Origin of the sequence: Klebsiella ornithinolytica NBRC 105727 = ATCC 31898 (assembly GCF_001598295.1) — a bacterium.
Classification (GTDB): domain Bacteria; phylum Pseudomonadota; class Gammaproteobacteria; order Enterobacterales; family Enterobacteriaceae; genus Klebsiella; species Klebsiella ornithinolytica.
The window spans coordinates 169,342-225,772 of the sequence record NZ_BCYR01000005.1 but is presented as its reverse complement, the minus strand read 5'-3'; the positions used below and the strand labels follow the sequence as shown (position 1 = coordinate 225,772).

The 56,431-nt window shown below is 54.9% G+C and carries 54 protein-coding genes (2 of these 54 running past the window's edge); 25 read left to right on the top strand and 29 right to left on the bottom strand.

The window, feature by feature from the left end; all coding sequences use genetic code 11:
• Positions 1 to 192 carry the 5' portion of a DUF1852 domain-containing protein gene (locus tag ROR01S_RS12645; RefSeq protein WP_004860711.1) on the bottom strand. The gene continues 792 nt to the left of window position 1, outside the view, so 192 of the gene's 984 nt are visible here — the first part of the coding sequence; the start codon lies at positions 190 to 192; the stop codon falls past the left edge of the window.
• 377 nt (positions 193 to 569) lie between these two features.
• On the opposite strand from ROR01S_RS12645, the gene ROR01S_RS12640 reads away from it, so the two are divergent.
• The 7 genes from ROR01S_RS12640 to ROR01S_RS12610 all read left to right on the top strand — a co-directional run bounded on the left by ROR01S_RS12640 (position 570) and on the right by ROR01S_RS12610 (position 6,833).
• A complete protein-coding gene (locus ROR01S_RS12640; protein ID WP_015584624.1) occupies positions 570 to 1,430 on the top strand; it encodes a MurR/RpiR family transcriptional regulator in 861 nt (286 codons plus the stop codon).
• A 130-nt stretch (positions 1,431 to 1,560) separates the two neighbouring features.
• A complete protein-coding gene (locus ROR01S_RS12635) occupies positions 1,561 to 2,901 on the top strand; it encodes an aspartate aminotransferase family protein (RefSeq protein ID WP_048024547.1) in 1,341 nt (446 codons plus the stop codon).
• Positions 2,898 to 3,452, top strand: a complete 555-nt coding sequence (locus tag ROR01S_RS12630; protein WP_015584622.1) for a carboxymuconolactone decarboxylase family protein — start codon at positions 2,898 to 2,900, stop codon at positions 3,450 to 3,452. Before ROR01S_RS12635 ends, ROR01S_RS12630 begins: the two co-directional genes overlap by 4 nt.
• A 150-nt stretch (positions 3,453 to 3,602) precedes the next feature.
• Positions 3,603 to 4,355, top strand: a complete 753-nt coding sequence (gene glnH, locus ROR01S_RS12625; RefSeq protein WP_064359540.1) for a glutamine ABC transporter substrate-binding protein GlnH — start codon at positions 3,603 to 3,605, stop codon at positions 4,353 to 4,355.
• Positions 4,356 to 4,407: 52 nt separating this feature from the next.
• Complete coding sequence (glnP, locus tag ROR01S_RS12620) at positions 4,408 to 5,064, top strand: glutamine ABC transporter permease GlnP (protein WP_015584620.1); 657 nt, start codon at positions 4,408 to 4,410, stop codon at positions 5,062 to 5,064.
• A 2-nt stretch (positions 5,065 to 5,066) separates the two neighbouring features.
• Positions 5,067 to 5,789 (top strand): glutamine ABC transporter ATP-binding protein GlnQ, encoded by a 723-nt coding sequence (gene glnQ / locus ROR01S_RS12615; RefSeq protein WP_015584619.1) that lies wholly within the window; start codon positions 5,067 to 5,069, stop codon positions 5,787 to 5,789.
• A gap of 21 nt (positions 5,790 to 5,810) precedes the next feature.
• Positions 5,811 to 6,833: a C45 family autoproteolytic acyltransferase/hydrolase gene (locus ROR01S_RS12610; RefSeq protein ID WP_064359539.1), complete on the top strand. Its 1,023-nt coding sequence runs from the start codon at positions 5,811 to 5,813 to the stop codon at positions 6,831 to 6,833.
• A 141-nt stretch (positions 6,834 to 6,974) separates the two neighbouring features.
• Here the strand turns inward: ROR01S_RS12610 and ROR01S_RS12605 are convergent, their stop codons facing one another.
• Positions 6,975 to 7,451: a cold-shock protein gene (locus ROR01S_RS12605; protein WP_032717235.1), complete on the bottom strand. Its 477-nt coding sequence runs from the start codon at positions 7,449 to 7,451 to the stop codon at positions 6,975 to 6,977.
• A 186-nt stretch (positions 7,452 to 7,637) separates the two neighbouring features.
• Positions 7,638 to 7,883 (bottom strand): YmjA family protein, encoded by a 246-nt coding sequence (locus ROR01S_RS12600; protein ID WP_064359538.1) that lies wholly within the window; start codon positions 7,881 to 7,883, stop codon positions 7,638 to 7,640.
• Between the two features lie 248 nt (positions 7,884 to 8,131).
• On the opposite strand from ROR01S_RS12600, the gene ROR01S_RS12595 reads away from it, so the two are divergent.
• Positions 8,132 to 8,740: a histidine phosphatase family protein gene (locus ROR01S_RS12595; protein WP_032724345.1), complete on the top strand. Its 609-nt coding sequence runs from the start codon at positions 8,132 to 8,134 to the stop codon at positions 8,738 to 8,740.
• A gap of 26 nt (positions 8,741 to 8,766) precedes the next feature.
• Here the strand turns inward: ROR01S_RS12595 and ROR01S_RS12590 are convergent, their stop codons facing one another.
• The 5 genes from ROR01S_RS12590 to fecI all read right to left on the bottom strand — a co-directional run bounded on the left by ROR01S_RS12590 (position 8,767) and on the right by fecI (position 16,214).
• Complete coding sequence (locus ROR01S_RS12590; RefSeq protein ID WP_044350713.1) at positions 8,767 to 10,551, bottom strand: diguanylate cyclase; 1,785 nt, start codon at positions 10,549 to 10,551, stop codon at positions 8,767 to 8,769.
• An 82-nt stretch (positions 10,552 to 10,633) separates the two neighbouring features.
• Positions 10,634 to 11,821, bottom strand: a complete 1,188-nt coding sequence (locus tag ROR01S_RS12585) for an HD-GYP domain-containing protein (RefSeq protein WP_004860727.1) — start codon at positions 11,819 to 11,821, stop codon at positions 10,634 to 10,636.
• Between the two features lie 502 nt (positions 11,822 to 12,323).
• Entirely contained in the window at positions 12,324 to 14,654 is a 2,331-nt protein-coding gene (fecA, locus tag ROR01S_RS12580) for a TonB-dependent Fe(3+) dicitrate receptor FecA (RefSeq protein ID WP_064359537.1), read from the bottom strand.
• A gap of 97 nt (positions 14,655 to 14,751) precedes the next feature.
• Complete coding sequence (fecR, locus tag ROR01S_RS12575; RefSeq protein ID WP_032717239.1) at positions 14,752 to 15,699, bottom strand: ferric citrate uptake sigma factor regulator FecR; 948 nt, start codon at positions 15,697 to 15,699, stop codon at positions 14,752 to 14,754.
• Positions 15,696 to 16,214, bottom strand: coding sequence for a ferric citrate uptake sigma factor FecI (fecI, locus tag ROR01S_RS12570; protein WP_015584613.1), 519 nt, complete (start codon positions 16,212 to 16,214; stop codon positions 15,696 to 15,698). The genes fecR and fecI overlap by 4 nt, the downstream gene beginning before the upstream one ends.
• A gap of 790 nt (positions 16,215 to 17,004) precedes the next feature.
• Between fecI and lpxP the strand changes: the two genes are divergently transcribed.
• The 3 genes from lpxP (at position 17,005) to ROR01S_RS12555 (ending at position 19,039) form a co-directional block, all read left to right on the top strand.
• Positions 17,005 to 17,919, top strand: coding sequence for a kdo(2)-lipid IV(A) palmitoleoyltransferase (gene lpxP / locus ROR01S_RS12565; protein ID WP_004860740.1), 915 nt, complete (start codon positions 17,005 to 17,007; stop codon positions 17,917 to 17,919).
• Positions 17,920 to 18,010: 91 nt separating this feature from the next.
• Positions 18,011 to 18,649, top strand: a complete 639-nt coding sequence (gene leuE, locus ROR01S_RS12560; protein ID WP_015584612.1) for a leucine efflux protein LeuE — start codon at positions 18,011 to 18,013, stop codon at positions 18,647 to 18,649.
• A 126-nt stretch (positions 18,650 to 18,775) separates the two neighbouring features.
• The gene (locus ROR01S_RS12555; RefSeq protein ID WP_004860746.1) at positions 18,776 to 19,039 is read left to right on the top strand and encodes a DUF2534 family protein; all 264 of its coding nucleotides are present in this window, start codon (positions 18,776 to 18,778) and stop codon (positions 19,037 to 19,039) included.
• 42 nt (positions 19,040 to 19,081) lie between these two features.
• Here the strand turns inward: ROR01S_RS12555 and ROR01S_RS27075 are convergent, their stop codons facing one another.
• From ROR01S_RS27075 to ROR01S_RS12550, 3 genes are all read right to left on the bottom strand, one after another.
• Positions 19,082 to 19,207, bottom strand: coding sequence for a hypothetical protein (locus ROR01S_RS27075; protein WP_088911622.1), 126 nt, complete (start codon positions 19,205 to 19,207; stop codon positions 19,082 to 19,084).
• A 215-nt stretch (positions 19,208 to 19,422) separates the two neighbouring features.
• Positions 19,423 to 19,524 carry a YoaK family small membrane protein gene (locus ROR01S_RS27070; protein ID WP_004101234.1) on the bottom strand — a complete coding sequence of 34 codons (102 nt, stop codon included), beginning with the start codon at positions 19,522 to 19,524 and terminating at the stop codon, positions 19,423 to 19,425.
• Between the two features lie 115 nt (positions 19,525 to 19,639).
• Complete coding sequence (locus tag ROR01S_RS12550; protein WP_032717241.1) at positions 19,640 to 20,653, bottom strand: sensor domain-containing diguanylate cyclase; 1,014 nt, start codon at positions 20,651 to 20,653, stop codon at positions 19,640 to 19,642.
• A 299-nt stretch (positions 20,654 to 20,952) separates the two neighbouring features.
• On the opposite strand from ROR01S_RS12550, the gene ROR01S_RS12545 reads away from it, so the two are divergent.
• Positions 20,953 to 21,204, top strand: a complete 252-nt coding sequence (locus ROR01S_RS12545) for a putative hemolysin (protein WP_004860754.1) — start codon at positions 20,953 to 20,955, stop codon at positions 21,202 to 21,204.
• Here ROR01S_RS12545 and ROR01S_RS12540 read toward each other — a convergent pair.
• Positions 21,194 to 21,559 (bottom strand): DUF488 domain-containing protein, encoded by a 366-nt coding sequence (locus tag ROR01S_RS12540; RefSeq protein ID WP_004860757.1) that lies wholly within the window; start codon positions 21,557 to 21,559, stop codon positions 21,194 to 21,196. The genes ROR01S_RS12545 and ROR01S_RS12540 overlap by 11 nt on opposite strands.
• The gene (locus ROR01S_RS12535; RefSeq protein WP_004860761.1) at positions 21,546 to 22,055 is read right to left on the bottom strand and encodes a 2-thiouracil desulfurase family protein; all 510 of its coding nucleotides are present in this window, start codon (positions 22,053 to 22,055) and stop codon (positions 21,546 to 21,548) included. Before ROR01S_RS12535 ends, ROR01S_RS12540 begins: the two co-directional genes overlap by 14 nt.
• Before the next feature lie 191 nt (positions 22,056 to 22,246).
• Here ROR01S_RS12535 and ROR01S_RS12530 point away from each other — a divergent pair, with 191 nt between their 5' ends.
• On the top strand, positions 22,247 to 22,939 hold the full coding sequence (locus ROR01S_RS12530) for a CTP synthase C-terminal region-related (seleno)protein (RefSeq protein ID WP_064357158.1): 693 nt from the start codon (positions 22,247 to 22,249) through the stop codon (positions 22,937 to 22,939).
• A gap of 111 nt (positions 22,940 to 23,050) precedes the next feature.
• Here ROR01S_RS12530 and ROR01S_RS12525 read toward each other — a convergent pair whose 3' ends face one another.
• The gene (locus ROR01S_RS12525) at positions 23,051 to 24,235 is read right to left on the bottom strand and encodes a CynX/NimT family MFS transporter (protein WP_064359536.1); all 1,185 of its coding nucleotides are present in this window, start codon (positions 24,233 to 24,235) and stop codon (positions 23,051 to 23,053) included.
• A 97-nt stretch (positions 24,236 to 24,332) separates the two neighbouring features.
• Between ROR01S_RS12525 and ROR01S_RS12520 the strand changes: the two genes are divergently transcribed.
• Entirely contained in the window at positions 24,333 to 25,127 is a 795-nt protein-coding gene (locus ROR01S_RS12520) for an AraC family transcriptional regulator (RefSeq protein ID WP_162098178.1), read from the top strand.
• Here ROR01S_RS12520 and ROR01S_RS12515 read toward each other — a convergent pair.
• Positions 25,111 to 25,557, bottom strand: coding sequence for a DUF441 domain-containing protein (locus ROR01S_RS12515; protein WP_004860772.1), 447 nt, complete (start codon positions 25,555 to 25,557; stop codon positions 25,111 to 25,113). The two genes, ROR01S_RS12520 and ROR01S_RS12515, sit on opposite strands and share 17 nt — an antisense overlap.
• Positions 25,558 to 25,690: 133 nt before the next feature.
• Positions 25,691 to 26,191: a YbaK/prolyl-tRNA synthetase associated domain-containing protein gene (locus ROR01S_RS12510; protein ID WP_004860775.1), complete on the bottom strand. Its 501-nt coding sequence runs from the start codon at positions 26,189 to 26,191 to the stop codon at positions 25,691 to 25,693.
• A 366-nt stretch (positions 26,192 to 26,557) separates the two neighbouring features.
• Between ROR01S_RS12510 and ROR01S_RS12505 the strand changes: the two genes are divergently transcribed.
• Both ROR01S_RS12505 and yajD read left to right on the top strand, forming a co-directional pair.
• Positions 26,558 to 27,733 (top strand): glycosyltransferase family 9 protein, encoded by a 1,176-nt coding sequence (locus ROR01S_RS12505; protein WP_064359535.1) that lies wholly within the window; start codon positions 26,558 to 26,560, stop codon positions 27,731 to 27,733.
• Between the two features lie 268 nt (positions 27,734 to 28,001).
• Positions 28,002 to 28,349: an HNH nuclease YajD gene (yajD, locus tag ROR01S_RS12500; protein WP_004860781.1), complete on the top strand. Its 348-nt coding sequence runs from the start codon at positions 28,002 to 28,004 to the stop codon at positions 28,347 to 28,349.
• Between the two features lie 185 nt (positions 28,350 to 28,534).
• On the opposite strand, the gene ROR01S_RS12495 is transcribed toward yajD, so the two are convergent.
• The 4 genes from ROR01S_RS12495 to yeaG all read right to left on the bottom strand — a co-directional run bounded on the left by ROR01S_RS12495 (position 28,535) and on the right by yeaG (position 34,398).
• Positions 28,535 to 29,866, bottom strand: coding sequence for a carbohydrate porin (locus ROR01S_RS12495; protein ID WP_064357156.1), 1,332 nt, complete (start codon positions 29,864 to 29,866; stop codon positions 28,535 to 28,537).
• A gap of 393 nt (positions 29,867 to 30,259) precedes the next feature.
• The gene (locus tag ROR01S_RS12490) at positions 30,260 to 30,913 is read right to left on the bottom strand and encodes a DUF1345 domain-containing protein (RefSeq protein WP_015584603.1); all 654 of its coding nucleotides are present in this window, start codon (positions 30,911 to 30,913) and stop codon (positions 30,260 to 30,262) included.
• Between the two features lie 135 nt (positions 30,914 to 31,048).
• Positions 31,049 to 32,332 (bottom strand): YeaH/YhbH family protein, encoded by a 1,284-nt coding sequence (locus ROR01S_RS12485; RefSeq protein ID WP_004860790.1) that lies wholly within the window; start codon positions 32,330 to 32,332, stop codon positions 31,049 to 31,051.
• Between the two features lie 131 nt (positions 32,333 to 32,463).
• Positions 32,464 to 34,398, bottom strand: a complete 1,935-nt coding sequence (yeaG, locus tag ROR01S_RS12480) for a protein kinase YeaG (RefSeq protein ID WP_004860792.1) — start codon at positions 34,396 to 34,398, stop codon at positions 32,464 to 32,466.
• Between the two features lie 427 nt (positions 34,399 to 34,825).
• Between yeaG and ROR01S_RS12475 the strand changes: the two genes are divergently transcribed.
• The 3 genes from ROR01S_RS12475 (at position 34,826) to ROR01S_RS12465 (ending at position 38,107) form a co-directional block, all read left to right on the top strand.
• The gene (locus ROR01S_RS12475) at positions 34,826 to 35,572 is read left to right on the top strand and encodes a MipA/OmpV family protein (RefSeq protein WP_004860797.1); all 747 of its coding nucleotides are present in this window, start codon (positions 34,826 to 34,828) and stop codon (positions 35,570 to 35,572) included.
• A gap of 124 nt (positions 35,573 to 35,696) precedes the next feature.
• Positions 35,697 to 36,551, top strand: coding sequence for an aldo/keto reductase (locus tag ROR01S_RS12470; RefSeq protein WP_064357155.1), 855 nt, complete (start codon positions 35,697 to 35,699; stop codon positions 36,549 to 36,551).
• 98 nt (positions 36,552 to 36,649) lie between these two features.
• Positions 36,650 to 38,107 (top strand): DASS family sodium-coupled anion symporter, encoded by a 1,458-nt coding sequence (locus tag ROR01S_RS12465; protein WP_004860800.1) that lies wholly within the window; start codon positions 36,650 to 36,652, stop codon positions 38,105 to 38,107.
• Positions 38,108 to 38,198: 91 nt separating this feature from the next.
• On the opposite strand, the gene ROR01S_RS12460 is transcribed toward ROR01S_RS12465, so the two are convergent.
• Entirely contained in the window at positions 38,199 to 39,086 is an 888-nt protein-coding gene (locus ROR01S_RS12460) for a D-hexose-6-phosphate mutarotase (protein ID WP_004860802.1), read from the bottom strand.
• An 87-nt stretch (positions 39,087 to 39,173) separates the two neighbouring features.
• A complete protein-coding gene (gene gapA, locus ROR01S_RS12455) occupies positions 39,174 to 40,169 on the bottom strand; it encodes a glyceraldehyde-3-phosphate dehydrogenase (protein WP_004860805.1) in 996 nt (331 codons plus the stop codon).
• Positions 40,170 to 40,508: 339 nt separating this feature from the next.
• Here gapA and msrB point away from each other — a divergent pair, with 339 nt between their 5' ends.
• Entirely contained in the window at positions 40,509 to 40,922 is a 414-nt protein-coding gene (gene msrB / locus ROR01S_RS12450; RefSeq protein ID WP_004860809.1) for a peptide-methionine (R)-S-oxide reductase MsrB, read from the top strand.
• A 44-nt stretch (positions 40,923 to 40,966) separates the two neighbouring features.
• Positions 40,967 to 41,245: a YeaC family protein gene (locus tag ROR01S_RS12445; protein WP_004860812.1), complete on the top strand. Its 279-nt coding sequence runs from the start codon at positions 40,967 to 40,969 to the stop codon at positions 41,243 to 41,245.
• A 224-nt stretch (positions 41,246 to 41,469) separates the two neighbouring features.
• Here ROR01S_RS12445 and chiD read toward each other — a convergent pair whose 3' ends face one another.
• From chiD to sppA, 4 genes are all read right to left on the bottom strand, one after another.
• Positions 41,470 to 42,723, bottom strand: coding sequence for a chitinase ChiD (chiD, locus tag ROR01S_RS12440; protein WP_004860814.1), 1,254 nt, complete (start codon positions 42,721 to 42,723; stop codon positions 41,470 to 41,472).
• A gap of 194 nt (positions 42,724 to 42,917) precedes the next feature.
• Complete coding sequence (gene pncA / locus ROR01S_RS12435; RefSeq protein WP_004860817.1) at positions 42,918 to 43,559, bottom strand: bifunctional nicotinamidase/pyrazinamidase; 642 nt, start codon at positions 43,557 to 43,559, stop codon at positions 42,918 to 42,920.
• Between the two features lie 9 nt (positions 43,560 to 43,568).
• Positions 43,569 to 44,585, bottom strand: coding sequence for an asparaginase (ansA, locus tag ROR01S_RS12430; RefSeq protein WP_015584600.1), 1,017 nt, complete (start codon positions 44,583 to 44,585; stop codon positions 43,569 to 43,571).
• A 403-nt stretch (positions 44,586 to 44,988) separates the two neighbouring features.
• Positions 44,989 to 46,842 carry a signal peptide peptidase SppA gene (gene sppA / locus ROR01S_RS12425; RefSeq protein ID WP_064359534.1) on the bottom strand — a complete coding sequence of 618 codons (1,854 nt, stop codon included), beginning with the start codon at positions 46,840 to 46,842 and terminating at the stop codon, positions 44,989 to 44,991.
• Between the two features lie 165 nt (positions 46,843 to 47,007).
• Between sppA and ROR01S_RS12420 the strand changes: the two genes are divergently transcribed.
• Positions 47,008 to 47,559: an NAD(P)H nitroreductase gene (locus ROR01S_RS12420; RefSeq protein WP_004860825.1), complete on the top strand. Its 552-nt coding sequence runs from the start codon at positions 47,008 to 47,010 to the stop codon at positions 47,557 to 47,559.
• Positions 47,560 to 47,614: 55 nt separating this feature from the next.
• Here the strand turns inward: ROR01S_RS12420 and phoC are convergent, their stop codons facing one another.
• Both phoC and ROR01S_RS12410 read right to left on the bottom strand, forming a co-directional pair.
• Positions 47,615 to 48,361, bottom strand: coding sequence for an acid phosphatase PhoC (gene phoC, locus ROR01S_RS12415; RefSeq protein WP_004860829.1), 747 nt, complete (start codon positions 48,359 to 48,361; stop codon positions 47,615 to 47,617).
• A 343-nt stretch (positions 48,362 to 48,704) separates the two neighbouring features.
• Positions 48,705 to 49,634, bottom strand: a complete 930-nt coding sequence (locus tag ROR01S_RS12410) for a DUF7916 family protein (RefSeq protein WP_004860832.1) — start codon at positions 49,632 to 49,634, stop codon at positions 48,705 to 48,707.
• A gap of 338 nt (positions 49,635 to 49,972) precedes the next feature.
• Here ROR01S_RS12410 and ROR01S_RS12405 point away from each other — a divergent pair, with 338 nt between their 5' ends.
• From ROR01S_RS12405 to ROR01S_RS12395, 3 genes are all read left to right on the top strand, one after another.
• Positions 49,973 to 50,722: a GntR family transcriptional regulator gene (locus ROR01S_RS12405; protein WP_004860836.1), complete on the top strand. Its 750-nt coding sequence runs from the start codon at positions 49,973 to 49,975 to the stop codon at positions 50,720 to 50,722.
• 301 nt (positions 50,723 to 51,023) lie between these two features.
• Positions 51,024 to 52,067: a selenide, water dikinase SelD gene (gene selD, locus ROR01S_RS12400; protein ID WP_004860839.1), complete on the top strand. Its 1,044-nt coding sequence runs from the start codon at positions 51,024 to 51,026 to the stop codon at positions 52,065 to 52,067.
• 4 nt (positions 52,068 to 52,071) lie between these two features.
• Positions 52,072 to 54,024, top strand: coding sequence for a DNA topoisomerase III (locus ROR01S_RS12395; protein ID WP_015584599.1), 1,953 nt, complete (start codon positions 52,072 to 52,074; stop codon positions 54,022 to 54,024).
• Between the two features lie 1,073 nt (positions 54,025 to 55,097).
• Here the strand turns inward: ROR01S_RS12395 and gdhA are convergent.
• A protein-coding gene (gene gdhA, locus ROR01S_RS12385; RefSeq protein WP_004860851.1) for an NADP-specific glutamate dehydrogenase crosses the window boundary here: on the bottom strand, positions 55,098 to 56,431 show its 3' portion. 10 nt of this gene lie beyond the right edge of the window; the window shows 1,334 of its 1,344 coding nt (coding positions 11-1,344); its start codon lies off the right edge, out of view — the gene reads right to left on this strand; the stop codon is at positions 55,098 to 55,100.

Genomic DNA, 56,431 nt, shown 5'->3' with positions numbered 1-56,431 from the left:
TTTCGGGTTATCCCAGTACGCCAGCGCATTAAAACGATTGTCAATCATCGTCAGCGTGTTACGCAAGTTCTCCTCGCGATTTTCCCCTCTGGCCAGATTCGCGAAGTTGGTTGTAATTCGCGTATTTTCAGCGGGGTTATAATGCGCGTCAAAACGACTACGTTTAATAGTAAAAGCAAAATCTTTATTCATCGCGATGGTGCACCCTAAGTTCTGATATGAAAACTGAAGTTATTCCCTGAATCCCAGCATATCCTTTCTTTTTATCTGGTTATTTCATTCAGCGATCATCATATTGTCTCTGATTAATAGAGCATATTTTATGCCAGAGTCCCTGGAGGAGTGAAAGCGACATAATTTCATTACAACATGAGTCATCTTCATGGTCGACGAGCAAACCCATGGCAGCAAGGCTGACGAAGTGCCGGAGCATCACTGCGGATAGCCGGCGGTCAGAGTGCAGCTTCTCGGGCGAAGTAGGTGAGTTGCAGGGCTGAGCAACCCGGAGAGTAGAGTCTCAATCACAAATGTGTTTAGATATTTGCTTCTGAAATCCGGTGACCAACATGATGAATCCACAAGAAAATATTGTCAGTCAGTTCAGTACACTTTCCCCTGAGTTACAGCGGGCTGCGGAGTTCTGTCTGCAAAACGTGAATATACTGGTTGTGCAATCTATGCGAGCGTTCGCGGCACAAGCCGGGGTGAAGCCCGCCACGCTGCTGCGTCTGGCGCAGCGTCTCGGATTTAGCGGCTGGGGAGAGCTGAAAGATGCCTTTATTGACGATCTCGGCTTACGCAATGATACATATGTATCTAAAGCAAAAAAGCTCGTTGCCAAAGATACGCAATCGAATCTGTATGAGGAAGTCTTTCAGGCGCATCAGGCGAATCTGGTCTTCACCGGGAGTGAAAATCAGCAGGCGATGCCGCGAGCCGTCACGCTGCTGGATGAGGCGGACAACGTCTATATCTGCGGGTTTCGCGCCAGCTTCCCGATTGCCTGGTCGTTGTATTACGTCTACCGCTTATTCAACCGTCGGGTGTCATTGATTGATGGCCTGGCAAGCAACATTGAAGTGTTTACCCGTGAACTAACCGCTCGCGATTGTGTTCTGCTCACCAGTTTTGCCCCCTATTCACGAGAGTCCCTGGATGTCCTGCATGCGGCACAGCGGGCTGGTGCTCGCATTATCGCCATCACCGACTCACCGGTCTCCCCTTTAGCTCAGGCTGCGGAGTGTACATTGTTGTTTTCAATTGACAGCCCTTCATTTTTCCCGTCGGTCGTCTCCGGGATGGGGCTGGCGGAATGCCTGCTGGCGATGCTGGTGGCGCGTCACGGCAACGAGGCGGTCAGCAAAATCGAGAGCGCCGAGCGTTATCTGATCGACTCTGGCGCGTATGTGGTCCCCGGCAAATCCGGATAAATGAAGCATTTGTCTCTGTGATAAGAAAATTAAATACATGTGTATCATAATTGCGTTGACGTGATTCAAATGAATCCTGCAAGATAATCCTCATAGTACGCAATAGCGTTTTCAGGAGCAGGAACAGAGCATGAGTCAGATCATTCATCGCAGCTTACGCCACACCCCCGCCGTCGCGGCGAGCGCGCAAGGTGTTTACATCACCGATGCCAGCGGCAAACGTTATCTTGATGCCTGTGGCGGAGCCGCCGTCTCATGCCTTGGGCATGGGCATCCTGACGTGCTGGCCGCCTTGCATCGACAGATCGATCGGTTAGCCTATGCGCATACCAGTTTCTTTACCAGCGATACCGTTGAGCAACTGGCGGAGCAGTTGACTCGCCAGGCGCCGGGAGACCTTAACTACGTCTATTTCGTCTCCGGGGGCTCCGAAGCGGTCGAAACCGCATTGAAACTGGCGCGCCAGTATTTTGTCGAAATCGGTCAGCCGGAGCGCACCAAATTTATGGCCCGCAAGCAGAGCTACCATGGCAATACGCTGGGAGCATTGGCCGTGGGAGGAAATGAATGGCGTCGCCGTCAATTCGCACCGTTGCTGATCGATGTGATTCGCGTCGCCGCCTGCAATGAATATCGCGATCGGCGCGAGGATGAGAGCCAGCAGCAGTATACCGATCGTTTGCTGCTGGAACTGGAGCAGGCAATGATTGAGGCCGGCCCGGAAACTATCATCGGTTTCTGTGCAGAAACGGTGGTCGGCGCGACAACCGGCGCGACCCCACCGACCCCGGGTTATCTGCGCGGCGTGCGTCAACTGTGCGATAAATACGGCATTTTGTATATTGCCGATGAAGTGATGTGCGGCATGGGACGTACAGGCACGCTGCACGCTTTCGAGCAGGATGATGTTGTCCCGGATCTGGTGACCATCGCAAAAGGTTTGGGGGGCGGATATCAGCCGATCGGCGCGGTACTGGCCGGTGAGAAGATTATGGCCGCACTTCAGGCTGGTAGCGGTCTGTTCCAGCATGGACATACCTACATCTGTCACGCCACTGCCGCCGCCGCGGCATTGGCGGTCCAGCAGGTTATCGAGCGTGACAATCTGCTGGAAGCGGTGAAACAACAGGGTCATTACTTACAAAGCGCGCTGCGTGATGTGCTGGGTGCGCTACCGCATGTCGGTGACACCCGCGGACGAGGCCTGTTTGCCGGTGTTGAGTTGGTCCATGATAAAGGGGACAAAACTCCGTTCGATCCCGCATTAAAGCTGCATGCGGCAATCAAGGCCAACTGTTTGTCCCGTGGCCTGATGGTCTATCCGATGGGAGGAACCATTGATGGGCAATATGGCGATCATATCCTGATAGCCCCGCCGTTTATCATTACCCCGCCGCAGCTTGATTTTGTGGTAGATACGCTGCACCAGGTCATTCGTGAAGAAACGCACAAGTTAGCGAGGCCAGCATGATTAATCGCTTACCGCCGCTGGCCGAACAGGAGTGGGATGAATATCAGCGTCCGCTGGCGGAGGAGATCATCAACGGCCCCCGTGGTGCGCTGTTACCGCCCTTTGAACCGTTGCTGCGTAGCCCTGAATTGATGGCTCACGCACAGCGGATGGGGGAGTACCTGCGTTATCGCAGCGCACTCGGACAACGGTTGTCTGAACTGGCCATTCTTATGACCGCGCGCCATTGGTCCCAGCCGGTGGAATGGGCGATTCATGCGCCCATTGCCCGCGAGAAGGGAATTTCAGCCGCTGCGGTACAGGCTATTAATGAATGCCGTCTACCGCTGGATTTACAAGCGGATGAGTGGGTGGTTTATCATTTCTGCCAGCAGCTACACCAGGAGAAAAAAATCCGCGATGATACCTGGCAACACGCCATAGCGCTTTGGGGAGAAAAGGGCGTGGTGGATTTGATGGGAATTAACGGCTATTACAGCTTACTTTCTATGCTTATGAACGGTGCACAGACGCCAGTACCCGATACCGGGGATGAGATTATTCCCGCTTAAATAATTGACTGACAAACAGGAGTCTATTTTTTCTTCATTCCTCTTGGCAGGCATAATTTGTCATGGAATACACACATCAGTTGTTAGCCTTTCAGCGGGCGCAGCACCTGTTTTGTTATATATATTTTCTCATCGACGTTGAGGTTTATTATGTCTACTTTACTTAGCAAATTAAAAATCACATTGGCTCTGGTCGCGTTTTCCACCAGTTTCCTGGCCGCAGCCCAGGATAAAATTACGGTGGGTGTTGATACGGCATTTGTTCCCTTTGAATTTAAACAAGGTGATAAATACGTGGGCTTTGATATCGACCTGTGGGATGCGATTGCCAAAAAAATGAATATAAGCTACGAATTACGCCCCATGGATTTCGGTGGGTTAATTCCTGGCTTGCAATCGCGTAATTTAGATGTAGCTATGGCGGGGATTACCATTACCGATGCGCGAAAACAGGTTGTCGACTTTAGCGATGGATATTATAACGCTGATTTATTAATGGCGGTGAAGACAGGTAATAATAGCATCACCCGCTTCAGCGATCTGGCGGGCAAGAAAGTAGGGCTTAAACAAGGCACCGCCGCCGCGACCTTTATGAAATCAAAATACAAAGCTAACTATATTGAATTTCCGAACATCGACAATGCCTATCTCGATCTGCAGGCAGGGAACCTCGACGCCGTGGTACATGACTCGCCGAACGTGCTCTATTACGTAAAAACGGCGGGCGGTGGGAAAGTTAAATCTACAGGGGAAAGCGATAGCATTTTGCCACAGCAGTATGGCTTCGCGATGCAGAAAAACAGCAGCCTGACACCAAAAATAAATGCCGCACTTGAGGCATTACGCGCAGATGGTACCTATAGCAAAATTTATGTGAAGTGGTTCGATAAACAACCGAAATAACATCTTCTGGCCGAAGAAATTCGGCCCATACTCCATCTGAACTGGTTTTATTATGAATTTTGATAGTCATTATATATGGCAATCCCTGCCACTGTTGTTGCAGGGGTTGCAACTGACATTGATTATTTCACTGTCAGGTCTGTTGGGCGGTTTTATTATTGGTTTGTTCGCCGGGACCTGCCGGGCTTTTGGTGGTCGCATAGCGAAAACGCTATCGTTAGTGTTTATTGAATTAATTCGTGGTACGCCGATCATGGTACAGGTGATGTTTATTTATTTCGCATTACCGATGATATTGCCTGTGCGTATCGAACCCGTTACTGCCGCGATTGCGACGATTGTAATTAACTCCGGTGCCTATATTGCCGAAATAACGCGTGGAGCAATATTATCGATCAATAAAGGTTTTAAAGAAGCCAGCCTGGCAATGGGATTATCCCAACGCAGCACCGTGTGGCATGTGATTATGCCTCTGGCATTGCGGCGTATGATTCCAGCGCTGGGTAACCAATGGATTATCAGTATTAAAGATACTTCGTTGTTCATTGTCATCGGTGTAGCTGAGTTAACGCGGCAAGGACAGGAAATTATTGCCGGCAACTTTCGTGCCCTGGAAGTGTGGACGGCAGTAGCGTTGATTTATCTGATGGTGACGTTGTGCCTGAGTTTTCTGCTGAAGCAACTAGAGAAAAGGATCCATATTTTATGAGCATGGTTGAATTTAGCGCAGTATCTAAAAGCTTCGGCACGACGCCCGTGCTGCATGATATCAATCTGAAAATTGAAGCCGGAGAAGTGGTGGTGATTATCGGACCTTCGGGGTCGGGTAAATCGACGCTGCTACGCTGTATCAATAAACTGGAGGCAATTAGCTCTGGTACGCTGCTGGTGGCGGGGATGCATATTACCGATCCGCACGCCAGCGAATGTGATATCCGCCGTGAAGCAGGCATGGTGTTCCAGCAATTCCATCTCTTTCCGCATTTAACCGCGCTGGAGAATGTGATGTTTGGCCCCATTCGGGTGCGTAAACAGAGTAAAGCAGCGGCGCGCGAACAGGCGCTGGCATTGCTGGATCGCGTCGGCCTGAAGGACCGAGCTAATCACTATCCATCGGAGTTATCCGGCGGCCAACAGCAGCGCGTGGCGATTGCGCGTGCGCTGGCGGTGAAGCCGAAAATGATGCTGTTCGATGAACCTACTTCCGCGCTTGACCCTGAATTGCGTCATGAAGTGTTAAAGGTTATGCGCTCGCTGGCTGATGAAGGGATGACTATGGTCATTGTCACGCACGAAATTGGCTTTGCGCGTGACGTGGCATCGCGCTTGATCTTTATTGACAGGGGAACCATTGCCGAGGATGGATCACCTGATATGCTGCTAAACGCGAGCAGTAATCCGCGCCTGAAAGAATTTTTGCAACACGTATCCTGAATAGAAGTGAATGATAACAATATGAAAAAAATCACAATTAGTGGATCTTCGTTTGCCGTTGGTCAACGCCTGGGCGAATTCGGTCGCGACGCCTGGCATCAAAAGCTGGTACATATTCCGCTGTGGCAAACGGTTATTGGTATGAAAGACAGTGCGCAAACTCGGGCGATGCGAACCCTGGTTGAGCAGCAGTTTCCGTTGATTTGGCAGGAGCTGACCGGTATGGCAGCGGGTTTACAAGCGCCGGTTGACGAAGTTTTCGCCTGGAACTGCCGGGGTGATTTAGTGCGATCAACGTCCGATGGTTGTACCACGGTAGTGGGGGAGAGCCGCGAGGGGGAGCGCGTGATCGCCCACAACGAAGACGGGTTCCCGCAGCTACGCGACGATTGCGCATGGGTCAGTATTTCACCTACCGAGGGGATGGCCTTTTCCAGCTTTGCTTACCCAGGTTCGCTTTGCGGTCATACTTTTGCAGTCAATGCCATGGGGATCGTGAATACCGTAAATAACATTCGCGCGCTGCACCGGCCCGTCGGTATACCGCGGCAAATCCTGGCGCGCGCTGCGCTGAATGCCAGCACGCTGGATGAGGCCATTGCCGTTTTAACCACCCTGCCGCGTTCAGGTGCATTCCATCACACCCTGGGACAGTCCGGAGATAGTCGTCTGTTCAGCATTGAAGCGACAGGCGCCGGGCATTCAGTGCGTTTGCTGGATGGCACATTTGGTCATGCTAACCATTTGATTCACGAATCGCTCAGGGATGTGCAGCAGGTCATTACCGACAGTTCCGCTTCGCGTCAGGCTCGCCTTATCGACGAGTTAACAACGTCATCGCAACTGGATGCAACGGGCGCCCTGGCTATCTTATCCGATCAGCAGGTTGCGGCACTGCCGATATACCGTTTATCGCCGCAGGATCCGGATGAGGAAAATACCCTGGCTACGGCCCTGTTTGTGCTGAATGCCCGCCAGGTAGAGTGGCGCATTTTCACCCTGGATCGGCAGCAGGCTATCTTGCAAGGGGTGGTAAATGCATGACCTGTGTGAGTGAATGCGCCGATGTTACTCTGGCACCCGAGGTTGCAGAACCGGGGCAAGAGAGGGCGTATGGAGAGCGGTTTGAGGGGCCGGCAGGCTGCATCAGAAGGGTGCAGCCTGCCGGCCTGGATCAGAGTACGATCAGACTTTAAGCAGTTTCACCGTGGCGTCGATGTCAATTTCATCTTCTGAGAAGATCAATGTCGTGCCCTGAAAAGTGGTGATCGCCAGTTTTTTCAGCGAGCGCATGTCACCGGGCTTAACGTCGGATTTCGGCTTGATGCTGCTCATCAGGATCCCCACGGACAGCACCGCATTTTCTTTATCAATGCGGGTATCGGCAGGTACCTCTTCGCTGTAGACCAGGTAGGATTTGATCGACGTGAGCTTCAGGCGCTCGCCGGCGATATAGATATATTTGCTTTCTGGTACCACTTTCACCGCGTACGCTGACAAACCCTTGTTATTGGTGGTGGGTTCGAAGGTCACCGCCGCATCTTTCTTAATCAGCTCAGGATTGGCGACCTTAATCACATGAAAATAGCGGTTATCGCCGTTTTCATCTTTGATAAATCCAAAACCTTTATCTTTAAACCAGGTTGTGATTGTTCCGTTCATCGCCGTTACCACCTACTTAATCGTGTATTAACTCAATTTTTGCAGCGCGCAGTGTAATGCACAATGGCTGCGCAGACCACGTCTTTGGTTTCAGTCTGGACGATAAATTTTGGCTATGCGAGGGGAAATAGCGTGCGTCAGAATAACAACACGCCTGTTTATCCTGGCCAGAGAGCCGGTGGCAGGCTACTCATTGCCCCACTGATTAAGGAACGTCGCGATCTCATCGATACGATCCGGGTGGAGACCGGCTTCGTGCGCCATTTCTGCCTGGGCCTCTTCGCTGATCTCCTCGTTGTTCATCAGACGGCTGAGCAGCAGCTGAAAATAGTGCGCCAGAGGTTCGCGTTCCGATTCACTGACCGGCTTTGCGCATTCTGTCGCGTACTCTTCGGCGATGTCATAATACTTTAACGGTATTTCATTATTCATTCAGTAGGCCCTTAGGTTAATGCCGGCATCATTTTCCAGAGATCATATCATCCTTATTTCATTTTTTCTGCCATCTGCATTGCGGAGATCCGAAGGCGAAAAACGCCTGAGAGTATGGCGGTCTGATTTTCTGTTCCACCGCGCGGCCAACAGGATGCGCGTCAGGGGAACGCTGGACCGGGCATCACTTTCTTTTTATTCTCTGCAGAGGGTAATGTTGCCCGCTAACTCGTAACCCGATGCTGTCAATGAAGATATTGCTCGTCAGACATGGTGAAACCGAATGGAATAGCGTTAACCGCCTGCAGGGGCAGCTTGATAGCCCGGTAACCGCGCGTGGGCATCGACAAATCGCGGCATTGATTCGCGCGCTTGACGGTGAGGAGATAGATCGGGTGGTCTCTTCTCCTGCAGGTCGCGCCGTCGCGGCGGCTATGCCGATCGCGGCCCATTTTGCCTGTCCAATCCGCTTTGATGCGCGGCTCATTGAACGGGGTTTCGGGCCATTAGAGGGCACGGTCTATCCGCAGCTCAACGACGCGCAGCGAAGGCTGTTCGATACGATCTACTCCGGCGATCCGCATGTGACGCCGCCGAACGGCGAGTCGCTGACCGCTGCCGCCGCCAGAACAACCGCGGCGCTGCTTGCAGCCGGTGAGGCGGGGGATCGCTGCGTGTGCGTGGTTTCTCATGGCCAGGTCATACAGGCGGTTATCTCCATTCTTGACGGCCATGGCGCGGAGCACTTCCCCCGCTATACGCATCAGAATGGCAGCTACTCGGTTCTGGAGTATGCGGCAGGTCGGTTATCGCTGGTGAAATGGGGGATAGCCACCCATTTGCTGCTGCGGGGATAAGCAGACAGCTTATCCCCTTATGGCGTTTAGTCGGATTTCAGCATGCCGAAACTGACTATTCTGGAGCGGCCCTGCTCTTTGGCCCGGTAAAGTGCGGCATCCGCGGCACGCAGCAGGCTGTCGCTCTGGGTATGCTGCGGGAAGCTGGCAATGCCGATGGAGACATCCACCTGGCCAATCTCGGTGAGGCCATCGCGCAGGGTCAGGCTGCGGACATTGTCGTAAATCTCCTCTGCGCAGGCCCGGGCCGCCTCTTCACTGGCGCCGGCCAGCAGCACCAGAAACTCCTCGCCGCCGTAGCGAAAAGCCATGCCTTTGTCGCGTACCGCGCGTTGGACAATGACCGCTACGCTCTTGATCACCAGATCGCCGGCTTCGTGACCATACCGATCGTTAATCGTCTTGAAGTGATCGATATCGATCATCAGGCAGCTCAGCGGAGCATGGTTTTGCACCGCGAGATTGATTTGCGTATGCAAGGCATCATCCAGATGATGACGGTTACGCAGCCCGGTCAGCGAATCAAACAGCGCTTTCTCCAGCAGCGCGCTGCGCAGACGCTGGTTTGCCAGCGCCAGACCCAGCGCTTCGGCCATCAGCTCCAGATAGGCACGCGAAGGGGCGGTAGCAGAGGTGACATTCCTGAAGGAGAGCAGGCCGATGGCTTCTCCTTGCGCAACCAGCGGCACGCAAAGCGATTGATGAATGCAGGCGTCCGGCAGGTGTGAACAGGCGATGTCAGGCTCACCATTGACCGGTGGATGGCTTAATCCACGGCGGACGGCCCAGCAGTTGTCAGGATAAAAGACCTCGGGTTCATCCGGCGGCGAGAGCCATTGGGCCACACAGCGCAACTGCCAGGGATTGGTTTCGAGAACATACAGGCGCCCGGGAATTGCGGGGGCGATATTCGGCGCGAAGAGCTCGGCGACCTTGATAACATCATCAAAAGATTCGCAGCCTTGCAGACGCTGCGTCATGCGCGCCAGCAGTTCCCGAATCGCCCAGTCGGCATCGCGCTCTTGTTCAAGACGCTGACGCGCCAGGCCATTTTCGCGGAAAATACGGATCGCCTGCGCCATATCGCCAATCTCATCGATCTGCGTGAACTGGGGAGCTTCGACGGCATAATCCTGTGAGGCGAGACGCTGTACCACATCGCTTAAACGAACAACCGGGTACAATACCCGCCGTTGAAGGATAAACCCGAGGACAAACAGGAACATCAGCGCCGTCAGCGCGACCATTATTTCTGATAACGTACGCCAGGTGTGCGATTTTTCCGTGGCTTGCGCAATGGCGCTGGCGGCCCGGCCTTCCAGCATAAGGCGGAAGTGATCGATCTGTGTCTGTACCCGGTCCAGCTCCTGTTCATAATGCTTGCCGTAGAGCAGGGAGAGCGCCTCGCTGTCTGCGCCGCGTTCAATACTGGCGAGCGCGGCCTGCTGTTCATCCTGCAGCTCATCCGCGATCTGCAGCCCCTCGCGCAGCAACATCAGCTCCTGCGGCGTCGCTCCCCGATCTTTCAGCTTTTCCAGCCGGTGCTCTATGGTCGTCAGCGAACGGGCCTGCTGGCGGTACTCCTGCAACACATCCGGATTTTTGTTAATGACGTAAGCGCGAGCGAGGTCGGATAATTCCCAGCTCTCGGTTTCAACCGTTTCGGTTAACTGGTCGAAGATCTGCCGCTGTTGTACGGCCTGGCGTTCGGCCGTCTCCGCGTTGGACGCCATCAGCATGGCAATACCGGAAGTGATGGTCAGGCAAACGGTGATCCCGTAGGCCCAGTTGGTCATGGTGGCGATTCTCACCCGAATTTTCCTTGCGTGCAGATGAACAAATGACGTTACGTCTAATTATAGAACCCGCTTTTGCCCACTTGCGGGCAGAGGGTTAGCTGCGTTTTTTGCGAATAATCGTGCTATGTAGCGTGCCGGCATGCTGGCATAAGGTACAAAAAACATCTTTATCCAGGGCGCCATTTATAACATCGTTCTCTATCAGCTGTAATGCATCCTGATAACGCATGGCGACGCGATAGGGGCGATCTTCGGTCAGAGCGGTAAAAATATCGGCAATGGCGATGATCCGGTCAGGGAGTTGCAGATAATCCTGATTCAGATGCAGCGGATAGCCGCTGCCATCGAGTTTTTCATGGTGGTTTGCCGCCCAGTTAATGATTTCACCCAGTTCACTAAAGGCGCTGAGAATTTCACCGGTCATATAGCTATGTTCTCGCACCTGACGGAGTTCATCAGGCGTGAGTTCGCTTTGCTTTTCCAGGATATCCAGCGGGATATTAATTTTACCAATATCGTGCAAATAGCCGGCAATTTCGATTTTTTTACACTCCTGTTCCGGCAGATGCATATAGGTTGCCAGCAGGCAGGATATTTCACCGACCATAATGCTGTGGCTGGCGGTGAAACTGCTGTAGGTATCGACAATTTTGGCGATTAACAAACAAATATCTTTCAGCCCGTCGATATCGATGTACAGCTCGTTAATCGGGCCGATGATCTCCAGCATCCTTTGGATATGTCCGGGATGAAGATGCAGCCAGAAATGCTCTTTTTGCGCGAGCTGGCAGACGGTGTCACAGAGCATCGGATCAATCTCATGATGCAAGGTGCGGAAGGTGTCGATGATAATGTCGGGGTGGTGATCCGTGGTGATATTTCCGGTGGAGAGCAGACGTTCAAAAGCATCGGCAAAAAAAACGATATGCTCTTCGAGGTTACCTTTATGCGCCGGGTTAAAGTGGTGATGGCGGATAACAGGCAAAACAGGCGCGAAGGTGGGTAAGCCGCTGAGCATCTCGGCCCCCCGATGCTGGTGAGGGTCTTCGATATTATCAATGTCATTCAGCGAAGTGACGATTCGCTTATCGCCGAGCACGCCAATATCGTGAAGCAGTGCGGCGCAAAATATGGTCTGCTGCTGCGACCGCGGCAGTTCCAGAGCTAACGAAAGTTCGAGAGCAATTAGCGCCGTGCGTTGCATATGCAACTGAAGTTCCGGGTTGATTATCTGTATAACGCGCGTGGTTAGCATCAATGCTGATTTTAAGGCGAGACGCATCGTTTTTCTCCATCCGCGTGATTGGGATAATATCGGCTCATTCTGGTGGCCTGTATCCAGATAACGCCAGCAGGGGGTAGAGACGCCAGTTCGCGGCGAAATAATCGGTGAGCAAATCCCGAAATAATTTCATTTATAGCCATACTCAAGCCCGAAATGCGTGGCGACAAAGACGCATAAAAGCGTGAAAAAAGTCTTTAACAGGCGTCAGTTAATCATTTTGCTCATAAAAAGAAAATACATTGTCGTGAGTAGCTTGCGTTACCTCGCCGCCGGGATGAGGCTTATCTGATTCGATCGTCGGCAAAACGAATTTTAGAACAGGCTGCGTGATGGTGTGATGAACGCTTGCCTGTCGCCGCTGACGGAGACGCTGTTGCCTCGCGAGTTGTTGGCGGCGTGAAGCCAGTACAGGGCCGAACGTCGGCCCCACGGTAAAACAACACCGTCACCGCCCCTGGGCGGGACGGTGACGAACGTTTTGATTACCACCACGTCATCATCAGAATGTCATGGCGCCTTGCAGATACAAGGTACGCGGCTGGCCGACATAGATGCCTTTGTTGTTATCGTCATATGAGCGGGTGTAGTACTCATGGTCGAAAATATTTTTTACGCCAAACGCCAGATTGAGATTGGCCATTTGCGGGCCAAAATCGTAGGCGACGCGGGCGCCCCACAGCATATAGCCCGGAATGCGACCGTTGCTGCCGTCAGCGCTCTCTTCCACGGTGTTGGCGTTGTCAGCAAACTGACTGGACTGGAAATCGCTATTGAGGTTGAACGTCCAGTTACCCGGTTTGTAATCTACCCCGAGCGTACCTTTATGTCTGGGTGAGAAAGGCACCTGGTTGCCGTAGGTATCGCCTTTCTCACGAATGACGGCGTTGACATAGGCATAGCTGGCATAGACCGACAGATTTTCCAGCTGCGGATTGAGATCGCCGAGATCGTAACGCGTCTGCGTCTCCAGTCCGCTGTGGCGAGTTTTACCGCGAGCGGTGACGGTATCGTTGGTCTGGTTGGAGTCGTACTGATTGTTGAAGTTAATCAGGAAGAGTCCCATTTCCGCGCTCAGCGCGCCGTTGTCGTAGCGGGTACCGACTTCCCAGGTGCGGGCCTTTTCCGGTTCCACATTGCCGCTTTGCACAGCCTTGCCAATTTGGCTGTACTGTACGGTACCGAACGATCCTTCTGTATTGGCATAAAGATTCCAGCTGTCGGTGAGGTGATAAAGTACGTTAAGCGCCGGCAGCGGGGCATTATAGCTGACCTGCTGACGGGTGCCTTTCAGGCTGTCGTCCTGGTAAGACTCAATATGTTCGAAACGCATCCCCGGCGTGACCGTCCAGTTGCCGATATCGATGCGATCGTCGATATACCAGGCGTGAGCCTCGGTGCCAGAGCGGGTATCGCGGTCGTACGGACTGGCGGTGTCGGGCAACTTGCCGCTGACGGTGGGGGTGTAATAGCGCATCTCGTGCGTGGATTCATTCACGTAGCGATAGCCGACGCCGACTTCATGCGCGGAAGCGCCAAGCATAAAGCTTTGGCTGTAGCGCGGCTCGATACCGCGCACCCAGTATTCACGCGGGGAAAGCGTGGTGCGTTTCCCTTGCTCCAGATAACCGCTGCGCAGCGTATGGGTATAGAAGCCCTGAATGTTGAACTTGTGCCGGTCATCGGGCTGGAACTGATAGCCGAGGCTGGCCAGCTGACGTCGTCCCCAGAAGCGATCTTTTAAGCGGGTGGACTGCCAGCGATCGGCAGCATAATCGGCGCGGGACAGGCCGCCGGGCATATCGGCTTCACCATCGTAGTACTGCAGCAAGCTGTTGAACGTGTGCACCGCGTTTGGCGCATATTTGCCTTTCAGCATCACGTCATCGATGCGCGTGGCGCTATGTTCACGCCAGTCGCTGCCGCGGGTACCTGAATAGAGCAGGGCAGCCCCCAGTCCGTTATCGGCGGTCCCTCCCAGCATCAGGTTATGCGTCTCTTTGGGATTGTTCTGCGAAGAGGTCGGGCTGAGCTGGCCTTCTACGCCGCCCGCGATAGCAAAGTCCTGCGGGATGGCCCGGGTGACAAAGTTCACTACGCCGCCCACGTTTTGTGGCCCGTAGCGCACGGCGCCTGCGCCGCGAACCACATCCACCGCATCCATATTGCCCAGCGATACCGGCGCCAGCGATAGCTGAGGTTGACCGTAGGGGGCGAAAGGCACCGGAATACCGTCCATCAGTACCGTAGAACGGCTGGCGAGGCGTGGGTTCAGCCCCCGGATGCCAAAGTTCATCGCCAGATCGTGGCTGCCGGTACCGGTATTTTCCGGCGCATTGACGCCGGGAATGCGATTCAGGACTTCGCGCATAGTGGTGGCGCCGGTTTTGGCGAAATCGTCGCGGCGGATAACATCGCGGGCGCCGGCGTGTTCAAAAACATCGTTTTCCCGGGCGTCGCCAAGCCAGTCGCCGATCACCGTCAGCGTGGATTCCGTATTAACCGGCGCCGGTTCCAGCGTCCAGGCCTGATTACCCAGAGATTTCAGCTGCAGTCCGCTCCCGCTGAGCAGCGTTTGCAGACCCTCTTCCAGCTCATAGCGGCCGTGCAGGCCATCGCTGTGTTTTCCGCGCGTCAGGCCAGCATCCGCCGAGAGCGTAATGCCGCTGCGGGCGGCGTACTGGTTCAGTGCGCTGTCTAAATCCCCGGCGGCAATATCAAACTGCGTTGCCGCCAATGCGGGGACAGCGACCAGCCCCGCGAGCGGCAGCAGGCTTAAACGGATTGCCATCACCAGAGGCATCGGTTTGCGTAATACGCGTAAAGGCGTCATGTGTTCTCCACAATCGTTTTTGGTTGTCATCACCTGTTAAGTCGAACGAGCGGGTGAAAAGGGACAATGGAGAAGGCAAATTTTTTGTTTTTTTTTCTCAGGCTGCGATGACAGTGACCCAGTAGCGGGTGGCAAATTGCAGTTTTACCGGCAGGGTCTGCGCGATGATGTGCAAAATCGCATCGGTGTCGCCCAGCGGAAAGGTGCCGCTCAGACGCAAACCGGCGACGGCGGGATCGCAGCGTAAGATCCCGGGGCGATAGCGGGAGAGTGTGGCGAGCACTTCATGCAGCGGACGATCGCGGAAGCTGAGGACGCCCTGCGTCCAGCTGGCGTCGCTGCTGTTGAGCGCCTGAAGGCGGGTGAAGGCATCGCGGGTAAACCACAGGCTCTCGCCCGCGTGGACAATCTTGCGCTGTCCGTCTGGCAGCAGCGCCTCGACGGCGTGCTGTTGCACCGTCAGGCGCGTGTCACGGGCAAACTGGCGGACGGTAAATTCGGTGCCCAGCGCGGTGAGTAAACCGTCGCGGGTCTGGACGCGAAACGGTCGTTGCCGGCGGTCGCGGGCGGTGGTGATGGCAATTTCGCCGTAGCGCAGGCGAATCAGGCGCTGGTGGCCATCAAAGCGCACATCGGCGGCGCTGTCGGTATTGAGCGTCAGCAGAGTGCCGTCGCTGAGCGTTTGCCGCAGGGGCATGCCTTTTGCCGTGCGGTAATCGGCGCGCAATCCTTCCGCCAGTTCGCTGCTCCACATCTGCCAGCCGCCGCCGGCGGCAACCAGCAGCATCAGCCCTTTCAGCACCTGGCGACGCGTCAGGCGACTGTCGTTGAGCGTCCGGCTGGCAAGGGGACCGGGAAGTTGTCCCATCTGCTGGCGCAGGTTTTCGACTTGCTGCCACGCCCACTGGTGATCGCGGCTTTGTTCATACCACTGTTGCCAGCGGACCTCCTGTCGGGGGTTGACGCGACTATCGCTTAATACCGCGTACCAGCGCGATGCGGAACGCAGAGCCAGACGACGGGATTCGGTTAATGCGGAACTCACAGGCCATTCTCCAGGCGAAAAAGCAGGCAGTGCTCAGTCGCTCTGGCGACGTATTTTTTTACTGAGCTGACCGATACCATCAGGCGTTCGGCAATCTCGGCATACGTCAGCCCCTCCAGCTGCGAAAGCAAAAAGGCCGCGCGGGCTTTCCGGCTCAGGCCATCAAGCATGGCATCGACCTGCTGCAGCGTCTCCAGCTGGATGTGCTGTCGCTCCGGCGAAGGGACCAGGGCCTGCGGAAGCTGGGCAAGCATCTCCAGCCACGCGCGTTCCAGCGCATTACGGCGAAACAGATCGATCATCACCCGTCTGGCGATGGTGCACAGGAAGGATCTAGGATCGCGGATCGCCGTCAGCGATTCGCTGCCCATCACGCGCAGAAAGGTATCCTGAGTGACATCATCGGCGTCAAAGGCGGATTGCAGCTTGCCGGTTAACCAGGTTGTCAGCCAGCCGTGATGGGCTTGATACAGAGACGCGAGCGTGAACGGCGTGGTGGCGGAAAGCTGAGACATAAGCGGGTTCAAAACAGGTTATCAATAGCGACATGTTAATATGAGAATGGTTATCATTACAATTAAAAGGCGGCGCAAAAATGGGTCGTGCGAACAATAATTTCAATAAGTGACTGTTGCGATTAGAAAATGTTGTTGATTTCACGGCATCAGGTCTCCGGCCCGTGTTACGGGCGGCTTATCATTGAAGGTCGGGGATAAAAAAGGATAATTTTTCGTTGTAAACGAATAGTGGATGATTTATTTAGCGAAAGCGCCAGACATTGTGCGGATTTATAAAATAAGGTGATTCTTATTTGATATATAGAAAAGGAATGAAAAGATATGTTGCATACTGTTTTATAGATTCTGACTCTGATATATGGAGATGCGTTATATTGATTGCCGCGATTCTTTAGCAACGTTTATACTTTTTACCACCGCGTCGCCTCGGGCAGGATGACAGGGTGGGTAAGTTGTTGCCGGCCAGTGACGGCAGGGGCTGCGAAGCAATATGACGCTGAAGAGTACAAATTGATTTAATAATGTGCAATCAGCGGATCGAAATAATTAGCGAGAAAAGGGTTGTCACAGTAAATATTTGTAATGGGATCTTCTTTTTTATTTTACATTCTGTTACAACTATGAGGGTATTATGCTTTTTTCACCGCGGAGGTGTTTTTTACTTGCCGGAGTGAATTTAGCCGGATTACTATTGTCATAGTTGCTATACGTACCGCCTAACGACTGATGAATGGACTTCGTTTTTTCCTTAAGCGCTACTCATTTATAGACGTTTACAGGAAAAATCATGCCTTGCGCTTTTAATAAAAGTCTTCTGCACCCTCGTAACTGGGGGACCTGGTTTGGCCTTGCCATTCTCTGGTTAATCGTGCAATTGCCTTATCCTCTGTTACACATCATCGGCACCAGCGCAGGCAAGGCGTCACGCCGCTTCCTTAAGCGCCGCGAACATATTGCCCGACGTAATCTTGAACTCTGTTTTCCGGACATGTCACCGCAAGCGCGGGAAAAGATGATTGAGCAGAATTTTATGTCGCTGGGCATGGGACTTATCGAAACCGGTATGGCCTGGTTCTGGAGCGACGAGCGGGTTAAAAAATGGTTCGACGTTGAAGGCTTTGAGAATCTGAGCAAAGCGTTAAGCGCCGGGCAGGGTGTTATGGTTGTTGGCGTGCACTTTATGTCGCTGGAGCTCGGTGGCCGTACCATGGGTCTGTGTCGGCCGATGATGGCGACCTATCGCCCGCACAACAGCCCGCTGATGGAGTGGGTGCAAACCCGCGGACGCCTGCGTTCGAATAAAGCGATGATCGATCGCCGCAATTTATCTGGTCTGGTGCACGCGCTGAAAGCCGGCGAGGCGGTATGGTTCGCCCCGGATCAGGACTATGGCCCGAAAGGCAGCGTGTTTGCGCCGTTCTTCTCTGTCCCTCAGGCGGCGACGACAAACGGCACCTACGTCCTGTCGCGTCTCTCCGGTGCGAAGATGCTGAGCATCAGTATGGTGCGTAAGATGGACCGTAAAGGTTACACCCTGTACATCAGCGATGTGCTGAATGACTATCCTGGCGAAGATAAACAGGATGCGGCCAGCTATATCAACCGGGTGATTGAAAAAGAGATTCTGCGCGCGCCGGAGCAATATCTGTGGGTACATCGGCGCTTCAAAACCCGCCCGCTGGGCGAAGGCTCACTCTACTAAGCCAACAAGCACCGTAAGCGCTTTCAAAATCGCGGCAGTTGCGTTAACGTGAGCGCGATCATGTTTTTTGTTGAAAGCGAAGGAGTGCAGCGTGTTCGCTGAGTTTGGTGTGTTGAATTATCTGACCTATCTGGTCGGGGCTATTTTTATCATCCTGGTGCCCGGCCCTAATACCTTTTTTGTTCTGAAAACCGGTATCGCACACGGCGTTAAAAAGGGCTATCTGGCGGCGGCTGGCGTGTTCATCGGCGACGCGGTGCTGATGCTGCTGGCGTTTGCCGGCGTTGCGACCCTGATTAAGACCACGCCGGTGCTGTTTAATATCGTTCGTTATCTGGGCGCGATTTACCTGCTGTGGCTGGGTGGCAAGATGCTCTATTCCGTTCTGACTCAGCGGGAAGGGCACGCGGACGCCGGGGCTGAACCGGGAAGCGCGATTCTGAAACGCTCGCTGACGCTTAGCCTGACCAATCCCAAAGCCATTCTTTTCTATGTCTCTTTTTTCGTGCAGTTCATCGACGTTAACGCGACAACACCCGGACTGGCGTTCTTTATCCTCGCGCTGACGCTGGAAGTGATTAGCTTTATGTATATGAGCTTCCTGATCCTGTCCGGCTCGTTCGTGACGCGCTACGTGAAGACCAGAAAGAAACTGGCAAAAATCGGCAACAGTCTGATTGGTCTGGTGTTTGTCGGCTTTGCTGCGCGCCTGGCAACCCTGCAATCGTAAACCGCTGGCCGGTAGTGATTCCGGCCTGATAGCTTTATCCTCTGGCTTGTAACAAAAACCCTTCAATTTTTATTGCATTGATGTTACATATACAGCCGATTATCGGTCAGAGAAAAGGGAACCCGGATGATTCTGCAAAAGCTCATCAGCAACAAAAACAGCAAGAAATTCTTCTTGTCGATAGGGATTGTGTTTGCCATCGCGCTTACCGTGGTGGGCCGCGCAACGTTTGGAGGGGTCGTTAGCGAATACAATATGCCGTACTCCGAATGGAGCACATCGATGTTTTTCCTGCAGGGGGCGATGGTGACCGTGTACAGCATCGTGTTCACGCTGCTGTTTTCCATTCCGCTGGGCTTCTTCTTTTTAGGTTCTGACCGTCAGGACTAAGGCTATGGGGCGAACGCGCGTTCGCCCTGCTTAACCCTTCCGTCACCAGCCGCGGCCGTCATAATGATGATGGTGGTGGTGCCTGTGGTGATAGCCGTCGTCAACAATACATCCCGATAACAGCGTGCATAGCGCAAGAATCAACGATAACACGATCGGTTTTTTCATTTCTCACTTCTCCGTTGTCCACCGTCCGCGGGCAAAGAGCGTGCGGAGTCGGCTGATGAAGTGAGTGTATAGCGTTAACTTATTGAGTGGATAGGATAACTCCGCAATAACGCTCTGACGAACGATCCCCGACCGCCGATGCTACCACCAGCCAAACTGAACGCCGGCCAGGGCAACGATCGCGATGATAATCATCAGAATGGTGCTTTTTTTCATTACGCGCCGCCCGGAGCCGCGTAGCCGCCGACAAAAAACCAACCGAGAAAAACAACGGCGACGATAAAAATGGCCACCGGGAAAAGAATACCCAATCTCATGATGTTACCCCTGAAGCTAAAAATATGACCTGTCCTGCCACAAAACCATTAAGCCGCCGCATCGCAACAGCTTACCGGAAAACCTCGCTATCATACTGGATATCGCCGTCAGGTTTTAATCAATATTCAGAAAGGAATCCCGCCGCCGGGACTTTTTATCCTGATACATAGCGTCATCCGCAGCGCGCAGCGCACTTTCGACATCCAGAACCTGGGGATTTACCTCTGTGATACCAAAACTGGCGCCAGGATAGTTAATTCGGTGTTCGCCAAGAAAGTAAACCCCACATAAGGCCTGCCGCAGGGTCGCAACAAAGGACTGTTGCTGCAGCGTGTCCAGTTCGGTGCCGACGACTAAAAACTCATCACCGCCGAGACGTCCCACCAGGTCTCCCTGGCGAATATGCGCCTTCAGCCGTTCGCCAATCTGGATCAAAAAGCTGTCCCCGCACTGATGACCAAAGCGATCGTTTATCGCTTTAAAATCGTCAAGGTCGATAAAGATCATCAGCAGATTGCGCTGCTGCTCGCGCTCGCGGGGAAACATTGACGACAGATGCTTAAACAGCGCCCGGCGATTGGCTAAACCGGTCAGCTCGTCGGTATAGGAGTGCATTTCCAGCGCGACGTTGGCGGCGCGAAGCTGATCAACCAGCGTCTCTTTCTCAACATAGTGAGAAATTAAGTTGGCAAACAGCGCCATCACCTGCTCGCCTTCGAGGTTATAGGGCTGCTTATTGCGGCTGGTTGCACATAATGTGCCGTACAGCGAGCCATCGGCGAGGCGCACGGGAATGCTGAAGAAGGTGATAATCCCCAGCCCCTGAGCGGCGATGCACGACGGCCAGCGGGTGTTGACATCGTTACTGAACTGGCAGTTATCATCGATTGCACGTTTACACAGCGACTCATTCCACGGCACCGAAAACCCTTCCGGGATCTGCATTTCGCTGCTGTTATGCGCGTACAGCACCAGCTGGCGCTGCGCTTTTAAATCAATACGAGTCAGATAAGTTGACTCCATTCTGGTCACAAGCTCCAGCATCTCAAGCAGCTGCCTGACTAACATTTCGAGAGAATGTTCAGTGGCGAGCGTTTGCGAGACGCGAGCAAGAATAAAATCTGACATGAATGTACGGCTCCCGATCGCGGGTGGGGCCGTCAGTCATTTATGCTGGAAAACGGCTACCAACGAAGAGTAAACATAGATACAACAAATTTAACACATTAATGAAGGGAATACCTGCGATCGCAGCGGGGAAAAAAAGCCCCGTCGGGGGCGACGGGGAAAACTCATTGATTATGGAATGATCTGTTCTCTGGTCAGTTCGAGAACAAGCGCTACTCTACGGGGCAAAAGTGTAGTTAAAATGGAGAAACCATGAAGAATCAGGGCAAATACGTGCTCTGTGCAAAGAAGGAGCAGAAATGAAGTGGATGATAATGCTGCTGCCGCTGGCCCTGGCCGGCTGCGCGAAGCAGCCGCAGCCGCAGGATGCGCCGCCGCCGCCGAAGTCTATCGGCATGGCGAACCCGGCCTCGGTTTACTGCGGTCAGAAGGGCGGTAAGTTGATACCGGTTCAGACGCCGCAGGGCGTGCGCAGCGACTGTAAGCTGCCCGGCGGGGAAACCCTCGATGAATGGGAGCTGTGGCGCCGGGATCACCCCGCTAAGGCGTAGCCTCGCCGGCAGACAGGTTTTCCAGCCACTCAGCCAGCACCAGCGCATGGTTTTGCCGGGTATCTTTGGCGGCATACAGCAAGGTTAATGGCTGTTGGCGAGCCAGCCCGGCGAGACGCAATCCTTCGTCGCGCCGGGCGTCGAGTTCTTCGCGATACTGTTGACTGAAGCTGGCAAAATCGATCGCCTCGCCGTGGAACGCTTTACGTAGCGCCGAAGAGGGCGAGAGCGATTTGCACCATTCATCGTAGCGCAAAGCCTCTTTTTTCATACCGCGCGGCCAGAGTCGGTCAACCAGGACGCGGTAACCGTCGCCGGGCTCTGCCGGATCATAAACGCGTTTACAGTGAATCATCGCTATTTTCTCTCTGTTGCATCCAGGCGAGGAGTTGGGGTAGCTGTCGGTCGGAAAAAACGGCGATGCCGTGTTCACGCAGTAGCGCCGCCGCCACGCCTGACCCCGGCTTTCGCTGCCCGCTGAACGTCCCGTCGTAGATAAACTGGCTGCCGCAGGTCGGGCTGCCGTCGGTTAACAACGCGGCCTTACAGCCGGCTTCCTGTGCGGTGCGCAGGGCCAGCCATGCGGCCAGCTGATAGTGCGGAGTGACGTCCTGACCGTCGCTCTCAACGATACGCGCGCGGTCCTGCATGACATCCGTGCCCTGGGCGTGAAGGATTTCGGCCGGGAGTCGGGGGACCGGCAGCCCGGCGGCGAGCTCCGGGCAATGAATCACCAGCCGACCGTCGCGCTGCCAACGTGCCAGCGCGTCGGCAAGCTGCGCTTTTTGGCTGCCATTATAGCGAACCTGAAACCCCATCAGGCAGGCGCTGACTAAAATTTTGCTTTTCATAGGCGGTCCATCATTGTTTCTCTGCGCTATACAACAGCGCCTGCGCGCGGAAATTACCCGCCTACAAAGCAATCCAAAAGCGCGAAGGACCTTCTGGCGCGGTGAAAACAGGGGTTGTGTTCCGCGACGGAGATCGCTAATCTGAGGCTCCTTGTGTTGCCCGAAAATCGCTCTGACATAAGGATCCTGCTATGAACACCCCCCTGCGTATTGCCCTGGTTGGCGACTACAATCCTGACGTGATTGCCCATAAAGCTATCCCCCTGGCTATCGACGATGCCGCCGCCGTGCTGGAACTGCCCGTGCGCTATGACTGGCTGGCAACTCGTGATATTCACCATGCCGACGCGCTGGTGGATTACGATGCTATCTGGGTGGTGCCCGCCAGCCCGTATGAAAATGCCGAAGGCGCATTTACCGCCATTCGCTACGCGCGCGAAAACAGCGTGCCTTTCCTCGGAACCTGCGGTGGTTTTCAGCACGCGATAATCGAATATGCGCGTAACGTGATGGGCTGGCAGGATGCGGCACATGCTGAAACCGATACCGAAGGACGGATGGTGATAGCGCCGCTAAGCTGTTCGCTGGTTGAAAAGTCGGACACCATTGAGCTGCGCGCTCATACCCTGATAGCCCGTGCGTATGGCCGCGATCATATTGAAGAGGGCTACCACTGCAACTATGGTATCGCCGACAGCTTTGCCCGTGAACTTGAGCAGGGAGAGCTGCGGGTAACCGGATGGGATGAAGAGGGGGAGATTCGCGCGGTGGAGCTGGTCACGCATCCGTTTTTTGTGGCGACCTTGTTCCAGCATGAACGTCATGCCCTGGAAGGGCGTCCCGCACCGCTGGTGCAGGCGTTTTTACATGCCGCAAACCAATAAACTCACCGCCGGTTAATCTTCCAGGATTCAGTTCGCATTGCCGGTGCCGCCCCGGACGCGCGGGTGAGCAGGAAAATATTGCCGCCATCGTAATGGCGGCTTATCAAAGCGCTATCCGTTTATCTCCCGGTTGCGACCGGCCAGCGCGCCGAACAGGGCCATAACGACTGAAATCAGCGCCACGGCGAGAAGCGGGATCTGCCAGTCGCCGTTGGCATCATGAATTTTCCCCATGAGCGGTGGTCCGCAGGCGGCCAGCAGATATCCGATGGTCTGCGCCATCCCCGACAAAGCCGCTGCCTGATGCGCAGAGTTTGCGCGCAGGCCGATAAACGTCAACCCCAGAATCATGGTTGCCCCCGAACCGAAACCAAAGATTAGCGTCCAGACTACCGCCTGTCCCGGCCAGAACCACAGTCCGCAGGCGCTGATGGCGCACATCAGCGCCACAATGATCGCGATGGCGCGCTGGTCTTTAAGGCGATGAAGAATCAGCGGAATTGCCAGCCCGGGGGCGGCGGTGGCCAGCTGGAGCAAACCATGCAGAGAGCCCGCCTGCGCTTCGCTGTAGCCAAGGCTCTGCAGAATGGCCGGCAGCCAGCCAATAATAACGTAATAGACCAGCGAGTTGATGCCGAGGAACAGGGTGACCTGCCAGGCGAGCGCGGAGCGCCAGATTCCGCGATTGTGCATGGCGCCGGAACCGGTGAGCGGCGCGGTCGCGGTCTTGCGCGTTTGCGGCAACCATACCAGCAGTGCCAGCAGCGGAAAGACCATTAACATCAAGAGTGCGCCGTGCCAGCCGAAACCCGCCAGCGCCAGCGGCACCACCATGGCTGAACCCAGCGCGGCCGCTCCGCCCATAGTGATCGAGTAGGCCCCGGTCATCCTGGCAACATGCTGTGAGAAGTCGCGTTTGATCAGACCCGGCAGCAGAACGTTACCGAGCGCAATTCCGCAGCCGATGATCGCCGTACCGCCGAACAGCAAGGCGGTGGAAGGAAGCGAACGCAGTCCGATACCCAGACAAATAAGGACTAGCGCCACCAGCAGGCTGCGCTCAATGCCCAGCCGGCGACCGACGCCTGCCGCCAGCGGTGATACCAGGCCAAAGGCCAGCAGCGGCAATGTGGTGAGCATCCCGGTTTGTGCGGTGGAGAGACCATAGTCAGCGCGAATGGCGTCGAGCAGCGGGGCTGCGCCGGTAAAAGTCACGCGTAGCGTGGAGGCAATGAATAAAATCCCGGCAATCAGCAGCAGATGACGGCGGCCGGTAGAAGGCAAAACAGAACTCATGGCAATCTCTGACGAGTAAACAGGGCGGCTACAATAGCGCGTTTGCCGATGGTTTAAATCAAGCTAAAATGACAGATTATCGCTAATATCGGACAAAATCATGATAGGACTTGGCCTGGATGGCTACGATCCGGACAGCGGCCATGAATCGGCCCTCGCGTTTCGTATTCAGGTGGTGGAAGACGAGCAGTTCATCCCGCGCCATCAGCACCGCAAAGGCCAGCTGATCCTCGCCTTGCATGGGGCGCTCACCTGCGAGGTGGAGAACGCGATGTGGATGGTGCCGCCGCAGTATGCGGTGTGGGTACCGGGTCAGATGCCCCACAGCAACCGCGCCACGCCGGGGGCACAAATCAGTTTTCTGTTTATTGAACCGGATGCTGCGCCAATGCCGGCGCACTGTTGTACCTTAAAAATTTCGCCTCTGGTGCGCGAGCTTATCCTGACCCTTGCCGGACGTCACGGGGAGGCGTTTGCCCATCCGACAACGCAACGGCTGGTGCAGGTGCTGTTCGATGAGCTCCCGCGACAGCCGCAGGAACATCTGCAGCTGCCGGTTTCGCCACATCCGAAGATTCGCCAGATGGCGGATTTCATGGCGGTTGATCCGGCCCGCTGGCAGACGCTGGCGCAGTGGGCGGCAGAATTCGCGATGAGCGAACGGAATCTGGCGCGGCTGGTGGTGCGCGAGACCGGACTGAGCTTTCGCCGCTGGCGACACCAGCTGCAGCTGATCCTGGCCCTGCAGATGTTGATTCGCGGGCAAACGGTCCAGCAGACTGCGCAAACGCTGGGATATGACTCGACGACCGCGTTTATTACGATGTTTAAAAAGGGGCTGGGCCAGACGCCAGGGCGCTACCTGGCGAGTCTGGTTACGACTTCCCGATAAACAGCGAAATAATGCCGGCGGCGATCAGCGGGCCAACCGGTACGCCGCGGAACAGCGCTACGCCAAGGACCGTGCCGACCAGCAGTCCGGCGACCAGCTGCGGCTGCGAGCCCATCAGCGCCACGCCGCGTCCGCCCAGCCACGAGACGAATACGCCCACGGCAATCGCCAGCAGCGACTTCCAGTTGACGAACGAGTGCAGCAGCGTCGACGGCGGCAGCGTGCCGCTGGCAATGGGAGCCATTACGCCAATGGTCAGAATGATAATACCGATCGTCAGCCCCTGTTTTTCAATCCACGGGAAAAAGACGTTGAGCGGTGTGACGCGAACGATGATTAAAACGAGGATAGAAATAGCCACGGTGGTGTTATGGCTGATAAAACCCAGCGCGGCCAGCCCGAGCAGAATAAACAGGGTTGTATCGAACATGACGGGAGATCCTTGCCAAAATAATAAGCCTGTCTACTCTACGCGTAATAGCGTGAATAGACAGGCTTTTTTTGACCAGTGACCGCGTTTCCAGGCATCTGCACAATTTGGCGTGGCGGTGAGCCATCACCTCTCAGCTTTCGCGGCGAAAGGCGACCAGCTCCGGGCGGGCAATGCGCAGATAATCCTCGGTGTTCAGGATAATGGATTTATCCAGCTGGCCGGCGTTAAAGGCAATCTCAGGGTAGCGATCGAACAGCAGCGGATCGGCAATCAGCCGCAAATCCGGGTGAAAGCTGAACGGTGGGATGGCGCCAAAAACGCAGGCGGTGAGCGTATCGACTTCCGCCGGACTGGCCAGCGATGCCTTGCTGCCGCCGATATGCTGCGCCAGGCGTGACAGGTCCGCCTGTTGGTCGGCGGCGAGGATCGCCAGGACATGCTGGTTCACGCCGTTCCCTTTGACTTTACAGACCAGCGCTTTTGCCCCCTGGCCCAAAGCGGTACCGCGAATTTCCGACACGGCCTCACATTTCCCCACGGCCTCATGTTCCACGACGCGATAGTGGGCCTGGTGCTGTTCAAGCAGCGCGAGCAGCTGACGGTGGGTGTTGCGTTTTTCCGGCATGTTCATCTCACTCTTTCCATCATGACAAAGTCGTCAGCATAATCGTCTTCACACCAGATGAGAACCAACGGAACCTGAGGGGGCATTTTGCTGCTGATTTCTTGCGCGGTGAATGTTCGACCGAGGAGAGAGACAGACGACATGATGCGTAACGATGAATATCTCAGCGAGCGGTGAGGGTCAATTCGTATTTCTCATCGGATTATTCGCATTTAATTCATAATTTAGGCAATTTCTCTTCAATTTATCGCTGGCCAAAGCACCGATCCCAACAAAATGGAAAGAATTTATTAAGCAATAGAACTTTTCTCATTTTATTGAGTCCTTAACAAAATCGATAGTGGTGCGGTTAATTGTGGTGACGAGGATATGATGATGGACAACACAGCGGTGCGGGTATCCCCAAAGAAGTTTAAAAAAATAAGGGAACTTAACAGACGCCGTAATTATTTTACAAAAAGAGTGCGTAACGCCTTACGTGTTTATATTGCAAAAACGCTGTGGGATAGCCCTGCGCGGTCTGAGCTGGATTTATCATCGGCAAAAACGGTGCTGCTGATGCGCAATGAAGGCGCTATCGGGGATGTGGTTGTCGATTCCGCATTGGTTAAGTGCCTTCATCAGTCTGGGTTTATCGTGGATTTCCTGCTGACAAAATCGAATAGCCAGGTGATGCGGTATCATCCGGGCATTCGTCGGATCTATGAGGCTGAGAATGTAGCCTCCGGTGATTTCCTGCGTAAATTTACCCATAATGTTCCTGAGTCCGTTATTAATGAGCTTGCGAATAATAAGTATGACATTGTTATCGATCCCTCTTTATTCGATATGCCCATACACCGGATGCTGTTATTGCGACAAATAAAAGCAAAATCGGTTCTGGGGTTTAATAAATGGGCATCGATTAATCATTATTCAAAATCCTTTGATTTTGATTGTGAAAACTGGCATGTCAGCCAAACCTATACGTTTATCGCCGAGCATCTGAATCTGGATAAAAAACATCTGGAGCGCTATGACCTCCATATTCCAGAGGATATTTATCAGCAAACCCGGCAGTATCTGGCGGGGTTTGTCGGGCGAAAAGTCATCATTAATATTTTTGCCGGGCATCCGGACCGCAGTCTGTCGCAGGCGCAGTTGTCATCCCTGATCGGCAAACTGCAGGAGGCTTATCCCGATGTACAGATTATTTTGCTCGATCACCGCAATGAGATCCGACTCCCGCTGCCAGAAAAGGTGAGCATTAACCCCTTCAAAACGCTGCATCACGCCATGGCGCTGATTGCCGAGGCCGATCTGATTATCTCACCGGATACCTCGGTGGTGCATATGGCGGCGGCGTGGAGAAAACCGCTGGTGGCTATCTATAAAGATGTGCGCATGAACAACCGATTGTGGGCGCCGGGATATGACAACGCGCGGCAGATCATTGTCAAATGCGGCAAGGTCCATCAAATGGAGAATCTGGCCAGTCTGATTATGCGTGAGATTGAAGGCGGCGTGCTGGCAAAAGAGCCCGCGCGGGATTGTCTGAACGATCGATAATCGTCGCTGCCGGTAAAGAGTCAGTTCGGCAGCAGGGCGTCATCCTGTGGCCAGCGATACAAGATCGCTGGCTTTTTTATGCGTCTTTATGCGTCAGATTTCCGCTCAGCCAGCGCGCTAGCAGGAGCGACAAGGGGGATTTGCGCCGCAGGGATTACCCGTCATACGCCATATCCTGTTGCGCTTTCATCAGACCTTCTGTTCCCTTGCGGAGCAGATTGGGGGTACTATCTAACCCATTATCTCTTTGTAACAGGTAACATCTCCAATGGCTCTGATCCCTAAAAACTATGCCCGGCTGGAAAGCGGCTATCGTGAAAAAGCATTAAAAATCTATCCGTGGATATGTGGGCGCTGCTCGCGGGAGTTTGTCTATTCCAACCTGCGTGAATTAACGGTTCACCATATCGATCACGATCATACCAATAATCCGGAAGATGGCAGTAACTGGGAGTTATTGTGTCTGTACTGCCACGATCATGAGCACTCCAAATACACCGAGGCTGACCAGTACGGGACGCGAGTGGTGGCGGGGGAGGATGCGCAAAAAGATGTGGCCGCCGCAACCTATAACCCCTTTGCGGATTTAAAATCGATGCTCAATAAGAAGTCATAAAATCAGCTATCTTCCCTGCGGGTTCAGGGCTGTCTGAGCAGCCCTGCCACGCGCCTCTTTGCGTGGATTCCGATCCGGCTATCTCCGCGACCGTGCTGCCCGGCGTATTCACTCAGACAGAATCCTGCGCCGGTTTGCCGACTGCGGGCAGCTTATGCCAGTCGCCCGCAGCGGACAGTCCATTATTACCAGAAGACGTTAGCCTGAATACCCACAGCCCAGGTGTCGTTGTCGAGACCATTGTTGAAGGACGATTCGCTGGCATCCGTCCAGTTATCCCGGTCGCTATCGTAATGGCTGACGAATACACGCAATTCTGGCTTATCGCGACCGTAGGACAGCGCCTGCGCAAGGGTGTATTTTGCCCCGCTGCGATCGTAGTCAGTCCCGTTAACCGTTTTCTTGTCGTCGAAATAACCCATTTCAAGGTAAGTCCGGGTGTAATCAGACCAGTGATAGGTCACTTTCGCGCTGACGGACGCCGTTGACGCATCGCCTTTATCACCATTCCACAGCTCAACATCGTTGGCGGCAGCATAGTTCAGCGCATGGCTGACATCCCAGTCCGCGGCAACCGGGATAGTGCCGTAGTTACGCAGTGCCCAACCTTCACCCTCTTTAACCGTGCCATTGAGCGTGTCCGCAGCACCAAAGGTCACGCCTTGCAGGGCGGAGCCTTTGCCATAATACTGAATAACCGTATTGTTAACGCCTTTGTCGAAGATCTGCTGCTTCAACACCACCATCGCGGTTTGGCCATCGACATAATCGTGGTTGGCTCGCTCTACTTGCTCATCGTTGGCATCTGCGTGCAGGTATTTATAACCCACCGCCAGCGTTGCGCCATCCCACAGAGGCTGGCTGTCATACATCAGTTCAAGTTGATTGGAATCGATCAGCTGCTGGGCGTCCACTTCGCCTTCGGCGAAGGCTGAAAGATCTTCATCAATATCGCGATGTAAGAAGGCGACAGAAAGTTTTCCCTGACCGAGACTCATTTTTTCAATACCGCCGCCGACGTTGGTATGGTTCCAGAAATCGTAGTCGTTAGCGTCAATGCTGTATTTATTATACTGGCGGATACCCGCCCAGGTTGTTTCATCCAGGCCCATAAAATTACGGAACTGGATATTCATGTTTTCCCAGCCAAACTTATTTTCGTGGCTGCTGTTGGTGTCGCCGTCGTACATATTGATCATCGTCTGGATATATACAGACTGGCTTCCTGAACGATATAATTCTTTACCAAAACCAACTTCCGCGTAGGTGTCAAATTCATTACCCAGACGACCGAGTTTATTTTTCTCGAAGCTGCCGCCGGTTGCGTCTTTCATCGAACCACCGCCGTCACTGGCCCCCATGCCTGAACGGAAATACCCATAAAAATCAATGCCAGCCAAGGTGTCGGTGGCGGTGACGGTTTTGGATGGGGCATCTGTTTTATCATCTGCTAATACGGCTGTGGACACCATTGAAAGTGACGACGCAATGGCAAGGGGTAATAAAGATTTTTTCATTAATTAATTCCTGGTGTTTTAAAATATAAGTTCCGTAACAAATTGCACGGGATTTAATTATTAAATCTCAGCCGCGGCTGGTGGCGGTTAAAATGTAAAATATTTTAATTGCTATAAAAGAATATTAATTTTTCAGGCAGCATTGCACGTTCAGGCATAGTGTATGGTGTAACCTCTGGCTCTAAAACAGCACATTTATTTAAAAGTAAATATTGCCCTTGCAGAATATTAAATTGTGGACTAGCGCACAAAAATAAGCGTTTTAAACGGCAATGCTGACCCTAAGGAACCGGTCGGGAGAAGGAGGGGCGGGGGGAAGGGCAACCTTCGTCGCGTCATGTTGGAACGACAGCCGGCTTTCTTGCTGCGCCAGTTGAAACGGATTCGGAGAGACTAATTCAGCAGACCTGCGCCGACGTTGACCGACAGACCCAGTATTGCGAGATTGAACACGAAGGAGATAACCGATTGTAGCAGCGTGATTTGCCGGATCCCGGTTGTCCCGGTGGCCACATCGGCGGTTTGTGCGGCCACCGCAATCGTAAACGCGTAGTACAGGAAATCCCAGTATCCAGGCTCCTCCGGCTTTTCAGGAAATATCATCGGGGTGACCTCCTGCGTCCGATGCAGATAGTGCTGATGGGCATAGTGCATAGCGAAAGAGCTGGGCACGAGGGCCCAGGAGACAATGAGGGTTGTCACCGTCAACAGGAGATGGACCACGCGCGGCGTGCCGGAGAGCTCTTTCAACGCAGAGAGTTCGCTTAAAATGGCGACGATGCTGGCCGCACAGGCCACAATGACTATCATTAGCACGAGCATCGCGCTTTGGTCCTGTAACCGGGCAATGCGCTGAATGCCCGATACATCAGTAATCAACATGCGGATCCAGATAAAAATCAGATAAGGCCATGCCAGCGTATTCCAGCCGATCAGCACTCTTTGCAAGGTCCCGAGCTGTGTCGGAAGCAAGAAAAAACAGACAACGCCCAGAACGATTGAAATCAGCAGGGGCAGACGAACGTAGAGGTGGGCGGTCAGACGCATAGTGGCAGTCGCTTCCAGTCAGGCACTGATTGAGGCTTATTCAGACGTCATTATTTGAATTGAAGCGCAAAAACTCAACGGCCAGCCTTCAAGGAAAACAGTCAGGATCTTAATGTAACTGACTGTTTTTATTGGCTAGTTTCTGGCCTCGGAACCCTGCTTGTGGAACAGTTCGCGGAACACCGGATAGATATCCTCCTGATCGCGAATGTGCTGCATCGCAAAGTTCTCAAAGGTTTCCTGCAGATGCTCATATTCGCGCCACAGCGTCTGGTGCGCGCGGCGGGTTATTTCTATATAGCTGTAGTAACGCACCACCGGCAGAATATTTTTAGCCAGCAGTTCATGGCACAACGGTGAATCATCCGCCCAGTTATCGCCGTCCGAGGCCTGCGCGGCATAGATATTCCACTGCGACGGATCGTACCGTGCCTTAACAACCTCATCCATGAGCTTGAGGGCGCTCGAGACGATAGTGCCGCCGGTTTCCTGAGAGTAGAAAAACTCGTGCTCGTCCACCTCTTTGGCCTGCGTATGGTGGCGAATATAGACGACCTCAACGTTCTTATAGGTCCGGCTGAGGAACAGATACAGCAGGATATAAAATCGTTTGGCCATATCCTTGGTGACCTGATCCATCGAACCCGAGACATCCATAAGACAGAACATAACCGCCTGACTGGACGGCTCCGGGCGTTTTTCGTAATTCTTATAGCGCAGGTCAAAGGTATCGATAAAAGGCACGCGTTCGATTTTTGCCCGCAGCTCGGCGATTTCCCGACGTAAACGCTCCTCTTCCAGCAGCTGCGCCGGTTCGCTTTTGGCTATGGTGTCCAGATCCTCCTCAAGCGCCCGTAGTTCGCGACGCTTGCCCGCCGTCATCGCCGTACGTCGCGCCAGCGAGTTTTGCAGGGATCGCACCACGCTGATATTGGCCGGCACGCCGTTGGCGGTAAAGCCAGCCCGGTGAGTTTTAAATTCGGTGAGCTGGCGCTGCTGGTTTTTCTTCAGGTTCGGCAGGGCGAGATCCTCAAACAGCAGATCCAGATACTCATCTTTCGATATTTGAAAGACAAAACCATCCTGGCCTTCGCCGTCGGCGCTGGCCTGCCCTTGACCGCTCCCGCCACCGCCGCCGCCGCCCTGAGGACGCTCGATGCGGTCATTCTGTACAAAGTGGTCGTTTCCCGGATGGACGCGGTTACGCAGCCCCCCGCGTCCCTGATGAAACATCGGTTCGTTGATATCATCCGTCGGGATAGAAACGGATTCTCCGCTGTCAATATCCGTCACTGAACGCTTATTGATCGCCTCGGAGATGGACTGTTTAATCTGCGCCTTATAACGGCGCAAAAAGCGCTGGCGATTCACCGCACTTTTATTCTTTCCGTTCAGGCGCCGGTCTATGAACCAGGTCATATGCCCTCCTGTGCTGCAATTGCCAACCTTACGCTGCGACGGAAATGCCGGATGGCGCTGAGCTTACCCGGCCTACAGGTCGCTGTTTTTGTAGGCCCGGCGGGCAACGCACCGCCGGGCAATTTCCGTTATCAGGATGATTTACGTACGCGCAGGTACCATTCGCACAGCAGACGGACCTGCTTACGGGTATAGCCTTTCTCCATCATACGATCGACAAAATCGTCGTGTTTTTTCTGCTCGTCGGTTGAGGTTTTGGCGTTAAACGAAATCACCGGCAGCAGCTCTTCGGTATTGGAGAACATTTTCTTCTCAATCACCGTGCGCAGTTTTTCGTAGCTGGTCCAGTTCGGGTTCCGTCCGTTGATATTAGCCCTGGCGCGCAGGACGAAGTTGACTATCTCATTACGGAAGTCTTTCGGGTTGCTGATCCCGGCCGGCTTCTCAATTTTCTCCAGCTCCGCATTCAACGACTCACGGTCAAACAGTTGGCCGGTGTCCGGATCGCGGTACTCCTGATCCTGAATCCAGAAGTCCGCATAGGTGACATAGCGGTCAAAGATGTTCTGCCCGTATTCGGAGTAGGACTCAAGATAGGCGGTCTGAATCTCTTTACCGATAAACTCGGCATATTTCGGGATCAGATAGCCTTTGAGGAACTCCAGATAACGTTCCGACTGCTCTTGCGGGAACTGCTCGCGCTCGATTTGCTGTTCCAGGACGTAGAACAGATGGACCGGGTTCGCGGCGACCTCGGCGTGGTCAAAGTTAAACACGCGCGACAATATTTTGAAGGCGAAGCGGGTGGACAGACCGTTCATCCCTTCGTCGACGCCGGCGTAATCGCGGTACTCCTGATAGGATTTCGCTTTCGGGTCGGTGTCTTTCAGGCTTTCACCGTCGTACACGCGCATTTTGGAGTAAATGCTCGAGTTTTCCGGCTCTTTCAGCCGCGACAGTATGGAGAAGCGCGACAGCGTCTCCAGGGTCCCCGGGGCGCACGGCGCGTGGGTCAGCTCACTGTTGTTAAGCAGTTTTTCGTAGATACGCATCTCTTCGGAGATACGCAGGCAATAAGGCACCTTGACGATATACACGCGGTCGAGGAAAGCCTCGTTGTTTTTGTTATTACGGAAGGTCACCCATTCGGATTCGTTGGAGTGGGCGAGAATAATGCCGTTAAACGGCAGGGCCGAAATTCCCTCGGTTCCGTTATAGTTGCCTTCCTGCGTGGCGGTCAGCAGCGGATGCAGCACCTTGATAGGCGCTTTAAACATCTCGACGAACTCCATAATCCCCTGGTTGGCGCGGCACAGGGCGCCGGAGTAGCCGTAGGCGTCCGGATCGTTCTGGGCATAATGCTCCAGTTTACGAATATCCACTTTACCGACCAGCGCGGAGATATCCTGGTTATTCTCATCACCCGGTTCTGTCTTGGCGATGGCAATTTGCTCAAGGATAGAGGGCCACACTTTGATCACGCGGAATTTGGTGATGTCGCCACCGAACTCGTGCAGGCGTTTTGCCGCCCACGGCGACATGATGGTGCCGAGATAACGGGTAGGCACGCCATACTCTTTATCGAGAATCTGCGCGTCTTCCTGCGGGTTAAACAGGCACAGCGGATGATCGTTGACCGGGCTACGTTCACCGTTGGCGCTCAGTATATAGATAGGTACACGCTGCATTAAGGATTTCAGACGTTCAGCCAGCGACGATTTACCCCCGCCGACCGGGCCCAGCAGATACAGAATCTGTTTCTTCTCTTCCAGACCTTGTGCGGCGTGTTTCAGGTAAGAGACGATCTGCTCGATGGCATCTTCCATGCCGTAAAACTCTTCAAATGCCGGATAGCGTGCGACAACCCGGTTTGAAAAGAGACGGGACAGCCGGGGTTCCAGGGCCGTGTCGACCATGACTGGCTCACCAATGGCCATCAGCAGCCGTTCTGCCGCGTTGGCATAAGCACTGCGATCTTGCCGGCAGATGGTAAGAAACTCCTGCAGTGTGAACTCTTCGTCCTTGGCAGCTTCATAACGCTGGCGATAGTGATCGAATATATTCATGGCATGCCGTCCTTTCGTTTTTAGCACAAGTTGAGAGCCGTTCATATGAATAGTGGGAGCTCCCGGAAGAGGTAAACTGCGCGACGTTCATCGATTCTCCAGCAACCCTTATGCCAGGTTGACGAAGCGACACAGACAACGTGCGCCAAAATCACTTCTTCTAAATTAAAGCGTAGATGCATTTAGAAAACTTGCATGCCGGCAAAAATCAATTTCAATGACATATCAATAACTCATCCGGAAAAAAGGCGCTTTTTCGCACGTCTTGCCAGGCCGCGTCATGGGGCTGTCATCCGGCTGCAAGTTTATGGTCATCTGTTGATGAGAAATTGAATGGTTTATGTAATGACGGGTAAAGAATTTGAGGCATGAGGCCTACGACGGTAAACTGCCCCGGCGTATTAATTGACAAACGGGAATATGGATTGTGAATAAGATCAAACCTCTGGCACTCAGCGTGTGCCTTGCGGCCTCTGTTTCGGCTGCCCACGCGGAAGGGAAATTTACGTTAGGGGCCGGCGTGGGTATCGTCGAGAACCCTTATAAACAATACGATGCCGATGTTTTCCCCGTCCCGGCAATTAGCTATGAGAGCGACAGCTTTTGGTTTCACGGCCTCGGTGGCGGCTACTATTTGTGGAATGACAACACCGATAAGCTGTCCGTGACCGCCTACTGGTCGCCGATGTACTTCAAGCCGGGCGACAGCGATAGTGAGCAAATGCGCAAGTTGGATCGCCGTAAAACCACCATGATGGCCGGGCTCTCTTATGTCCACAACACGCAGTACGGCTTCTTGCGTACGACGCTTGCGGGCGACACGCTGGGTAACAGCAACGGTATCACCTGGGATACGGCCTGGCTTTATCGCTATACCAACGGCAACCTGACCTTGACGCCGGGGATTGGCCTCGAGTGGAACAGCGATAACCAGAACGAATACTACTACGGCGTTTCTCAGCATGAGTCTAATCGTAGCGGCATGCGTAGCTACGACCCGGATAGCAGCTGGAACCCGTACCTTGAGCTGTCGGCTAACTATCGTTTCCTCGGCGACTGGAGCGTGTATGGCGTGGCGCGTTACACCCACCTGTCTAATGAAATCACCGACAGTCCGATGGTCGACAAATCCTGGAGCGGTCTGATCTCCACGGGGATTACCTACACCTTCTGATCGCACACGATAGCGATCGTCGAGCAGACGATCGTGCACCATAACGAAGAAATTCGTGCATCAAAACAGGGCATAACGCCCTGTTTTGCATTACGGTGGTGCAACGGCATAACCGGAGGAGGCGATGATGGAAAAAACAGTATCTTTTGGCGATCGTGCGGCGGTTCCTGCTATCGGGCAGGGAACCTGGTATATGGGTGAAGACAGGGCCCGACGTACGCAGGAGGTGGCTGCACTACGAGCGGGCGTGGAACGCGGGCTGACGGTCATCGACACCGCCGAAATGTATGCACATGGCGGGGCGGAAGAGGTGGTCGGAGAGGCGATTCGCGGCCTGCGGGATCGCGTCGTACTGGTCTCTAAAGTCTATCCGTGGCATGCGGGTGGACAGCAGATGATGGATGCCTGCGAGGCCAGCCTGCGCCGTCTGGGGACCGATTACCTCGATATGTACCTGCTGCACTGGGCCGGCGAGTTTTCCTTTGCGCAAACCGTTGAGGGCATGGAGAGGCTGGTGGCGCAGGGCAAAATTCGCCGTTGGGGCGTATCGAATCTCGATACTGCCGCGATGCAGGCGCTGTGGCAGGTTGCCGGGGGCCAACGGTGCGCGACCAATCAGGTACTGTACCACCTGGCGTCGCGGGGCATTGAACATGACCTGCTGGCGTGGTGTCAGCAACGGTCGCTGCCGGTGATGGCCTACAGCCCGTTGGCTCAGGCCGGACGTCTGCGCGATGGACTTTTAAATCACAGCGTTGTGAAAAATATTGCTGAAGACCGAGGGGTGAGCGCGGCCCAAATTCTGCTGGCCTGGGTCATCAGTCATCCGGGCGTTATGGCTATCCCGAAAGCGGCAAGCGTAGAGCATGTTACGCAAAATGCCGCTGCGCTGTCGATAACGCTCACCGTGCAGGAGCTGGCGCGGCTGGATAGTGCTTTTCCCGCGCCGGGCAAAAAAGTCCCGCTCGATATGGTGTAAAGAACAGTTATTCGCCAAAACACTTTGGCGCTTAGTTGATGAACATCAAGGTCCAGTGGTGATTATCTCCTTAAAGATAAAAGAAAAAGGAGATTTACATGACTGAACTTAACAAGCCTCTGGATGTGAAGCTGGCTTTCCCGCTGTGGAAAGCGATTCTCACGATACTCTTCGGCGTTATTATCTGGTTTACTCCGCCGCCTGATGGACTCGCCCTCCACGCATGGCAAATGTTTGCCATTTTTGCCGCCACTATCTTTGCCATCATTCTAAAGGTGCTCCCGATGGGGGCGGTGACGATGATTGCGCTGATCGTCTCTGCGTTTTTGGGCGTGACGCCTCTCTCGCCGGGTAAAAGCGACAAAGTTGCGGCGTTATCCGGGTTTGCTAACGGGACTATCTGGTTGATTGGTATCGCTATGTTCATCTCCCGGGCGGTGATCAAGACCGGGTTGGGCAAGCGGGTGGCGCTGTGGTTTATTTCTAAATGCGGTTCCAGCATGTTGGGCGTTGCCTATGGACTGGCGCTGTCAGATGTCGTCCTCGGACCGGGGATCCCTTCGGCATCCGCGAGGGGCGGCGGAATTATGTACCCGATTACGCAGTCCATTGCCACGGCTTACCAGTCAGAACCAGGGGCGACGGCGAGAAAAGCCGGCGCCTTTTTAATGATTTGCGTTTCACAGATCGATGCCATCGTCTGCACGATGTTTTTAACGGCGATGGCGGGTAACCCGCTGGTTGCCGAACTGGCGCGAAGCCAGGGAATAGAGATCACCTGGACGACCTGGTTTGTCGGGGCCATTGCTCCGGGGATTGTCTCACTGATCCTGCTGCCGCTGGTGATTTACGCGATCTATCCGCCGCAGTTGAAGAAAACGCCGGAGATACCCTCGATTGCCCGGGAAGAGCTGCGTAAAATGGGACCGATGTCGCTGGCAGAAAAAATTCTGGCGTTTGATTTTGTCCTGCTGATATTGCTATGGACCGTCGGTGATATTTTCTTTTCGATTCCCGCGACGCTTTCGGCGTTTATTGGACTGATGGTGCTGCTGATCAGCAACATCATGTCGTGGAAGAATATTATCGAAGAAAAAACGGCCTGGGACACCATGTTCTGGTTTGCCGTACTGGTGATGATGGCCAATGCGCTCAATAAGTACGGCATGATTAGCTGGATATCGGAGCGAATTGTCGGCTATGTCGGCCACTTCGAATGGATAACGGTTTTTTTACTGCTTGTCGTGGTTTATTTCTACACCCGCTATTTTTTCGCGTCGGCGATGGCGCATATTTCCGCGATGTATCTGGCATTTCTTGCCGTGGCCGTTTCCGTCGGCGTACCGCCGCTGTTTGCCGCGCTGGTGCTGGGGTATACCTCAAACTTGTCGATGGGGCTTACGCAATACTCCGGGGGCCCGGGGCCAGCGCTGTTTGGCTCGGGATATAACACGACCGGGCAGTGGTGGGGAGTCAGTTTTGTGGTATCGCTGGCCTCGATTGCTATCTGGTTAGTGTTGGGAGGCGCGTGGATGAAACTGGTGGGATTCTGGTAACGGAAAAACGTCACGAGTGTCAGTAAACAAAACAGGGCGTTATCGCCCTGTTTTTAATCCCTCATCTCCCGGCTATCGGGAGTGGAAGGGACTAGCCTCGTTTCACGACGCGGATAGTTTGCGCCAGGCGAGACGGTTTCTCTTCGCTGGTTTTCTGCGTTTCGGTGACGCAGCAGGTTTCGACGCAAACAAAGGTTTTGTACCCGTCATCCGGCATATCGCCCATGCTGACGGAGAGCGCCGGGCCTGGGTTCCAGCCCACGACGTTGCTGTGGTGATGGTGGACAACATCGATGTTGCGGTTCAGCGCAGCGTCGTGAATCACGCTACAGGCTTCGGCATTCAGATAGACGCGGTCGGTACGGTCAGGGAAGGTCTCGGTACCGTTGCTTAATACGCCTTCTTCGGCATTCTTCACTTTATCAATATAACGGTCACCCAGACCGCTGACTTTCACTGCCGCAATGTCGCCGACGTTGAAGTAGGTATGCAGTGCGGAGGTGGTTTCAAATTCACCGTGCGCTTCCAGCTCGATCTCGCAGGTTTTACCCAGTTTGAAACGCGCATAGAGCGTAAATTCGTGCGGCCAGTATTTGCGGGTTGCATCGCTACTTTTGAGTTCAAAGGTCAGCATCACGCCGCTTTCATCTTCATCGTGGCCTTTCAGCGCCCACGGCAGGTTACGGGCGAAGCCATGGGACGGTAAACCCTGCTGCGCCGCCGGACCGAACCACGGCCAGCAAACCGGCACGCCGCCGCGCAGGGCGACGCCGTTTTTGAACGGCGTATTGTTGCTGAGCCACAGCACTTCTTCTTCGCCAGCCGGTTTCCAGGAGAGCAGGTGCGCGCCCTGGAAAGCCACGGAGGCTTTAACCTGCGGATGGTCAACAACGATCAGCTCCAGCTCATCAAGCTGGCGGCGGGAAAGGACAGGGGTAAGTTGTTCAACTACCGGGAGAGCAAAAATTTTGTTAATCATGGTGCAATCCTAAAGGTTAGCCGTAAACATGAAGCCATAAAAAAAGGCGACCGAGGTCGCCTTTTTGGATCAATGTCTCATCTCAACTTATTTGGAGATGTGAGCGATCAGGTCCAGAACTTTGTTGGAGTAACCTGTTTCGTTGTCGTACCAGGAAACCAGTTTCACGAAGTTGTCGTTCAGTGCGATACCTGCTTTAGCATCGAACACGGAAGTGCAAACTTCGCCGTTGAAATCGGTAGAAACAACGTCGTCTTCGGTGTAACCCAGAACGCCTTTCATTGCGCCTTCAGAAGCCGCTTTGATTGCTTTCTTGATTTCTTCGTAAGACGCTGCTTTTTCCAGACGAACGGTCAGGTCAACAACGGATACGTTCGGAGTCGGAACGCGGAACGCCATACCGGTCAGTTTGCCGTTCAGTTCTGGCAGTACTTTACCTACTGCTTTAGCAGCACCGGTAGAGGACGGGATGATGTTCTGTGCTGCGCCGCGGCCGCCGCGCCAGTCTTTGTGAGACGGGCCGTCAACGGTTTTCTGAGTCGCGGTGGTCGCGTGAACGGTGGTCATCAGGCCTTCGATGATGCCGAAGTTGTCGTTGATAACTTTAGCCAGCGGAGCCAGGCAGTTGGTGGTGCAGGATGCGTTAGAAACGATGTCCTGGCCTTCGTATTTGTCAAAGTTAGCGCCTTTAACAAACATCGGAGTGTTGTCTTTGGACGGGCCAGTCAGAACGACTTTTTTCGCGCCAGCAGTGATGTGTTTACGAGCGGTTTCGTCAGTCAGGAACAGACCGGTTGCTTCAGCAACAACGTCAACGCCTGCTTCGTTCCACTTCAGGTTAGCCGGATCACGTTCAGCGGTAACACGGATTTTTTTACCGTTAACGATCAGATGACCGTCTTTCACTTCAACGGTACCGTTAAAACGGCCGTGAGTGGAGTCATACTTCAGCATGTATGCCATGTAGTCAGCGTCTAACAGGTCGTTGATTGCAACGATCTCGATGTCAGAACGTTCCTGAGCAGCACGGAAAACAATGCGACCGATACGGCCAAAACCGTTGATACCTACTTTGATAGTCATATATTCCACCAGCTATTTGTTAGTGAATAAAAGGTTGCCTGTAAAATTACAAAAACCTTACGCAGCGTCAAGCGGAATCGTGTCAATCATTGCGACAAATCAATCCTGAGCATACCTTTGCTCGAATGTTTTGCCTCACTCTCCCTTTGAGCCCAATTCCATATTGGGGCCGCGCCCGGAATTTTAAAGGGCGTTAAAGATAAAAATGTGATGTTAGTCACAATTATCTGGGCTGCCTTTTGGCATCGAATAAGTTTAGAACAAAAGTCCACGCTTCATTGTTAATGTTTTGTTAGAATCGAGGCGTAAAGTTGTCCTTTCACAGTGAGAAGCAAGCACATGGCGAATAAACCCTCCTCAGACGAGCTCAAAAAAAATTTGAGCGAGATGCAGTTTTACGTGACGCAGAATCACGGTACTGAGCCGCCGTTCACCGGACGACTGCTCCACAACAAACGGGACGGCGTCTACCACTGCCTGGTGTGCGACGCGCCGCTGTTTCACTCGCAAACGAAGTATGATTCAGGCTGCGGCTGGCCGAGCTTTTACGAGCCGGTGAGCGAGGAGGCGATTCGCTATCTGAACGATTACTCTCACGGTATGCAGCGCACTGAAATTCGCTGCGGAAACTGCGATGCGCATCTGGGACATGTATTTCCCGATGGACCGCAGCCGACGGGGGAGCGTTTTTGCGTCAATTCGGCCTCATTAAGCTTCAATGACGACGATAATGGCGAGCAGATTAAAGGTTAAAGAAACGATTCAGCAAATTATTCCAGTGCGGAGTTGAGCGGACCATGGAAATCGAGCAAATAATAGACAGTATGACGCCGGAAGTGTATCAGCGCCTGGCGACGGCGGTGGAGCTGGGAAAATGGCCGGATGGTGTGGCCTTAACGCCCGAGCAGAAAGAGAACAGCCTGCAGCTGGTGATGCTCTACCAGGCGCGGCATAACAGCGACGCGCAGCACATGACCATCGACACCAACGGCCAGATGGTGATGAAGAGCAAGCAGCAGCTGAAAGAAGATTTTGGTATCGCGCCCAAGCCGATTGCCACGCTGAAGATGCAGTGACGGGACGGACTGATGCCCGCAGGGGTTAACCCTTGCAGGGCCTGTAGTTGGATTAAGCAGGCCCGGTAATCCTTGCAGGGCCTGTAGTTGGATTAAGCAGGCCCGGTAATCCTTGCAAGGACCTGCGGCTGGATTTAACAGGCCCGGTAAGGCAACGCCGCTACCGGGCAAAGTTGTAGCCTTCGGGTGGGCGCCGCTTATCTCACCCGACGGCCGATCGCCGATTAATGTTTAATCCCAAGCGATGTCGCGAGCTGCTTCGCCAGCTGATTGTGGTCATCGGCGCCATACTCCCAGAACATAGCCCCCGCCAGACCTTTTTGCTTAATGTAATCAGCCTTTATCGCCACCGAACGCGGATTCTCGTACGACAACGCGAACAGCGCTTTGCCGTCCGCCGACTGGATCGACAGCCACGGTACCTTCGCCTCATCATCCCAATGTTCGGTAAAGCGTTTTTGCGGGTCGTTAAGCATTTTGTCGACGATGTCGTTATATTTCACGTACGTGTCTTTCGTCAGATCAAAACCCAGCGATGAAAACAGGGCGATTTGCTGTGGTCCGAACCACGGCTGAGTGACGGGATTTTTTTGCGCATCCGGCTTCGTCCAGTCGATACCCGGCTCAAGGGCGCGTTTTGGCACCCGGCCATAGAAGCCAATCCCCAGGTTCATCTGGCTCGGTTTTAAACCGGCGGCGAGATAGTTATTGACCACAAAATCGGCGCTGTACTTATCCGCAGCCGCGACCGTCGGCCAGCGGGTTGAATCATACAGGTTGGCGTTGAAGTACTGGGTTCCGTAGGCCATGTCGTAGGTCATCAGGTTGATATAGTCGAGCGACGGCGCAATCGCTTTAATATCCACCCAGCTTTTCGGGCTCTCGGCGTTAGCGCCCACGGCGATGGTCACCAGTTTCCTGCTACCAAAAGCCGCGCGCAGCTCTTTCAGTAAGGCCGTGAAGTTATCGCGATCGGCCGGTTGGCTGGCGACCAGTCCCCAGGCGCCATTGACCGGATACTCCCAGTCGAGATCGATGCCATCCAGACCATACTTTTCAACAATCTCCTGCGCGGACTGAATAAACACCGCCCGGGTTTCCTTCGTCGCCGCTGCGCCGGAGAATCCGCGAGCTCCCCAGCCGCCGACGGAAAGCAGGACTTTCAGGTTCGGGTTCTGCTGGCGCAATGTCGGGATTTTCTGCAGGTCAGCCTGTACTTTCGGCGACAGCCAAATCTGATGCAGCTTGCTGGCATCTTTTAAAGCGTCATTGGTTTCGTCTTTTTCGTCGTTATAGACCAGACCAAACGAGTAGTTGAGATGGGTTATCTGCCGAACGTCCAGCTTATCGATATCGCCGCCGGGACCGGCAGTGACGTCACCGCCGCCGTTAAAGTAGCCGACGGACATCAGGGCGCTGGCGGAGACCACGGAAGCGCAGAGCAGGGGGAATGCTGCCAGTAAAGGCAAAAGCTTCATATCAGATCCTCTTTGACTTAAAAAGTGACATTGAAAAACAAACACGCCACGTAAATGGCGTGGCGAAAAAACAACGCGTTAACACTACCAGCGATAGGGCGTTGAATCTGCGAGTCAGCTCAATTTATAGTCAAAGAGAAACGCGGGAAAATGGCCCGAGGCGGCGGCTTCGGGCACAAGTTCGGGGACAAGGCTTAGGCCTGAGTTTCCAGCCAGTCGTCGAGGGTGTACAGCGTAGCACCCGCGGCGGCCATCTCCATAAAGGCGTGCGCGCTATCCTGCGGCTGGAGGTTGACTCCGCGGCAGCCGTCGGTAATCACGTTGACGGTATAGCCGAGGTTCAGCGCATCCAGCACGGTGAATTTGACGCAGTAATCGGTTGCCAGCCCAAGAATGATCAGATCGGTGATCTCGCGTTGGCGCAGCCACTCGTCAAGCCGGGTTTTTTGCCGATGTCCATTGTCAAAAAAGGCGCTGTAGCTATCGATGGCCGGATTTTCCCCTTTATGAAACACCGCGGCAATCGCCTGCTGCTGCAACAGCGGATGCAGCGCCGCACCTTCGCCGTTCTGCACGCAGTGATCGGGCCAGAACGTTTGCACCAGGCCATCGAGCTGTCCCTGGGTATAAGGTTCGACCTGGTGCTGGCTGGCGAAGCTGCCATGGTTTGCCGGGTGCCAGTCCTGGCTGGCGACGACGGTTTCTCCGCGGGCAAGACAATGGTCGATCAATCGGTTGGCGATATCGATTGTGCTATCACCTTCCGGTACGGCCAGCGCGCCGCCCGCGCAAAAATCATTTTGTAAATCGACCAGCAGTAGTGCGCGATTCGTCATCGGTTCTCCTTACTCATCGGGGGTCAGTTCGCCACGCAGGTTTTCCTGCATCAGGTTGCGGATCTCATCGACGCTCAGGTTCTGACTCAGCAGGTAGTGTAGCTTGGTCAACGTGGCCTCAACGGTCATATCAAAACCGCTGATGACGCCCGCCTGGGCGAGGGCGTTACCGGTGGCATACCCGCCCATATTGACCTTGCCGGACATGCACTGGGTCAGGTTGATGACCACGATCCCGCGCTGGCTGGCTTCCGCCAGAACCTGAATGAACTCGCCATTTTGCGGGGCGTTGCCGACGCCATAGGAGCGCAGAATCAACGCTTTCACCGGCTGACGCAGGAAATTACGTACCACATCGGCAGAAATGCCCGGATAGATCGTAACGACGCCAATGGGTTGTGGCGTGATGGGATGCACAACCAGCTCGCCGATACCCTGTGGGGCTGGCGGTGTACCGAGGCGACGAATGTGGATCCCGGCTTCCAGTAAAGGCGCCAGATTGGGGGAGGCGAAGGCATCGAAACCATCGGCATGGGCTTTGGTCGTGCGGTTGCCGCGATAGAGACGATTATTGAAGAACAGCGCCACTTCATTAATCGGGTAATTAGCGGCAACGTACAAGGCATTCAGCAAATTGATCTGCCCGTCGGAACGCAGTTCGGCCAACGGGATTTGTGACCCTGTCACAATAACCGGTTTGCCCAGATGCTCCAGCATGAACGACAGCGCTGAGGCGGTAAAGGCCATGGTGTCCGTGCCGTGGAGGATAACAAAGCCGTCGTACTCGTCGTAATGCGCGCGGATGTCGTCGGCGATGTGCTGCCAGTCCTCCGGCGTCATATCGGAAGAGTCCATCAGCGGTTCATATTCATGAATCGTAAAGTCCGGCATCTCCGGACGGTGGAACTCAGGCATCAGCGCCAGCTGACGCTGCAGGTGGCCGGAAACGGGGATATAACCGTGTTCTGAGCGCTGCATACCGATGGTCCCACCGGTGTAGGCAACGTAAATCGATTTCTTTTGCATATCATCGCTTAGGTTGTACGTAGACAGGCGCAGTATAAGGTGACCGCTAAAAAAATACAGCGCAATCCCCGTCATACTTCACGTTGCAGGTGCGTTGGCCGCGCGTGTTTACCCCGGTCACATAGCGGACTATGCTCCCGGGGATGCACCCGCTTGCCGCCTGCCTGGAACTCGAATTATTTAGGGGATACCCGTCATACTTCACGTTGCAGGTGCGTTGGCCACGCGTGTTTACCCCGGTCACATAGCGGACTATGCTCCCGGGGATGCGCCCGCTTGCCGCCTGCCTGGCACTCGAATTATTCAGGGGATACCCGTCATACATCAGGTTGCAGGTGCGTTGGCCGCGTAGTGTTCCCCCGACAACATTGAGTTGTCGGGGGAACTGGGCTGCATGAAGGAATTAGCGGATATTGGCGCAGGTTAAGCAGAATGCGTAGCGGTTCTGCGGATCGTTGAACGCGGCGAGCTTATCGCTCTCAGCCTTGACGGCATTGGCCGCGGCGGCAACCGGCGCCGGCAGCCAGGCCTGCAGTGCCGCTGGCAGCGACGCGCGGACCGAACCGGTCAGGTTATCGATCACCATCGAGAAGAACGTCGGCTCTTCCTGATAGTAGTTGATGTGCCACTGTTTCAGCTTCGCCAGCTCCGCGGCTTTTGCCACCGCGTCATCAAAGTCGCCCAGGCTATCGACCAGCCCGTTGGCTTTCGCATCTTCACCGGTCCAGACATGGCCCTGGGCAATCTGGTCGATTTTCTCCGGCGTACTGTTACGCGCGTTGGCCACCAGCGTGATAAAACGTTTGTAGCCGTTTTCGATGCTCAGCTGCATCAGCTGCTGAACTTCAGGCGGCAGCGATTTGGTGGTTGATACGTCCGCTAGCGCCGACGTCGCCACGCCATCGGTATGGATGCCGATCGAATCCAGCGTATTTTCGACGGTGTTAATGACGCCGAAGATGCCAATCGAACCGGTGAGGGTGCTTGGGTTGGCGACGATATAATTGGCCGGCGTGGAGATCCAGTAGCCGCCGGAAGCGGCCATGCCGCCCATGGAAACCACCACCGGTTTACCCGCGGCTTTTGCTGCCGCCAGCTCTTCACGAATCACTTCCGAGGCGCTGACGCTGCCGCCCGGGCTGTTGACGCGCAGAACAATCGCTTTCACCTTCGGATCGAGGCGGGCATCGCGAATCTGCGCGGCGGTGGTGTCTCCCCCGACGTTACCCGGCGTCTCTTCGCCGTCCATGATCGCGCCGTTAGCGAAGATCACCGCAATGGTGGCGCCCTGCTCGGACGGTGTTTTCACGCTGTAATCGTAATAGCTGATGGCGCGATAGTTATTATCCGCTTTGCTCCAGCCGAACTGTTTAGTCAGCGCCTTCTCCACGTCGGTGGCGGTGCCCAGCTCATCAACCAGCTTGTTGTTCAGCGCGTACTGCGCCGTATCGCCATCCACTTTACGCAGACCATCAATCAGCCCCTGAGCGCCAGGGAACAGCTGCTGAGCCGTGATTTGGCGGTTAGCGGCGATGGTATTGAGGTAGTTTTGCCACAGCTCGCCAATCCAACGGCTGTCGGCTTCCCGGGCGGCAGGCGACATATCGTCGCGAATAAACGGCTCGACCGCCGATTTATAGGTCCCGACGCGGAAAACGTGGGTGGAGACTTTCAGCTTGTCGAGCAGCGATTTGTAATACAGGCCGTTGGTGGCAAAACCGTGCAGATCGACATCACCCTGCGGCGAAAGCCAGATTTTATTGGCGAAGCTGGCCAGATAATACTGCCCCTGGCTGTAGCTGCTCCCCACGGCATACACCGGTTTGCCGCTATCGCGAAATTCGCGCAGCGCCTTACCGATATACTGCATCGAAGGCTGATCGCCGCCGGCAAAATTTTTCAGATCCAGCACGATACCGGTGATATTGCGGTCATCTTTCGCCTGGCGAATAGTCTGTACGATATCAAACAGCGAGTTTTCCTGGAGACGATCGGAACTGGCCCCAAAGAGCTGACGACCGATCACGCCGAGTTTGCTGCTGGCGGACGGTTTATCGACCACCACGCCGGTTATATCCATCAGCAGCGCGCCGCGAGCGGTATGTTCCGTGGTGGTGCTGCTGAACTGTGCCCAGATACCGACACAAACCAGAACCAGCAACAGGAAAACCAGGTTCAGTGCGAGCTGGCGAATAAAGTTGAGTACCCGCCATGTCCATTTAAAAAATCCGGCGAGCAGCCGCCAAAGAGTTCGCATGTATTCTCCCTAACATTGTTAAAAATGGGCTAACCGCATGAGTTGCCGCGTCTGGTTATCCTAAAGAGACGGCTGGCGGTTGTCAGCAGGAATCACCGGTCGTGCTGTAACAAAATTCCTGCGCATGTTAATTTTATGAAAAATGACATCACAGGAGTCACATAGATGGATGCTCTCGAACTATTGATAAACCGCCGCAGCGCTTCTCGTCTTGCCGAGCCGGCGCCGACCGGTGAACAACTGGAAAACATTCTCCGTGCCGGACTGCGCGCCCCGGATCACGGGACGCTGCAACCCTGGCGTTTCTTTATTATTTCTGATGAAGGCCGTGAACGCTTCAGTCAACTGCTGGAGAAAGGGGCGATTGAGGCCGGGCAGGATGACAAAGGCATTGAAAAGGCCCGCAGTGCACCGTTCCGCGCCCCGCTGATTATCACCGTCGTCGCTCGCTGCGAAGATCACCCGAAGGTGCCGAAATGGGAGCAGGAAATGTCGGCCGGCTGCGCGGTGATGGCCATGCAGATGGCGGCGCTGGCGCAAGGCTTTAACGGTATCTGGCGCAGCGGTGCATTGACCGAAAGCCCGATCGTCCGTGAAGGTTTTGCCTGCCGCGAGCAGGATAAAATCGTCGGTTTTCTCTATCTGGGAACGCCGCAGCTTAAAGCCTCAACCACCGTTTCTCTGCCGGACACCGCGCCGTTTGTGGTCCGTTTCTGAGCAACATCGCGTAAGCATAGCCCGGCAGGCGTGAACCGCCGGGCTGTCGCGTCGACTATTTCTGCTGTTTCGCAAACTCGTCTTTGGCTTTTTGCAGCTGCTGCTGGAAGGCCGGATTGGTATGCAGGGTGGCAACCACCGCTGAGCCGACAATCCGCGCGGCGTCAACATCGCTCTGCCAGTGGTAACCGCAGATCACCCGACTTTCACCGAGCTCATAGCCGCGTTTGAGAATCTCATTCTGGCGCTGCGGGTTGATTTCAGCCAGCACCAGGGCGGTAGCCCAGCCGATAGAGGTGTGTCCGGAAGGGTAGGAGCCGTTTTTCGACAGCTTATCCTGTTCGGTGGTATTGCAGGTGGACACGCCGTAGAAGGCAAACGGACGAATACGCATATACTTCTCTTTCGCGCCCCGGGTCGCCAGATCGCCCGCGTCTTCAATCATATTGGTGAGCAGCTTGTGGAGCGCCGGGGCGTCTTTTTCGGTGATCGGGGAGCCGAATGCCGCGGAGAAGGCGTTGGCCACGCCACCCGCGCTCAGGTTGGCATCCTCTGCTGCCAGCTTGCCGCGGGCGGTGGCGCGCAGCAGACGGCCTTTCTCATACATCGCCTGATCGTTTAAAAACGCAATGCTGCCCACTTCCGGCGGCGGCGGGAGCAGCGCCAGGCTGTCAATGGCCTGGGCATTTTTCAGATAGTAGAGATCGGGCTTAGTGGTGGCATCATTCCCGGCGGGAACCAGCGCAAAGGCGCTAACCGAAAAGAGACTGGCAAAGCAAAGGGCGAGTACACGCTTTTTCATCAGGATATCCTTATTGTGGTGGAGAGGAACAATGGCGCGAAACTGACGCAAAGTTAACGAACCATTGTTTTGCTGAAATCAAGAGCCTGTCTCAACAGGACGATTTTGCTGGTCATTTTGACCCGGGGCGTGCTCACAACGATGTATCTTTGAACGCCTTTCAGGGCCGCCCGAAGGGGGAGCGCAGCGAAGACTCACGAACGACCTGTACGCCGTGGTTTCACCGCGGTCCCTGTGCAAACTGCCTGTGCTATAACGCCTGCCGGGACAGGCTCTACACTCTCTCATTCGGCGCGTTTTTCTGTGCCGGATGAGAGACGACTCAGGTACCGATGATACCTGTTTACCGATAAACCGAACGCGCGATGCGGGTGTAGGTATGCCTGACCCCGCGAATAGCAATACTGTAGGCCAGAATATTCTCCGGTAATGCCATCCCCATATAACCCGTATCGCCAATATGGTGCAGGTCGGCGCCCGCCATTTTACTCATCAACGCTATCTGACGAAGGGTGCCGACATCAGCGCCTTCCTGGGAGGTCCCAATCGCCGTCATCGCCAGCACGCCATGCGCATGCGCAGTATCGATAAGCGATGCCACACGTTGCTGACTCATTCCCGGTATCGTGCCTGGGGCCGGGAGCAACACAATATCCGCCCCCTGGGCGGCGAACCAGATAACATCCTGCTCGCTGATAATGCTGCTGCCGCTTTCGCGCACCACTCCCGCACCGTGCATTTTCCCGGTGATAATCACCGCGCTGTCGCCCACCGCCTGGCGAATCTCTTCGGCCGCTATCCCCAGCGCCCGGTTGCTGACCCCGTTAGCCGGGTTGCCCGTTAACACCAGAATTTTCGCTCCCATCGCGACCAGCTTACGGGCATTGTCAGCCGTTGCCGAGCGCCCCGGTCTCATTTTCCAGATATCGTCATGGGCAACCGCAAATTCCGGATCTACCGCCTCCAGATTGACACCAATAATACGCCCGGTCAGGCGCTGCAGTTCATGCAACGTTTTGTCCGGTGCGATATCGGCAGGCAACCCCTCAATATGCGGGTTTTCACTGTCAAACATATTAATCAGCAAGATATCCGCACCCTGCGATGCGGCAAGCTCGGCATTGGTGACATTGTTCAGCAATGGCTGAGTGATGGCGATAGATTCGCTGACCATTACCCGACCTTCGCTGGCGCGAATGGCATACAGCAGCTGCTCTTTATTCATCGATACAAAATCGGAGGCACAGCAGTCCAGCAAGCGTTTAGTTTTCATCGGGATATGCCTCGTTGCTGAATTCGTACTCTGATTTTACCTGCGGCCTGGGCAGGCACTATCCGCGCCTCGACCCGTCGCTGGATGCTGGCGAAAAAAATTCCCTGCATAAATTCACCTCAGTCGTCATCGGCCATCTTTGGTTTAATTAAAACTAAACCACTTGTGTACCATTAGTGAACCATACTGAATAAAAAGAGATCCTGACTACGACAAAATGGCCATTTTGTGATCTGAGAGGCTTTTCTCTGCGTCTGATTTGGGGATGACAACGATCGATTATTGGTTAAGAATTGGTTCACAGGAGCTGGACCAGTCACCACTTGCGCAGAGAGACGATGAACACAACTTCGCATCCCGGGTTTTATCTCGATGAATCCAGCGCGTTGCCGCTGTATATGCAGCTGGTTAACGCCATTAAGTCAGCCGTTGCTGAAGGCCGGCTGCGTCCAGGCGATGTTCTGCCGTCAGAACGGGCGCTGGTAGAGATGCTGAAAATTGCGCGAGGCACAGCCCGAAAAGCATTACAGCAGTTGCTGGAGGAAGGGGTTCTGATTCGGAATCAGGGGTCCGGTACCTTCGTGGCTCCGCAGGTGCGCCAGTCCCTGCCGTCGCTGGAAAGTTTTAGTGAAATGGCGGCAGCGAGCGGAGGCACAGCGCAAAGCGAGCTGGTGGGATATCTGCGGCGGTTAGCGACCCAGGAGGAGCGCCGCGCTCTGCAACTGACAGACGGTCAAAGTGAAATTGTCGAGCTGACCCGGCTGAGGAAAATTAACGGTATCGCCGTTTCCCTGCAGACGGCGGTTTTGCCTGCGCATCTGCTGGATAAAATCAGCGAAATGGATGAATCGTTATATCTGCACCTGGAGACAAAAGGCTCACCGGTGCTGCGGGCAACTCAGCATTTCCGGGCCGTATCAACGGACAGTCAGCTGGCTTACTATCTGAACATCAAACAAGATGAGCCGCTTCTGCTGGTGACCCGGATCGGCTTCACCTCCGATGACAGGCCCGTGGAATACACCCGGACCTGGTGCCTGAATGATTACTATGATTTTACGCTTGAGCTACGTCGAAAAGCGCCATAGCGGCTCGCTGCCGCTTGCTGGCAGGCGGGCCCGTTGAGTGTGAGAGCGGGGCAGGATCCCGGGCGAAGAATCTGACGGTGGCCGGCGCTGATTTTATCGACCCGCCGCTCCGCATTTTGTCTATCTTTAGCCATGCCGGACTTTCAGCAAAAGTGAAGATGGCGAGGTAATGCGGCTTGTCCATCGCAAAATCGTCTATTTGTCTGCTTAATGAGCAACCATTCGCGATTTCGGACTGTCATACTTACCACCTTGGCGTTTGAGCGCTACCATAGCGGGATTGCAATGACAGGAGATGTCCATGAGCGAGCAAACTATTCGTTTAACGCAATACAGCCACGGAGCCGGTTGTGGTTGTAAAATTTCCCCTAAAGTACTGGAAACCATTCTGAAGAGCGATCGGGCGAAGTTTATCGACCCGAACCTGCTGGTGGGGAATGAGACCAGTGATGATGCGGCGGTTTACGACCTTGGCAACGGGACGTCCATCATCAGCACCACCGACTTTTTTATGCCGATAGTCGACAGTCCGTTCGACTTTGGCCGTATCGCCGCCACCAACGCCATCAGCGACATTTTCGCGATGGGCGGAAAACCGATTATGGCGATTGCCATTCTTGGCTGGCCGATTAATACCCTGGCGCCGGAAATTGCCCGCGAAGTTGTGGAAGGCGGGCGTTTTGCCTGCCAGCAGGCGGGCATCTCCCTGGCCGGTGGCCACTCGATTGACGCGCCGGAGCCGATTTTCGGTCTGGCGGTCACCGGCGTGGTGCCGACCGAGCGGATCAAGAAAAACAGCACCGCCGAGGCGGGCTGCAAACTCTATCTCACCAAGCCGTTAGGCATTGGCGTGCTGACCACCGCAGAGAAAAAATCGCTGCTCAAACCGGAGCACCAGGGGCTGGCGACGGAAACCATGTGCCAGATGAACCTCGCCGGCGCGGCCTTTGCCACCATCGGCGGCGTAAAAGCGATGACCGACGTCACCGGCTTCGGCCTGCTGGGCCATCTGAGCGAAGTGTGTCGCGGGGCGGGTGTTCAGGCGCTACTCAATTACGCGGATATCCCGAAACTGCCGGGCGTTGAAGAGTACATTGCCGCGGGCGCCGTTCCCGGTGGCACCGGGCGCAACTTTGCCAGCTACGGCCATCTGATGGGCGACATGCCGGCGGCGTGGCGCGATCTGCTGTGTGACCCGCAAACCTCCGGCGGTCTGCTGCTGGCGGTGACGCCGGAAGCGGAAGCCGAAGTGCGCGCCGCAGCCGAAGAGTTCGGCATTAAGCTTGCCGCCATCGGCGAGCTGGTGACCGCACGCGGCGGACGTCCCATGATCGAGATCCGTTGATTACATGCGGTTGTTTATTGCGGAAAAACCCAGTCTCGGTCGCGCAATCGCCGACGTGCTCCCCAAACCGCATCGCAAAGGTGATGGCTACATTGAGTGCGGTAACGGGCAGGTGGTCACCTGGTGTATCGGCCATCTGCTCGAGCAGGCTCAGCCGGACGTCTATGACGGGCGCTATGCGCGCTGGAATCTGCTCGACCTGCCTATTGTGCCGGAGAAGTGGCAGCTGCAGCCCAAACCGTCGGTCACCAAACAGCTCAACGTCATCAAGCGTCTGCTGGGCGATGCGCAGGAGGTGATTCACGCCGGTGACCCGGACAGAGAGGGGCAGCTGCTGGTAGACGAAGTTCTCGACTATCTGCAGCTGGCGCCAGAAAAGCGCCAGCAGGTTCAGCGCTGCCTGATTAACGATCTCAACCCGCAGGCGGTGGAGCGGGCGATTGCTCGTCTGCGCGCCAACAGCGAGTTTATTCCGCTGTGCGTTTCGGCCCTGGCCCGCGCCCGCGCCGACTGGCTGTACGGGATTAACATGACCCGCGCCTATACGCTGCTCGGCCGCAATGCCGGCTACCAGGGGGTGCTGTCGGTCGGGCGGGTGCAGACGCCGGTGCTGGGGCTGGTCGTGCGGCGTGATGAAGAGATTGAGAATTTCGTCGCCAAAGATTTCTTTGACGTCAAGGCGCATATCGTGACGCCGAAGGATGAGCGTTTCGTTGCCACCTGGGTGCCGAGCGATGCCTGCGAACCGTATCAGGATGAAGAGGGGCGTCTGCTGCATCGTCCGCTGGCCGAACACGTGGTGGCGCGCATTGAGGGTCAGCCGGCGCGGGTGACCGCCTACAACGATAAGCGGGATTCTGAGCCGGCGCCGCTGCCGTTTTCGCTTTCGACGCTGCAGATTGAGGCGGCGAAGCGCTTTGGTTTTAGCGCGCAAAACGTGCTGGATATCTGCCAGAAACTGTATGAAACCCACAAACTGATTACCTATCCGCGTTCGGACAGCCGCTATCTGCCGGAGGAGCATTTTGCCGGTCGGCATGCGGTTCTTAATGCCATCGCGGTTCATGCGGCGGATCTGCTGCCGCAGCCGGCGGTTGATCCGGAAATCCGCAACCGCTGCTGGGACGATAAAAAAGTGGATGCGCACCATGCGATCATCCCGACCGCCCGCAGCAGCCAGGTGAAACTGTCCGATAACGAAGAGAAGGTGTATGGCCTGATTGCCCGCCAGTATCTGATGCAGTTCTGCCCGGATGCGGTCTTCCGCAAGTGTCAGATCGATCTTGATATTGCCAATGGCAAATTTGTCGCCAAAGCGCGTTTCCTCGCCGAAGCCGGCTGGCGCGCGCTGCTGGGTAACAAAGAGCGGGATGAAGAGAACGACGGTACCCCGCTGCCGGTGGTGGCCAAAGACGACGAGCTGTTGTGTGAAAAGGGCGAAGTGGTGGAGCGGCAAACTCAGCCGCCGCGCTATTTTACCGATGCAACGCTGCTGTCGGCGATGACCGGGATTGCTCGTTTTGTGCAGGATAAAGAACTGAAAAAAATTCTGCGTGCGACCGACGGTCTGGGTACGGAGGCGACCCGCGCCGGGATCATTGAACTGCTGTTTAAGCGGGGCTTTTTAGTTAAAAAGGGGCGCTATATTCACTCCACCGATGCCGGACGTGCGCTGATTCACTCCCTGCCGGAGATGGCTGCCCGGCCGGATATGACCGCTCACTGGGAGTCGGTACTGACGCAAATTAGCGAGAAGCAGTGCCGTTATCAGGACTTTATGCAGCCGCTGGTCGCCACGCTTTATCAGCTGATTGAGCAGGCCAGGAGTACGCCGGTGCGTCAGTTCCGCGGCATTGTCGCGCCGGGAGGCGCTAAAAAGAGTTTCAGCAAAGGTAAAACCAAAGCTAAAACGAAAGACAAGAAGCCCGCTGCGGACTCCGCCGCGGAAAATCCATAAAAAAAACCGGTCTTCCGTAATGCCGATCGTTTAAGGGTCGGCAGACCGATCCGGCAGAGGTGTAAGAATCGGTCATCTCACGGAGATGACCGATTCTTATGCGGCGCTGTCAGGTTTTCAATATATCTGCAGGAGTTTCTGTCCCGTCGTTCGCTATTAAGCCAGGGATGTCGTTTTACGCTGGTTTGCGCGAAAGGGGGGGAGCATATTCTGGAGTATGTGTTCTGGGGAGTATTCCGTTCACTTTTGTGGCATGTTCCGTTCACGATAAATTCGACACTTTTCTCATACCCGCTGCGGGGTAACGGCATGGGGGGCGTTTCGCTCGCCTCCGATGCCCCCCGGCATTGCGCTGAAAACGGCCGTTGCGCGGTATGCTCCACTCCGGCTTCATCTGGCGGACCGGGCGGGACTCAACCTCCCTGTCTCGACCTGCCCTCTGGCCGCCTTATTCGTCCCAGCCATGGGACTCACCCGCCGGGGCCAAACGCTGACGTCGTTCAAAAACGCTCCGGGCGTTTTTGTCCTGCGGCCAGTCCTCGATGCGCCCCTGCGTTTTCGCCCGTGTTCCTGACGCGCCTTAACCCCCGCGCTGTCCTCCCGTGGCCGTCACGTTGCGATATCCTTGCTGAAGGTTTTTCAGCGGCGGAATGGTCAGCATGGAATAACAGGACATGCCGCAGGGGGCTGGCGCGGCTGAAAATCGCTGAGGCGCAGGCGGCTGGCGGAGGCAAGCCTTACAGGGCGTCCCCGAACAGCCAGACGGCGGAGACGAAGGTATCGCGTCGCGACGATTTTTCCTGCCGCAATGCCGGGTTCCCGGGGCCGGGCGAATCCGGCCCTGGGGCGTTCACCTGCAGCGCAGGAAACAGAAATATGGTGAACGGAATATTCCCCAGAACATATGTTCCAGAGTGCGAAGCCCCTTTCACGCCAGCCACCGTTTACCGGCTCGCCCTGGTCGGCGATAAACCAAAAAAAGCGGGTCACCTTTCAGTGACCCGCATGACGGGCTTCCGGGGTTGCCGCTCATCCCCGGACGTCAGGGGACGACGGCAGGGAACCACGACGTCTTAAATGACGCCCTGCGCCAGCATGGCATCGGCCACTTTGACGAAACCGGCGATATTGGCGCCGCGGACGTAGTTGGTCTGCTGCGCTTCGCCGCCGTATTCAACACAGGCGTGGTGAATATCCAGCATGATGTGATGCAGGCGGGCGTCGACTTTCTCCGCCTTCCAGCTCATACGGGCTGCGTTCTGCGCCATTTCGAGGCCAGAAGTGGCGACGCCGCCGGCGTTCGCGGCCTTGCCAGGGGCGAACAGCACACCGGCATCGAGGAACAGATCGGTGGCGGCGATGGTGGTCGGCATGTTAGCGCCTTCGGCAACGGCCTTCACGCCGTTAGCGATCAACAGACGCGCCGCATCGGCGTCCAGTTCGTTTTGCGTGGCGCAAGGCAGCGCGATATCCACGGGAACGGACCACGGCTGTTTGCCTTCAAGGTAGGTCAGACCAAACTCGCGGGCGTAGTCGGCAACCCGGCCGTCGCGGCTGGCTTTGATTTCGCACAGACGGGCCAGTTTTTCCGGGGTAAAGCCAGCTTCATCGACAACGGTGCCGCTGGAGTCGGAGGCGGTGATCACGCGGGCGCCGAGGGCCATCGCTTTTTCGATAGCATACTGCGCCACGTTACCGGAACCGGAAACCGCGACTCGCATCCCTTCGAAGCCCAGGCCGTGACGCTTGAGCATCGCGTCGGTGAAGTACACCAGACCGTAGCCGGTCGCTTCCGGACGAATCAGACTGCCGCCGAAGGAGAGCCCTTTGCCGGTGAACACGCAGGCGCTGTTGTTGGAGAGTTTACGCATCATCCCGGCCATAAAGCCGACTTCACGACCGCCCACGCCAATATCGCCTGCCGGAACGTCGGTGTCCGGGCCCAAATGGCGATACAGTTCGGTCATCAGCGCCTGACAGAAGCGCATCACTTCACCGTCGCTCTTACCTTTCGGATCGAAGTCGCTGCCGCCTTTTCCGCCGCCCATTGGCAACGTAGTGAGGGCGTTTTTAAAGGTCTGTTCAAAGCCGAGGAACTTGAGAATCGACAGGTTAACCGACGGGTGGAAACGCATGCCGCCTTTGTACGGGCCAATTGCCGAGTTGAACTGCACGCGCCACGCGCGGTTAACCTGAACCTGATTGCGGTCGTCGACCCAGACGACGCGGAACTGAATAGCACGCTCTGGTTCAACCAGACGTTCCAGCAAAGAGAGCTGGCGATAGCGCGGGTTTTCCTCAAGGAAAGGCCACAGCGTGGTCATAACTTCGCGGACGGCCTGAGCAAACTCGGTTTGATGCGGGTCGCGCTGTTGAACGCGGGTGAGAAAACTTTCCAGAGTGCACA

Excerpts from the sequence above, each read along its gene's own strand:
- ROR01S_RS12640 (WP_015584624.1), top strand. The coding sequence starts at position 570 with ATGAATCCACAAGAAAATATTGTCAGTCAGTTCAGTACACTTTCCCCT.
- ROR01S_RS12635 (WP_048024547.1), top strand. The coding sequence starts at position 1,561 with ATGAGTCAGATCATTCATCGCAGCTTACGCCACACCCCCGCCGTCGCG.
- ROR01S_RS12630 (WP_015584622.1), top strand. The coding sequence starts at position 2,898 with ATGATTAATCGCTTACCGCCGCTGGCCGAACAGGAGTGGGATGAATAT.
- glnH (WP_064359540.1), top strand. The coding sequence starts at position 3,603 with ATGTCTACTTTACTTAGCAAATTAAAAATCACATTGGCTCTGGTCGCG.
- glnP (WP_015584620.1), top strand. The coding sequence starts at position 4,408 with ATGAATTTTGATAGTCATTATATATGGCAATCCCTGCCACTGTTGTTG.
- glnQ (WP_015584619.1), top strand. The coding sequence starts at position 5,067 with ATGGTTGAATTTAGCGCAGTATCTAAAAGCTTCGGCACGACGCCCGTG.
- ROR01S_RS12610 (WP_064359539.1), top strand. The coding sequence starts at position 5,811 with ATGAAAAAAATCACAATTAGTGGATCTTCGTTTGCCGTTGGTCAACGC.
- ROR01S_RS12605 (WP_032717235.1), bottom strand. The coding sequence starts at position 7,451 with ATGAACGGAACAATCACAACCTGGTTTAAAGATAAAGGTTTTGGATTT.
- ROR01S_RS12600 (WP_064359538.1), bottom strand. The coding sequence starts at position 7,883 with ATGAATAATGAAATACCGTTAAAGTATTATGACATCGCCGAAGAGTAC.
- ROR01S_RS12595 (WP_032724345.1), top strand. The coding sequence starts at position 8,132 with ATGAAGATATTGCTCGTCAGACATGGTGAAACCGAATGGAATAGCGTT.
- ROR01S_RS12585 (WP_004860727.1), bottom strand. The coding sequence starts at position 11,821 with ATGCGTCTCGCCTTAAAATCAGCATTGATGCTAACCACGCGCGTTATA.
- fecA (WP_064359537.1), bottom strand. The coding sequence starts at position 14,654 with ATGACGCCTTTACGCGTATTACGCAAACCGATGCCTCTGGTGATGGCA.
- fecI (WP_015584613.1), bottom strand. The coding sequence starts at position 16,214 with ATGTCTCAGCTTTCCGCCACCACGCCGTTCACGCTCGCGTCTCTGTAT.
- lpxP (WP_004860740.1), top strand. The coding sequence starts at position 17,005 with ATGCCTTGCGCTTTTAATAAAAGTCTTCTGCACCCTCGTAACTGGGGG.
- ROR01S_RS12555 (WP_004860746.1), top strand. The coding sequence starts at position 18,776 with ATGATTCTGCAAAAGCTCATCAGCAACAAAAACAGCAAGAAATTCTTC.
- ROR01S_RS27075 (WP_088911622.1), bottom strand. The coding sequence starts at position 19,207 with ATGAAAAAACCGATCGTGTTATCGTTGATTCTTGCGCTATGCACGCTG.
- ROR01S_RS27070 (WP_004101234.1), bottom strand. The coding sequence starts at position 19,524 with ATGAGATTGGGTATTCTTTTCCCGGTGGCCATTTTTATCGTCGCCGTT.
- ROR01S_RS12550 (WP_032717241.1), bottom strand. The coding sequence starts at position 20,653 with ATGTCAGATTTTATTCTTGCTCGCGTCTCGCAAACGCTCGCCACTGAA.
- ROR01S_RS12545 (WP_004860754.1), top strand. The coding sequence starts at position 20,953 with ATGAAGTGGATGATAATGCTGCTGCCGCTGGCCCTGGCCGGCTGCGCG.
- ROR01S_RS12540 (WP_004860757.1), bottom strand. The coding sequence starts at position 21,559 with ATGATTCACTGTAAACGCGTTTATGATCCGGCAGAGCCCGGCGACGGT.
- ROR01S_RS12535 (WP_004860761.1), bottom strand. The coding sequence starts at position 22,055 with ATGAAAAGCAAAATTTTAGTCAGCGCCTGCCTGATGGGGTTTCAGGTT.
- ROR01S_RS12530 (WP_064357158.1), top strand. The coding sequence starts at position 22,247 with ATGAACACCCCCCTGCGTATTGCCCTGGTTGGCGACTACAATCCTGAC.
- ROR01S_RS12525 (WP_064359536.1), bottom strand. The coding sequence starts at position 24,235 with ATGAGTTCTGTTTTGCCTTCTACCGGCCGCCGTCATCTGCTGCTGATT.
- ROR01S_RS12515 (WP_004860772.1), bottom strand. The coding sequence starts at position 25,557 with ATGTTCGATACAACCCTGTTTATTCTGCTCGGGCTGGCCGCGCTGGGT.
- ROR01S_RS12510 (WP_004860775.1), bottom strand. The coding sequence starts at position 26,191 with ATGAACATGCCGGAAAAACGCAACACCCACCGTCAGCTGCTCGCGCTG.
- ROR01S_RS12505 (WP_064359535.1), top strand. The coding sequence starts at position 26,558 with ATGATGGACAACACAGCGGTGCGGGTATCCCCAAAGAAGTTTAAAAAA.
- yajD (WP_004860781.1), top strand. The coding sequence starts at position 28,002 with ATGGCTCTGATCCCTAAAAACTATGCCCGGCTGGAAAGCGGCTATCGT.
- ROR01S_RS12495 (WP_064357156.1), bottom strand. The coding sequence starts at position 29,866 with ATGAAAAAATCTTTATTACCCCTTGCCATTGCGTCGTCACTTTCAATG.
- ROR01S_RS12490 (WP_015584603.1), bottom strand. The coding sequence starts at position 30,913 with ATGCGTCTGACCGCCCACCTCTACGTTCGTCTGCCCCTGCTGATTTCA.
- ROR01S_RS12485 (WP_004860790.1), bottom strand. The coding sequence starts at position 32,332 with ATGACCTGGTTCATAGACCGGCGCCTGAACGGAAAGAATAAAAGTGCG.
- yeaG (WP_004860792.1), bottom strand. The coding sequence starts at position 34,398 with ATGAATATATTCGATCACTATCGCCAGCGTTATGAAGCTGCCAAGGAC.
- ROR01S_RS12470 (WP_064357155.1), top strand. The coding sequence starts at position 35,697 with ATGATGGAAAAAACAGTATCTTTTGGCGATCGTGCGGCGGTTCCTGCT.
- ROR01S_RS12465 (WP_004860800.1), top strand. The coding sequence starts at position 36,650 with ATGACTGAACTTAACAAGCCTCTGGATGTGAAGCTGGCTTTCCCGCTG.
- ROR01S_RS12460 (WP_004860802.1), bottom strand. The coding sequence starts at position 39,086 with ATGATTAACAAAATTTTTGCTCTCCCGGTAGTTGAACAACTTACCCCT.
- gapA (WP_004860805.1), bottom strand. The coding sequence starts at position 40,169 with ATGACTATCAAAGTAGGTATCAACGGTTTTGGCCGTATCGGTCGCATT.
- msrB (WP_004860809.1), top strand. The coding sequence starts at position 40,509 with ATGGCGAATAAACCCTCCTCAGACGAGCTCAAAAAAAATTTGAGCGAG.
- ROR01S_RS12445 (WP_004860812.1), top strand. The coding sequence starts at position 40,967 with ATGGAAATCGAGCAAATAATAGACAGTATGACGCCGGAAGTGTATCAG.
- chiD (WP_004860814.1), bottom strand. The coding sequence starts at position 42,723 with ATGAAGCTTTTGCCTTTACTGGCAGCATTCCCCCTGCTCTGCGCTTCC.
- pncA (WP_004860817.1), bottom strand. The coding sequence starts at position 43,559 with ATGACGAATCGCGCACTACTGCTGGTCGATTTACAAAATGATTTTTGC.
- ansA (WP_015584600.1), bottom strand. The coding sequence starts at position 44,585 with ATGCAAAAGAAATCGATTTACGTTGCCTACACCGGTGGGACCATCGGT.
- sppA (WP_064359534.1), bottom strand. The coding sequence starts at position 46,842 with ATGCGAACTCTTTGGCGGCTGCTCGCCGGATTTTTTAAATGGACATGG.
- ROR01S_RS12420 (WP_004860825.1), top strand. The coding sequence starts at position 47,008 with ATGGATGCTCTCGAACTATTGATAAACCGCCGCAGCGCTTCTCGTCTT.
- phoC (WP_004860829.1), bottom strand. The coding sequence starts at position 48,361 with ATGAAAAAGCGTGTACTCGCCCTTTGCTTTGCCAGTCTCTTTTCGGTT.
- ROR01S_RS12410 (WP_004860832.1), bottom strand. The coding sequence starts at position 49,634 with ATGAAAACTAAACGCTTGCTGGACTGCTGTGCCTCCGATTTTGTATCG.
- ROR01S_RS12405 (WP_004860836.1), top strand. The coding sequence starts at position 49,973 with ATGAACACAACTTCGCATCCCGGGTTTTATCTCGATGAATCCAGCGCG.
- selD (WP_004860839.1), top strand. The coding sequence starts at position 51,024 with ATGAGCGAGCAAACTATTCGTTTAACGCAATACAGCCACGGAGCCGGT.
- ROR01S_RS12395 (WP_015584599.1), top strand. The coding sequence starts at position 52,072 with ATGCGGTTGTTTATTGCGGAAAAACCCAGTCTCGGTCGCGCAATCGCC.